This window comes from Paenibacillus sp. FSL M7-0896 (assembly GCF_037975415.1).
In the GTDB taxonomy this organism is placed as follows: domain Bacteria; phylum Bacillota; class Bacilli; order Paenibacillales; family Paenibacillaceae; genus Paenibacillus_AQ; species Paenibacillus_AQ silagei.
The window spans coordinates 5246555-5304225 of sequence record NZ_CP150250.1 but is presented as its reverse complement, the minus strand read 5'-3'; the positions used below and the strand labels follow the sequence as shown (position 1 = coordinate 5304225).

The 57671-nt window shown below is 46.0% G+C and carries 48 protein-coding genes, 1 tRNA gene and 1 pseudogene (2 of these 50 running past the window's edge); 37 read left to right on the top strand and 13 right to left on the bottom strand.

The features are described 5' to 3' along the window. Positions 1–46 carry the start of a DUF6199 family natural product biosynthesis protein gene (locus MKY12_RS22825; protein ID WP_036724228.1) on the bottom strand. 155 nt of this gene lie to the left of the window's left edge, so 46 of the gene's 201 nt are visible here — the first part of the coding sequence; it begins with the start codon at positions 44–46; the stop codon falls past the left edge of the window. Between the two features lie 647 nt (positions 47–693). Here MKY12_RS22825 and MKY12_RS22820 point away from each other — a divergent pair. Together MKY12_RS22820 and MKY12_RS22815 are read left to right on the top strand one after the other, a co-directional pair. Next, positions 694–1443, top strand: a complete 750-nt coding sequence (locus MKY12_RS22820) for a collagen-like protein (RefSeq protein ID WP_339311001.1) — start codon at positions 694–696, stop codon at positions 1441–1443. Between the two features lie 192 nt (positions 1444–1635). Then, a complete protein-coding gene (locus tag MKY12_RS22815) occupies positions 1636–2439 on the top strand; it encodes an undecaprenyl-diphosphate phosphatase (protein WP_036724204.1) in 804 nt (267 codons plus the stop codon). A gap of 10 nt (positions 2440–2449) precedes the next feature. On the opposite strand, the gene MKY12_RS22810 is transcribed toward MKY12_RS22815, so the two are convergent. The 3 genes from MKY12_RS22810 to MKY12_RS22800 form a co-directional block, all read right to left on the bottom strand. Next, complete coding sequence (locus MKY12_RS22810; RefSeq protein WP_155991360.1) at positions 2450–2614, bottom strand: hypothetical protein; 165 nt, start codon at positions 2612–2614, stop codon at positions 2450–2452. Between the two features lie 92 nt (positions 2615–2706). Continuing rightward, complete coding sequence (locus tag MKY12_RS22805; RefSeq protein WP_339257578.1) at positions 2707–3231, bottom strand: ImmA/IrrE family metallo-endopeptidase; 525 nt, start codon at positions 3229–3231, stop codon at positions 2707–2709. Between the two features lie 161 nt (positions 3232–3392). Then, positions 3393–3569, bottom strand: a complete 177-nt coding sequence (locus MKY12_RS22800; RefSeq protein WP_076076056.1) for a YjfB family protein — start codon at positions 3567–3569, stop codon at positions 3393–3395. 169 nt (positions 3570–3738) lie between these two features. Here MKY12_RS22800 and MKY12_RS22795 point away from each other — a divergent pair, with 169 nt between their 5' ends. Continuing rightward, positions 3739–3894, top strand: coding sequence for a hypothetical protein (locus tag MKY12_RS22795; protein ID WP_155991357.1), 156 nt, complete (start codon positions 3739–3741; stop codon positions 3892–3894). 47 nt (positions 3895–3941) lie between these two features. Here the strand turns inward: MKY12_RS22795 and MKY12_RS22790 are convergent, their stop codons facing one another. Both MKY12_RS22790 and MKY12_RS22785 read right to left on the bottom strand, forming a co-directional pair. After that, positions 3942–4088, bottom strand: coding sequence for a hypothetical protein (locus tag MKY12_RS22790; protein WP_339310998.1), 147 nt, complete (start codon positions 4086–4088; stop codon positions 3942–3944). Between the two features lie 128 nt (positions 4089–4216). Then, entirely contained in the window at positions 4217–4657 is a 441-nt protein-coding gene (locus MKY12_RS22785; RefSeq protein WP_209871837.1) for a NucA/NucB deoxyribonuclease domain-containing protein, read from the bottom strand. Between the two features lie 162 nt (positions 4658–4819). On the opposite strand from MKY12_RS22785, the gene MKY12_RS22780 reads away from it, so the two are divergent. After that, positions 4820–6295 (top strand): glycosyl hydrolase, encoded by a 1476-nt coding sequence (locus MKY12_RS22780; RefSeq protein WP_339310996.1) that lies wholly within the window; start codon positions 4820–4822, stop codon positions 6293–6295. Positions 6296–6312: 17 nt separating this feature from the next. Here the strand turns inward: MKY12_RS22780 and MKY12_RS22775 are convergent, their stop codons facing one another. Further along, positions 6313–6804, bottom strand: a complete 492-nt coding sequence (locus tag MKY12_RS22775) for a PH domain-containing protein (RefSeq protein WP_036724191.1) — start codon at positions 6802–6804, stop codon at positions 6313–6315. A 200-nt stretch (positions 6805–7004) separates the two neighbouring features. Here MKY12_RS22775 and MKY12_RS22770 point away from each other — a divergent pair, with 200 nt between their 5' ends. Then, positions 7005–7607, top strand: a complete 603-nt coding sequence (locus tag MKY12_RS22770) for a hypothetical protein (RefSeq protein ID WP_036724189.1) — start codon at positions 7005–7007, stop codon at positions 7605–7607. Between the two features lie 87 nt (positions 7608–7694). On the opposite strand, the gene MKY12_RS22765 is transcribed toward MKY12_RS22770, so the two are convergent. Beyond that, positions 7695–8120 (bottom strand): GNAT family N-acetyltransferase, encoded by a 426-nt coding sequence (locus MKY12_RS22765; protein WP_036724186.1) that lies wholly within the window; start codon positions 8118–8120, stop codon positions 7695–7697. Between the two features lie 229 nt (positions 8121–8349). Between MKY12_RS22765 and MKY12_RS22760 the strand changes: the two genes are divergently transcribed. Beyond that, entirely contained in the window at positions 8350–8685 is a 336-nt protein-coding gene (locus MKY12_RS22760; protein WP_036724184.1) for a YolD-like family protein, read from the top strand. Between the two features lie 42 nt (positions 8686–8727). Here the strand turns inward: MKY12_RS22760 and MKY12_RS22755 are convergent, their stop codons facing one another. Continuing rightward, positions 8728–8889 (bottom strand): hypothetical protein, encoded by a 162-nt coding sequence (locus MKY12_RS22755; RefSeq protein WP_339310993.1) that lies wholly within the window; start codon positions 8887–8889, stop codon positions 8728–8730. A gap of 178 nt (positions 8890–9067) precedes the next feature. Between MKY12_RS22755 and MKY12_RS22750 the strand changes: the two genes are divergently transcribed. From MKY12_RS22750 to MKY12_RS22740, 3 genes are all read left to right on the top strand, one after another. After that, the gene (locus MKY12_RS22750) at positions 9068–9754 is read left to right on the top strand and encodes a M15 family metallopeptidase (RefSeq protein ID WP_036724183.1); all 687 of its coding nucleotides are present in this window, start codon (positions 9068–9070) and stop codon (positions 9752–9754) included. A 75-nt stretch (positions 9755–9829) separates the two neighbouring features. Then, a complete protein-coding gene (locus MKY12_RS22745) occupies positions 9830–10306 on the top strand; it encodes a WGxxGxxG family protein (protein ID WP_051477936.1) in 477 nt (158 codons plus the stop codon). 186 nt (positions 10307–10492) lie between these two features. Beyond that, positions 10493–10578: transfer RNA gene (locus MKY12_RS22740), tRNA-Leu, on the top strand. A 168-nt stretch (positions 10579–10746) separates the two neighbouring features. On the opposite strand, the gene MKY12_RS22735 is transcribed toward MKY12_RS22740, so the two are convergent. From MKY12_RS22735 to MKY12_RS22720, 4 genes are all read right to left on the bottom strand, one after another. Next, positions 10747–11964, bottom strand: coding sequence for a tyrosine-type recombinase/integrase (locus MKY12_RS22735; protein ID WP_339310991.1), 1218 nt, complete (start codon positions 11962–11964; stop codon positions 10747–10749). A gap of 77 nt (positions 11965–12041) precedes the next feature. Beyond that, on the bottom strand, positions 12042–12311 hold the full coding sequence (locus MKY12_RS22730; protein ID WP_339310989.1) for a helix-turn-helix domain-containing protein: 270 nt from the start codon (positions 12309–12311) through the stop codon (positions 12042–12044). Positions 12312–12748: 437 nt separating this feature from the next. After that, the gene (locus MKY12_RS22725; RefSeq protein ID WP_339310988.1) at positions 12749–12952 is read right to left on the bottom strand and encodes a helix-turn-helix domain-containing protein; all 204 of its coding nucleotides are present in this window, start codon (positions 12950–12952) and stop codon (positions 12749–12751) included. 85 nt (positions 12953–13037) lie between these two features. Beyond that, the gene (locus tag MKY12_RS22720) at positions 13038–13418 is read right to left on the bottom strand and encodes a hypothetical protein (protein WP_339310986.1); all 381 of its coding nucleotides are present in this window, start codon (positions 13416–13418) and stop codon (positions 13038–13040) included. A 699-nt stretch (positions 13419–14117) separates the two neighbouring features. Between MKY12_RS22720 and MKY12_RS22715 the strand changes: the two genes are divergently transcribed. The 28 genes and pseudogenes from MKY12_RS22715 to MKY12_RS22580 form a co-directional block, all read left to right on the top strand. Further along, complete coding sequence (locus MKY12_RS22715; protein WP_339310984.1) at positions 14118–15632, top strand: response regulator; 1515 nt, start codon at positions 14118–14120, stop codon at positions 15630–15632. Next, positions 15629–17371, top strand: a complete 1743-nt coding sequence (locus MKY12_RS22710) for a sensor histidine kinase (RefSeq protein ID WP_339310983.1) — start codon at positions 15629–15631, stop codon at positions 17369–17371. The genes MKY12_RS22715 and MKY12_RS22710 overlap by 4 nt, the downstream gene beginning before the upstream one ends. Before the next feature lie 144 nt (positions 17372–17515). Beyond that, positions 17516–18493, top strand: a complete 978-nt coding sequence (locus MKY12_RS22705) for an ABC transporter permease subunit (protein ID WP_339310982.1) — start codon at positions 17516–17518, stop codon at positions 18491–18493. A 27-nt stretch (positions 18494–18520) separates the two neighbouring features. Then, positions 18521–19429, top strand: coding sequence for a carbohydrate ABC transporter permease (locus MKY12_RS22700; RefSeq protein ID WP_339310980.1), 909 nt, complete (start codon positions 18521–18523; stop codon positions 19427–19429). Between the two features lie 24 nt (positions 19430–19453). Continuing rightward, entirely contained in the window at positions 19454–21112 is a 1659-nt protein-coding gene (locus MKY12_RS22695; RefSeq protein ID WP_339310979.1) for a DUF3502 domain-containing protein, read from the top strand. A gap of 384 nt (positions 21113–21496) precedes the next feature. Continuing rightward, entirely contained in the window at positions 21497–27172 is a 5676-nt protein-coding gene (locus tag MKY12_RS22690; protein WP_339310977.1) for a LamG-like jellyroll fold domain-containing protein, read from the top strand. A gap of 382 nt (positions 27173–27554) precedes the next feature. Then, positions 27555–30662 carry a glycoside hydrolase family 2 TIM barrel-domain containing protein gene (locus tag MKY12_RS22685; RefSeq protein ID WP_339310975.1) on the top strand — a complete coding sequence of 1036 codons (3108 nt, stop codon included), beginning with the start codon at positions 27555–27557 and terminating at the stop codon, positions 30660–30662. Between the two features lie 220 nt (positions 30663–30882). Then, the gene (locus tag MKY12_RS22680; protein ID WP_339310973.1) at positions 30883–32673 is read left to right on the top strand and encodes a sensor histidine kinase; all 1791 of its coding nucleotides are present in this window, start codon (positions 30883–30885) and stop codon (positions 32671–32673) included. Between the two features lie 12 nt (positions 32674–32685). Then, positions 32686–34269, top strand: a complete 1584-nt coding sequence (locus MKY12_RS22675; protein ID WP_339310972.1) for a response regulator — start codon at positions 32686–32688, stop codon at positions 34267–34269. Between the two features lie 207 nt (positions 34270–34476). Then, the gene (locus MKY12_RS22670; RefSeq protein ID WP_339310970.1) at positions 34477–35829 is read left to right on the top strand and encodes a sugar ABC transporter substrate-binding protein; all 1353 of its coding nucleotides are present in this window, start codon (positions 34477–34479) and stop codon (positions 35827–35829) included. Between the two features lie 77 nt (positions 35830–35906). Then, entirely contained in the window at positions 35907–36854 is a 948-nt protein-coding gene (locus tag MKY12_RS22665) for a sugar ABC transporter permease (protein ID WP_339310969.1), read from the top strand. After that, positions 36839–37678 (top strand): carbohydrate ABC transporter permease, encoded by an 840-nt coding sequence (locus MKY12_RS22660; RefSeq protein WP_339310968.1) that lies wholly within the window; start codon positions 36839–36841, stop codon positions 37676–37678. The genes MKY12_RS22665 and MKY12_RS22660 overlap by 16 nt, the downstream gene beginning before the upstream one ends. Positions 37679–37764: 86 nt before the next feature. Beyond that, positions 37765–39192 (top strand): family 43 glycosylhydrolase, encoded by a 1428-nt coding sequence (locus tag MKY12_RS22655; RefSeq protein WP_339310967.1) that lies wholly within the window; start codon positions 37765–37767, stop codon positions 39190–39192. Positions 39193–39211: 19 nt separating this feature from the next. Further along, positions 39212–39529 carry a hypothetical protein gene (locus MKY12_RS22650; RefSeq protein WP_339310966.1) on the top strand — a complete coding sequence of 106 codons (318 nt, stop codon included), beginning with the start codon at positions 39212–39214 and terminating at the stop codon, positions 39527–39529. 15 nt (positions 39530–39544) lie between these two features. Beyond that, positions 39545–39697 (top strand): annotated as a pseudogene (locus MKY12_RS22645) (hypothetical protein); the annotation flags it as partial. A gap of 87 nt (positions 39698–39784) precedes the next feature. After that, a complete protein-coding gene (locus MKY12_RS22640; RefSeq protein WP_339310965.1) occupies positions 39785–40438 on the top strand; it encodes a hypothetical protein in 654 nt (217 codons plus the stop codon). Between the two features lie 29 nt (positions 40439–40467). Next, positions 40468–40770 (top strand): alpha-L-arabinofuranosidase C-terminal domain-containing protein, encoded by a 303-nt coding sequence (locus MKY12_RS22635; RefSeq protein WP_339310964.1) that lies wholly within the window; start codon positions 40468–40470, stop codon positions 40768–40770. Between the two features lie 241 nt (positions 40771–41011). Beyond that, entirely contained in the window at positions 41012–42844 is a 1833-nt protein-coding gene (locus MKY12_RS22630) for an AbfB domain-containing protein (protein WP_339310963.1), read from the top strand. Positions 42845–43152: 308 nt separating this feature from the next. After that, positions 43153–44721 carry a response regulator gene (locus MKY12_RS22625; protein WP_339310962.1) on the top strand — a complete coding sequence of 523 codons (1569 nt, stop codon included), beginning with the start codon at positions 43153–43155 and terminating at the stop codon, positions 44719–44721. A 568-nt stretch (positions 44722–45289) separates the two neighbouring features. Next, a complete protein-coding gene (locus MKY12_RS22620) occupies positions 45290–46237 on the top strand; it encodes a glycoside hydrolase family 43 protein (RefSeq protein ID WP_339310961.1) in 948 nt (315 codons plus the stop codon). Positions 46238–46258: 21 nt separating this feature from the next. Then, positions 46259–48652, top strand: a complete 2394-nt coding sequence (locus MKY12_RS22615; protein ID WP_339310959.1) for an alpha-L-arabinofuranosidase C-terminal domain-containing protein — start codon at positions 46259–46261, stop codon at positions 48650–48652. A 33-nt stretch (positions 48653–48685) separates the two neighbouring features. Beyond that, entirely contained in the window at positions 48686–50089 is a 1404-nt protein-coding gene (locus MKY12_RS22610) for a glycosyl hydrolase family 28 protein (protein WP_339310958.1), read from the top strand. Positions 50090–50099: 10 nt separating this feature from the next. Then, a complete protein-coding gene (locus MKY12_RS22605; protein ID WP_339310956.1) occupies positions 50100–51551 on the top strand; it encodes a family 43 glycosylhydrolase in 1452 nt (483 codons plus the stop codon). Positions 51552–51557: 6 nt separating this feature from the next. Continuing rightward, positions 51558–52502: a glycosyl hydrolase gene (locus tag MKY12_RS22600; RefSeq protein ID WP_339310954.1), complete on the top strand. Its 945-nt coding sequence runs from the start codon at positions 51558–51560 to the stop codon at positions 52500–52502. Positions 52503–53142: 640 nt separating this feature from the next. Beyond that, a complete protein-coding gene (locus MKY12_RS22595; RefSeq protein ID WP_339310953.1) occupies positions 53143–54867 on the top strand; it encodes a histidine kinase in 1725 nt (574 codons plus the stop codon). Then, positions 54860–55939 (top strand): helix-turn-helix domain-containing protein, encoded by a 1080-nt coding sequence (locus MKY12_RS22590; RefSeq protein WP_339310951.1) that lies wholly within the window; start codon positions 54860–54862, stop codon positions 55937–55939. Before MKY12_RS22595 ends, MKY12_RS22590 begins: the two co-directional genes overlap by 8 nt. 190 nt (positions 55940–56129) lie before the next feature. After that, positions 56130–57092, top strand: a complete 963-nt coding sequence (locus tag MKY12_RS22585; protein WP_339310949.1) for an ABC transporter permease subunit — start codon at positions 56130–56132, stop codon at positions 57090–57092. After that, a protein-coding gene (locus MKY12_RS22580) for a carbohydrate ABC transporter permease (RefSeq protein ID WP_339310947.1) crosses the window boundary here: on the top strand, positions 57093–57671 show its 5' portion. 297 nt of this gene lie beyond the right edge of the window; only the first 579 of its 876 coding nucleotides appear in the window; its start codon is at positions 57093–57095; the stop codon falls past the right edge of the window.

Sequence of the window (57671 nt, the reverse complement as noted above, 5' to 3'; positions counted from 1 at the left end):
TATTCAGGATTGCAATCAGTACAAATAGAATAGCAAAGACAACCATTTTTACCAACTCCTTTATCAGTTTTACGTGAATTGTGCATCTGAAGTTGCACATCTTTTATAACGTCAGCTTAATTGATGTAGCATGAGTTTGAAGGAGAATAACCAAAAAACAGACCCGAATTAGAAATTCGGATCTGACAGGGAAGTATCAGTTGTCCAATCCTAAAATACGAAAAATAATAAAATTTGGTGTGGGACTTTGTGATGTATTCAAGGGCGTAACTACTATGGCTAACGCCCGTTTTTTTGGAATTAGGTGGCTGACTAGTAAAAACTAGTTGTTCGTCCATTTCTAAATCGGATGGGATGCGTACACTACACTATCTTATTAGGGAGGTGTCCGTATTGAGTTGTCCAGACGATAAAAAATGTCATCCTAAAAAAATCGTCACCCTTGTTCCTTCAAAAAGAAAAAGAAAAGAACATCGGAAAGTTGTTAAAAAAGTGATTAAAAAGGTGGTTAAAGTAACCTGTCCACCGCCTGAAGTCAATGTCACTACTCCTACCGTCATTGGTCCCACAGGGCCCCAAGGAGCACAGGGCTCCCCAGGCATACCGGGAATCCCGGGGGCAAGAGGCCCCCAGGGAACAGCAGGTCCTCAGGGACCTGCCGGTGGCCCTCCAGGGCCCCAAGGCCCCCAAGGTGTGCCCGGGCCATCCGGAGCGATAGGCCCCCAGGGAGCAGCGGGGCCCGTTGGCCCGCAAGGGGCGCAGGGAGTTCCGGGAGCGCAGGGCCTCATAGGTCCCCAGGGCCCGCAGGGTGAACCTGGTCCGGCGGGAGCGATTGGGCCGCAAGGCATTGCCGGAGCTACTGGGCCGGCCGGAGCGGCAGGAGCTGCAGGGCCGGCGGGAGCCACAGGAGCCACTGGGCCAGCCGGAGCCGCAGGAGCCGCAGGAGCTGCAGGAGCGACCGGGGCAACAGGAGCAACCGGGGCAACAGGGGCAACAGGGGCAACAGGAACGGCGGGAGGGGTATTAGGATTTGCTGATTTCTTTGCTCTGATGCCTCCTGATAATGCGGCAACGGTAGCGCCGGGCACAGATGTAAGCTTTCCTCAAGATGGCCCTACCAGCGGGACAACGATTACCCGGATCGGGCCGAGTTCTTTTAATTTAGCGGCCATTGGGACGTATCAAGTGCTGTTTCAGGTTAGCGTGACCGAAGCCGGACAACTAATCTTGACTTTAAATGGTGCAGATCTCGCTTATACCGTAGTTGGGCGGGCAACAGGTACCTCACAAATCGTAGAAATGGCGATCGTGCAAACAACGGTCATTAACAGTATTCTAACCGTTCGCAATCCTGCCGGAAATGCCGCTGCACTTACGATTACTCCTCTTGCGGGAGGAACAAGACCCGTTTCAGCACATCTTGTTATTACACAATTAGCATAGCGGCTATTTTACGAATAGAGCATAATGAAATTTTGCCACCAGTAGCTTGGTGGCTTTTTTGTGATCACAATAAACCACATGACATTTATGTCACACCAACTCCCATATTGTTAGCTCATTCGATGGGGAATTCCATCTTAGCCTCTTATACTGGAAATATATTGATTCACTTCCGAAAGGGGCTATTCACCAGTGACTGAAGCTATCAAAGCAATTATATTAGGGATTATTGAGGGGTTGACTGAATTTTTGCCGGTCTCGTCTACCGGGCACCTTATCCTGGCAGGGGATCTGCTGAAGTTCGAGGGGGAGGCTGCGGTTACCTTCAAAATCGTGATCCAGCTAGGTGCGGTAATGGCCGTGTTGCTGCTGTATTGGAAGAAGTATGTGAACATCGGGATCAATATGCTGAAGCTGGATTTCTCCAAGAGCAAGGGACTGAACGCCATCCACATGCTCCTGGCTATGGTTCCGGCACTAGTGGTGTATCTGCTCTTCAAAGACACGATCAAGAGCCAGTTATTCGGCCCCAAGCCGGTCCTCATTGGTCTGATTGCCGGTGGTCTCTTGATGATCTTCGCTGCACGCAGCAGGAGATCCGTAACGTCAGAGACGGTAGACGGGATAAACTACAAGCAAGCCTTCGGCATCGGGCTGTTCCAGTGTCTGGCGCTGTGGCCCGGGTTCTCCAGATCCGGTTCGACGATCTCAGGCGGTCTGCTGCTGGGAACCAGCCAGAAAGCCGCTGCGGACTTCACCTTCCTGATCTCCGTGCCGGTGATGTTCGGAGCAAGCCTCCTGGACCTGTATGACAGCAGGGATCTACTCAGTACAGATACGCTGACCCTGATGCTGATCGGATTCGTGACGTCCTTCCTCGTAGCCATGATTGCTGTAGTCACGTTCATCAAGCTGATCAAGCGGCTCCGCCTGGAGTGGTTCGCGCTGTACCGGTTCGTGTTAGCGGGGCTGTTCTATGTAATTGTTATACTGTAAAATCCTGCTCTCAGCCGTATTCCTTAGGCTCCTGCAGCAGGATGGAGAAGGTCTGGGTAACGTGGTCCACTTCAATCGTCTCGATACCCACAAAATCCGGAATTTCAGGATGAACGGCATCCACGCTATATTCAGGATGAGTCAGCAATAATTGAATGACTTTCAAGGCTTCCACGTTGATCTTGATCCCCTTTACAGTAGAATCTAACCCTGTTATAGAGGGGAATCTCCGCCCTCCGGGTCTATAGCGTATTATCCCCGCAGCGCTTAGCGAATATGTCTGTGGATGATATTTCTGTCTTCGTTACGTTCCATAACAGCCATTAATTGCCCCTGGAAAATCCGTCTCTGGATCTGGTCGATCCGCTGCAGCGCGAGGGGAACGGGAACCTGGAACGCTACAGCCAGCTCGGCAACGGCATCCTCACGAAGCTCGGGCAGCGTATTCGCGGAAATCATACTATAGGGCATGGAGGCATACAGAATGAACCGGTCGGATTCATCTCTCTGCGCCTGCGTGAACACTCCGGGCATAAGCGTAGACTTGCCGGCATGCCGCAGCAGATGACAGAGCTCGTGGAGGAATTCCAGCCGCTGCAGCTCGGGAGGGAGGCGGTTGTCGATGAACATACTGTACATTCCGGCCGCAGCCTCAATCGCCTTGCTTCTGACATCCAGATAGTGTACCCAGATATTGAGCTGCTTCGCTATGTAATCAATGGAGATATCGGCCGGCTTGCGGACGCCAATGCGCTGGTATAGATCCTCTGTCCATTTCTCCAAAGCGGTCATCTGATAATAGCCTTGCATAATCAATCACCCCATATATAAGATCGTATGTTCGTGTTATTGGCCAAAAGAAAAGCCCTTAAGGGCTAAGCAGCAGTTCAGCACGTACTCTTCAACGGCTGAAATATGGAACGGGTGTTCCTATGTATGTAAGCATAAAGGAATTACGCCCGAATATCAAGTGTTTTTCCCAAGGTGGGGTGCGTGGCCTGACTCAGCATCTGAACCATATCCTGGGCGCTGCTCTGCGCCTGCTCCTTGGCAAGGCTCATCACCTGCAGCCCTGCGGCCTGCTGTAAGGATGACTGGCTCATCACTACGGATAATGCAGCAATATCCATCCGGCATTCCTCCCTTCATTTGTTGTTAAGCTATTGCTTCATACTCTATATCGACTACTGGACGCCTGTCCGTTAGGTAAAAGGCATTTCTTTGCCAATTGGCCCATGCAACGGGGCGGAATTCCACATATTCTGTGCTGTATTCAATATTCAAGAGGAGGAATTAATTATGGGAGCAGAGTATGGTTGCGGTTGTGGAAATAACGTAGGTGGAGTGAATCAGGGACCTCCAATCGTTCCGGTAGTAAGCCCTTGGACTTCGACAGGTGCCATTCTGGTTCTGTTCATTCTGCTGGTTATCATCACTAAAGCCTGTTTGTTCTAGAACCGCCTATAGCCAGTGTAGCCCTGTCCGGCCTGTGCCGGATAGGGCTATTTCTTTTTCTTCTTATGAGCACGGACCGTTGGCCCGATCTGGCGTTTGATTCTGCCTGTAGCTGCATCGGTTTCAATAATATAGAGCTCCTTGACTGTTCCTGCAAGCGCGAACCATTCCTGTAAGGCTTCAGCTTCGGACATAGGGCCGTACAGCCGTTTGCCCCGATAACAGATATAGAACACTTCCGGCTCTCCATCTAAGTTATATTATCCCATTTCATTCTACGCTTTATCGCAGTGAAATTGAACAACATCCCCCACAGGCCGGCCTATTTGAAAATAAACTCCACACGCGTACCGTCTGCGAACGCCTCCAGCTGATTGCCGACCCAGCTTCCCGCTCCGCGGTTATCACTGGGTGTTATGTACTCAATATGCGCCCCGGCTCCGCCTTCATCACACATGGCCATCGGCCATTCATCCCGGTCATAGCCTTTCTTCGTGGGGACTCCCTTCAGAGACGCCTTGCGGTTCTCCTCCGCCTCCTTGCGGTTGATCGTGCAGATGGCCGACTCTCCCTTACGGATGGCCTTCTGGATGTGCCTCGCGGTCTCCGGGTAGCGGTCTGCCGGGAACTTCAGCTTCACGACCTCCGAAGGATTCGCAGAAGGGGTCTGCGGCAGCCATTGCCCGTTCTCCTCCAGCAGGTAGGCGGCAAGACTGAGCAGGGCGATAATGATGAGACTGATGATGGACTTTTTGGCTTTCATATCTGCTCCTTTGTAAGTGGGTATGGGTATAATGCCTATGCCCTGAATAGTATAGCGTAAGAATACCGGATTGCGACAGTCCGAATTCTGTGCATTTGCCGTGCTGAAGTTCCACAATTCGTCATAATATGTACAAACACAAGGAAAAGGATGGTGGAAAATGTGGAACAGCGCAACCTCAGGGACCTGCTGGATTCAGCCTCGCGGCTGATAGGTGATGTGCAGTGGCAAGCGGCTTTTCGCAAAATACAGATGTCTCCCGCTGACGCGGAGCTGGGGGCGCCTGCACGGAAGCTGCTGGAGACGCTGTACTGGCTGCAGGGCCAGGGAATGATCAGCGGTCAGCATGATTACCTGGAGAGCCCGGATGATATCAACAACAAGCTTAAGAATACGGCTGGCAGCTATGCCGGACTGCACGGCTATGAGATGGGGCCGATCAGCAACCAGACGGAGAAGCTCATCAGCAGCCAGCGGCAGGGCGTAACCGACAGTGCGATCCGCTGGCACAAGGCCGGGGGGATCGTAGCGATGACCTATCATGCCAACCTGCCGGGCAGCGCTCCAGCTTGGACGAATGTCTCCATGAGCCTCAGCGAAGCTAATTTCAGCAAGTACATCACACCGGGAACGCCAGAGTATACGGCAATGATTGCTGAGCTGGATAAGGTAGCTGTTTTCCTGAAAAAGCTCAATGACGCCGGTGTTCCCGTACTCTGGAGACCCTACCACGAGATGAACGGCGGCTGGTTCTGGTGGGGGCAGAAATCCTCCTTCGTCACCCTCTGGGAGATCATGTTCCAGCGGTACACCGTCTATCATAAGCTGCACAATCTGCTGTGGGTATGGAGTCCGAATGCCAAGAACAAGAATAGTGAGGAGCCGGCGAAGTATTATCCGGGCAGCGGCAGAGTGGATGTGCTGGCAGCAGATATTTTCGAGGGGGATTACAAGGTAAGCCATCATGATACGCTGTGGGACCTGGGGCGCGGCAAGCTGATCGCCATCGGCGAGAACGGGGAGCTTCCTCCGCCAGCTGTGCTGGCAGGCACGCAGAACAAATGGAGCTACCAGATGACCTGGGGCAAGATGCTGTACGAGCGCAATAAGGATGCAGTAATTCAAGCTTTTATGAAGAATAGTGCCGTGTTCTCCAGAGATGATTATTCGGCCAAGGCTGCGGCGTATGCTTCTTCAGGAGGGGTACTCCCCAAGCCGGGCCTCTATGGGCAGTATTATAACAATATTACACTTATCGGCACGCCTGCCCTCACCCGGACAGATGCCAATATTAACTTCGTCTGGAGGCAGGCGGCGCCTGATCCGGCCGTTCACGCAGATCTGTTCTCCGTACGCTGGAGCGGTCGAATAAGCGCTGCCTACAGTGAGACCTATACGATCTACTCGTATTCAGATGACGGAATCCGGATATGGATCGACGGGAAGCTGATTATTGACAGCTGGATTAAGCAGAGCGGGCAGGAGCGGCAAGGCACAGTGAGTCTGATTGCAGGGAAGCTGCATGAGCTGAAGGTGGAGTACTATGAGAACCAGGGGGATGCGCGGGCGGTACTGATGTGGGAGAGCCCCAGCCAGGCCAAAGGCGTAATTCCGGCAGGAGCCCTCTACCTTCCATAACCAAGTGTAACGAAGCGTCAGATATGCTCGCGGTAGCTGATGTTGTTGGCGATTTTCTCGTCACGGACGGCTTGGCGCAGGATATCCTTGACAGCTTGAACCTTACGGATTCTATAGAAGGGGAGCTGTGGAGATGAAGCATCATCCGACAAAATGATCAGCGTCCCGATGCCCAGCATACGCTGCATAACCGACTGAGTGACAGAGAAATCATTGACCCGCAACAGCTCGATTTCTTCGACATCCTTGCCGATCAGTCCGCTCTTCACCATAATCCGCTGGGACGTAATCGTATACTTGGTGGTATTCAGTCCGATCAGCCCCTTGAGACGGTCGGAGATGCCGGCAGGCTTGCCCTGCCATAATTCTTTTTCGGGACCGGAGCTATGGCCAGCCGCCGGACGGCGTGCTGCTGCCGGAGAACCGGCCTCTTCTGTACCTGCCCCGCATTCCCCGCAGAATTTGGCACCTTCCTTGTATTCCGCACCACATGCTGTGCAATAAGCCATGATAATCTTCCTCTCCTTGAACAGATGAATTCATTATAGTATAACAGGAATTGCCAGTCATCAACGGGTTATGGCCCGCCGTTTCTCCCTATGAATACGCTTAACTGCTGACATATGTTTCATTGCGCCGAATTTTACATTAATTTCATTTGCACTTAACAAAAATCGATATTATTCTGTTAAGTGGAGGGATATTAACTATGAGACAAGCTTTACTTGCAGGACTGCTAGTGGCCGTCATGATACTCAGTGCCTGCGGCAATAACAGTGCTGAACCGGCGTCCCCGGAAGAGGTACAGGAGACGGTACAGAACTTTTACAATGAAATGTCGAAATTCGACGAAATGGGCAAATCCTCGCTAGAGAACTTCAACACCACGCTAACCTCTTATTCCACCGGACAAGCGACAGACAAAGAATTCGAGAAGGCTGTGGACAGCTTCCAGGATACCGCATCTCAGCTTGCAGATCATGTGAACGATATCAAGATTGCGGGTGGCCTGCCGGATACGATCGAGAAGCTGCTTAGAGATTCGGTGATCGCTTTCCAGAGTGCCTATCAGATCAAGGAGAAGGCTTCCAAGGGCGCAGTATCGCCTGATGTGACCGCTGAGGAATTCAACACGATGAATGAGCAGGCGGACATAGCGATGCTCTACGGCATCTCCAAGCTGAATGAAGCCAGAGAAGCCGCCGGACTGATTGAACCGGAGCAAGCCGTACCGGGAACCGTATCAGATGCAGGCACAGATGCCAAGCAGGAACCGGGTGCTGGAAGCGCAGGGACTTCGTCAGTGAAATAAGCAGAGACAAGACTTCTTATACGCCAAAGGATTCAGATGAAGACGCTGTACAGCATTACTGTAGGCGTCTTTTTGCTGCCGATTGAATTATTGGTCCAATCTTTTTGAGAAGTACTTTGGGGCCTCCCTGAAACCTTGTCTTTCATAAAATGTATGAGCCGCTATTCTTCTGGCATGGCAATGAACCTGGATACTGGCACATCCTCTTCGGGTGGCGGAAGCTGAAGCGGATTCCACTAATTCCTGTCCAATTCCCTTACTTCTAGCTGAGGAGTCCACAACCAGATAACTAATGGAGGCGATATCTCCTCTCAGGCCCAGTTGCGGGATATAATGCAGGGAAAGACAGGCGATAACACCTCCTTCCGCTTCATAGACCATTAACTCCTCATTGGGGTCAGCAAGAAGTCTTTCTATATTCTCTTTCATATAAAGCTCGGTATCCGGATAACCTAACTGCGTCAATAGTCTGGAAATACCCTCTCGATCCTCCACATTTGCTGCTCTAATCATAAATATCATCTCCGTCCTTTCTACCCCTTTCCCCTAATGATGGCATCAGATTAGCGAAATTACTAGAACCACAGTATGGCTGTTTCAATGCAGGTGTGGTGCTAGTTCAACCCATTAATTTCTGCTTGCCTAACAAGCTGGATCGCGGATATAATACAAACATACGTTCGGTTCATGAGCGGAAAGATGATGTAGTCCGGGTTATAAACATCAGAGTGGGGGAATAGCAATGGGCAAGAAGCTTGAAGCGGGCGGTCTGCGGGAGAGCAGCCGAATCATGTTGACGGAGCATAAGGGCGGGATCAGGAGGGACGAACGGGAGACCTGGCATAGCCTGAGGCCGGTTCTGGATGAGCAGAAGCTGGAAGAGATTGAGCATACGCTGGCCTTATCGCTGCGGAGTCATGTGCGGGTAACGCTGGTGCTGTATGATCCTCAGGAGCAGGTGAAGCTGAGCGGGTTCGTGACCTCCATTCACACCCACTCGCGGGAATTCAAGCTGCAGTGGGCGGAGGAATGGAAGTGGCTGCTTGTAGATGACATTGTGGAGGCTTATATTGTCTAAAAGGTAAGCTATCTGCCTGGGATCAGCACGGGCACGCTTCATTTACTTGCTGCGGTGTCCATCCGTCTTCTCATAGGCAATCAGCGTGACTTCCGGGTTCCCGGTCATCCGGGCAATCTCCGATTCCGCCTGGCGGATTACCTCCACCACATCCTCCTGATAGCTAAGCGGGGCTATTCTGTAGCTGTCGCTGTGTATCTCCATGTTCATCCCCCTTTTCGTTTGAATGACCTGACTTACGGTCTGTCTTCTTATTCTGGCCTGTAGGCGCACAGTTCATCCGGGGAGATAGGACGCTGCACAGCTTATTTTGTGAAAAAAACGGTCATTGGTGCAAGCAATCCGGCCTAAGCGGGCATTTACTATACCAGGGGGTGAGTAGATGCTTACTTTGGAGCAGGTCAAGCAGAAGTCCGCCGCAAGGCTGGCGAAGCTGCATCCGGCCGTACTGGCCGGGGCGAACGAGCTGATTAGACGGAGCTATAACCGGGGGGTACCGATTCTCATTACGCAGGGCATGCGCACGATAGCGCAGCAGAATGAGCTATATGCTCAAGGGCGAACCAAGAAGGGCGACATTGTAACCAATGCCCGGGGAGGCGACAGCTACCATAATTACGGACTGGCAATAGACTTTGCGCTGCTCCTGCCGGATGGCAGGAATGTGTCCTGGGATATGAAACGTGACGGGGATGGCGACAAGGTGGCAGACTGGCAAGAGGTGGTGCAGGAGGGGAAGAAGCTGGGATTCGAATGGGGCGGGGACTGGACCTCCTTCAAGGATTACGCTCATCTGCAGATGAGCTTCGGCCTTAGCATCCAGGACCTGAAGGCAGGCCGACGGCCCACTGCCCAGCAGAGTGCAGCCGCACTAAGCCGTATAACCGGAGGTGAGCCAGAGGTGAACAAGGATATCCCGGTAAATATTACGCTCAATGGAAAGAAGCTGACGACCGGCGTCATGGACGAGGCAGTAACCTATGCGCCTGTACGAGCGATTGCGGAAGCACTTGGAGCCAAGGTCACGTATAATGCGTCCAGCAAGACCGTGAACATTGTGAAGGAATAACTTCTCTGCATAGATGCTGTCCCGGATGGGGAAATTATCAGCGATTAACCACATCCATGAAGGGGGCACAACATTTTGAACAAGCTGATCACAAGTCTTGCCTGCGGTACGGTCCTGTCCATGAGTCTGCTCGGAGCAGGTGACATCTCCGCAGCAGCGCCGGGCGGTATGACAACTACGACTCCGGGCGTTATGAGCACCACCGCTCCGGGCATGCACAGCACAACGACTGACGGCCGGATGGGCAACATGGGGAATATGGGCAATCTGGATGACCGTATGATGGATAGCCGGGGCAACACCATGATGAATGAGACCAGAGATTCGATGCACAAGACCGAATCCATCATGAAGGACAAAATCCGTACCGGCGACAACAGCTCCGTCTCCCCGCTGTCCAACAATAACACAACGGGCCGCTACCGGGCACAGAGCACGACCACCACAGGCACCAACAACGACAACCGCTCCAACTGGGGCTGGCTTGGTCTCCTAGGCCTCCTGGGTCTGGCCGGCATGCGCAGCAGAACTGGTGAGCGTGACCGCCACTAGTCCGAGCAGCGCACAGCAGAACGGATCTGACCAGATCCGATTCGGTAAGACGAGCAAAAGGCCCGTGTCAGTCTCGGCTGAGCGGGCTGTTTGCTGCGTCTGCAACAATATTAAAAAAAGGAATTGCGTATCCCCCGGATACATGATATTATATTTCTTGTCGCGTTAGTTCGCGCATCATAACATGCCGGGGTGGCGGAACAGGCAGACGCACAGGACTTAAAATCCTGCGGTACGTGAGTACCGTACGGGTTCGACCCCCGTCCTCGGCATCCTTGATTTATAAGGGTTTTTTCCGAAAAACCTTGGTTTTTAAAACAGCTTGGGAGAGAATTTTTTATCGAGTTCTCTCCTGCAGTTCTCTCCTTTTTCCGTAGGAGAGAACGAGGAGAAGATCGCATGACTCTCATGTATTATTGAGGGCAATGCGGTCTTTTTTATTAAAAGATCAGAACACCACTCATCGTTGATGCCGAAGATACTTTGGAACTATACTCCAAATGAGAATAAATGTTGGCTGTTGTAGAATAATTGCTATGTCCCAGCCATTCCTGAATTTCTTTCATACTGACTCCGTTGGCGAGTAAGAGGCTTGCACAACTATGACGCAGGTCGTGATAGCGAATATGACGTAAACCATGTTTTTTAAGAGTTCTAGTGAAGTTCTGTGTGATATAGCCCGGCTTAATTCGGTGTCCCAACTTATCCAGATAGATATACTCCTCGTAATCAGTGCAGTAGGATTTACCACATATGGCTTTATTGAGAGCTTGAATCTCACGAAAACCCAGCAGTAATTCCTCAAAGGCTGGCACAAGAGGTAAGGTGCGGCGACTTGGTTTGTTTTTAGCCCGGTCCTTTTCAATGATGTGTTCTTGACCTTCAAAATAAACCGGGGTTACAGTGTGCCTAATACTAATCGTTTTGTTTTCAAAATTTATAGCTGTCCATTTCAAACCAACCACTTCACTTCGCCGCAATCCATAGAAAGCGGCAAGAATGACTGCTAGTTCTATCAGTTCGCCCTTAACTTTTTCAAACAGAATATTAGTCTCCTGTTTGTTGTAAAAACTGCCAATGAAATCATTTTTCTTTGGTCTTTCAATCTTATCTGCCGGATTAGTGTTTATTAAATCATTTTTGAGAGCATGTTTTAGCGCTTTGCGAATATTAGCGTGATAATGTAGAACCGTGTTGGTTGTAACTCCATTTTTTTCTAGCTCATACTGGTAGTAATCTTGTATGTGACATGGTAATAGCTGTTTGAGAAACAGCCCTTTTTCTTCAAAGTAAGGGACAACATGATTAGTAATGACATTGTGGTACGAAGCGTAAGTGATAAATTCAACCTGGTGTTTCATCATTGCTAGCCACTGAAGCATGAAGACAGAAAATAGTGGTCCTTGATCGACTGGCACTGGCTCTTCAGTTGGCATTTCTTCGATAATTGCTTCAACTATCCGTTCATCCTCAGTAGTATTTAAAAGAAGAGTAAATTCCCTCCTTGTCTCTAATAGTAAAGCTTCTGCTCTTTTTTTGTTTCCTTTCACCGTAAGACCAGTAGGGATCCACTTTGTTTTTCTCTTGCCTTCTTCATCCTTGCAATTCAAGACCATATAAAAAAGACCTTTTTTTTCTTGTAGGTGGCCTGCTACCATGAATATTCCTCCTTCATAGCAGCCCGCATTGATCCTACCATTGACGAATTAATTATAACACGTACGGAAGTGGTGATTCAATGCGATAAAGCGTTAAAGTGAGGGTGTTCAAAATTGAAAGTGAACAAATTTAGATACAATAAGATATTGATTTTAGGAATTTTATAAGTTCTGCCAATTCTAAAATGACTTATTTTATTCTCATGCAGTAATTTATAAGCAGACTTATTACTTATACCTCCCAGCATTTCACACATCTCCGCAATATTTACGATATCTGGATAATTATGAAAAAACAAATCATAAGCTTCTTGTTGATTGCTTACTGTAATAGTTGATTGATTCATGTTTAAGCCTCCAATTTAGTTCCAAATGGAAAGATAATTGGGATGAAAGTAATTTGAATAATTGTTAAGAGAAGTATTCCAAACTGTCGTTGGTTAAACAACATCATAGCTCTGTAATAATACAGAGACTCCCCCTCATCCGAGCAGGCTGCCCCCAGTACAGTTACGTTGGCCAGGCAGAAGTATCATTATCACTCTTGCAAATTATCGCGAATCAATCCACCATAAATTGATTTAAGCCAGAAAGTGATCGCTCAACCTTCGAATAAATTAGGTGTCATGGCGTTTCTGCTTCGTCGCTTTCCGCTTTACGGATACCAGAGTAAAGTATTTGAAATACTTATTTATAAAATTTTCAAAGTGCACTGGAGGTGAGAGTGTATTCACCTATGTTATAAAATGAGCAAATAAATTAAAAAGGCAACTCAATTGCCAAATTATTTATCAATATAGCGTTTAAGATCGAAGCGTCTAACGGCCATAATAAATTCTTCAGTTAATTGTTGCTTGCAATCTTCGCTGAATACTCCGTTATGCCAGGACAATTTATTTATCAGACCTTCATATCTATTGATAAGTTCTATTTCTGCATGTTTATCACCAGATTGGGACATTTTTAGGAGCTCCAGCACTTCTCTCATTGTTGTTCCTCCTTCAGAGAAATATTGGCTCAATTCAATAAAAGGGCTGGGGGACTTCGAATAGATGCCATTGAAATATTTGTGATTATGAATCTAAGATATCTTTTATTTTTATTAATAGTTTTTTCTTGGATTTTGTTATGGCTTGCCTACTGACTCCTAGTATTTCTGCAACTTTCCAATCTGGTTTTTCCTCATGAAACTTTAAGAAAAGAAGTTTTTTTTCGAAGGAGCTTAATGTCAGAACAACTTTGAATAATGATTCTTTCTCATCTATAAGAGTGTAATCATTATGTTCAGAATTAATCTGCTCAAGTGTTCCCTCCTGTATTTCTTCTAACGATTTTAGACGATGCAATTCTTGATCATGCATTTTAAAAAAATTACGACTCATAAAAGTCATACACGATTTTACATAGCTACTGAAAGCCTTCTCAACCGATAAATATAATTCTTCTTTAGCCATTTGTCGTCCTCCTTCTCTTTATAAATGGAGAAAAATGATGTAAAATGCTACCTTTATGAAAGAAATGTAAAGAATTGATATAGGGTTAAATGTTATTTAAGTGATGTGTCCAAGTCTTAGAAAATTTAAATTTTATTAATAACATAAATAGAAAAGCCCCTAACTGATGCCTGTAATGAGGCAACCACAAGGTACTACTATAATTCAATTATTTAACATAGATAGGTATCACGATAAACCTTAACAGACCCTAATTGTAATAATATGTATTAAATTAGTGAATGAGAAATATCGAGGATTTATAACAAAATCAGATTATAGTTATAGTTAATCTCAGTGTTTACTACTCTGATGTTCCCACACTTGCTCGATACTAGTTCGGCGAAGTTGCCTTTTGGACAAGGAGTGAATTTTAAAATATTGCTTATAATTCTGCTCTTGTACAGGATTATTTGATTAACACTATCCCGACTGCTAAAAAGTAAATCCAGGCTAAAGGCAAGCTTTTTATTCATATTTTTCTATTAATGCTCATAATGAGTGGTTGTAATCTCAAAACAATGCTTTTAGAATAGTTAGATAATGCAGGGGGGAATCGCTTGTGGCTAACCCCACAAGCAAAGGTGTTTTACAAGCGCTTTCAATTATTCTGCAGGTCCTGATACATTACAGAAATCTTGAATTAAGGAGTTCATTTCCATGCGGATAATAATAGCAGATGACGATGATTACACCAGAGAAGGCTTGATCGATTCAATTGAGTGGGAGCAGTTCGGGATCAGCAATATCCTCGAAGCCAGGGATGGGGCGGAAGCGCTGCGGCTGGCAACCCAGTATAAGCCCGAAATCGTGCTGACAGATATCCGCATGCCGAAGCTTAATGGGATTGATTTTGCGGAGAAGCTGGGTGAGCATTGCCCGGACAGTAAGCTGCTGTTCATGAGCGGATACTTGGATGTTGATTATTTGAAGAGTGCGATACGGCTGTCCGCGGTAGATTATATTGAGAAGCCGATCAAGCTCCCTGAGTTGCAGGAAGCCATTCGCAAGACAGTCCAGTCTGTACACAGGAGTAAAAGGCTCATAAACGACCTCAGCACCAAAAAGAATCTGCAGCAGCAAAAGCTCGCGCGTCTGCTGATTGAAGGTACGGTGGATCCGGAATGGATCAGGCAGCAATGTGAAGAGGCGAAGTTCCCGGTGAATTCTAGTTATCTATGCTTATTGGTATACAGCCCGAGACAAGCAGGCCATGTGCCGGAACTGCTGGAATATGTGAAAGCCTTCTGGAGCGAGCAGGGTGTTCATGCTGTCGGCGATCATCTCGGCAAGGAGGAGTTTGTATTCGTGCTGGCGCTTAACAGGCTCAAGATGGACCGGATCGAAGTCTTGGCAAAGCAACTGATCCAGAGAAGTGAGCATCAATACGTAGGGATCGGAAGCCGGGTATCAAGCCTTTTTGAGCTCAATCAGAGCTATGCCAACGTGCAAAAGGCACTGGATCAATTTTTCTATTATCCTGACCTTCATTATTATCCAAGTCAGGAATGGCATAATGCCCAGTCCGGTATTAGCCCGCAGCTATTTGTGGATTTCTATATGCTGATGAAGAGCCAGCCTTCCGGGCTTATGGAATGGATTGACTCGGTATGCAGACAATTTACCGTTACGGAACATCCTCCGCGCGAGCAGGTATATTCCCTGTTTTCGTCTCTGGGCCGGGCGATTATTCAGGAGAAAGGTGCGCTGCTAGCTAAACTGGATGGGATATACGATATTAATGATGTCGATGTACAGATATCCGAGTTCACTACACTGGAGGAAATCAGAGTGTATATTCAAGGAGTCTGCAAAATCTATTGTACGGAGATAGATAAGGATTCCAAGTACTCCCATACCATAACCAACGTAATGAACTATATCGCTTCACATGTCGGTAAGGTAGATTTGGACCTGCTAGAGATTGGTCAGCATATGTTCATGTCCCCTGCCCATCTTAACATGCTGTTTAAGCAGGACACAGGAACGACTATCACCCAATACATCAGGGATTACCGGATCGAGCTGGCTAAGAAGCTAATCATGAATGAGCATTATAAAATGAACGCGATTTCGGAGCTGTGCGGCTTTGCCAGTCCCAGTTATTTTGCAAAGGTATTCAGGATATGTACCTCCGTAACACCGGTGGAATTCAGAAAGATGAAGCTCCGATGAAGGCACTCTTACTGTTCAGGAATCTGTCCATCCGTAAGAAGCTAATTCTTATGTTTCTCGTTGTGGGTATTATTCCACTGATGATTACGTATTTTGTATCCCAGCATGAAATACTCAAATACGCACTCGACCGGCAAAGCTATGCCAATAATCAGACATATGAGCAGACGCTGTCTGTGCTGACAAGCAGAATGTCACATATCGAAGAAATCTCTTCAATGATTGTTGTAAACAAAGACATTAATTCCATCTTCTCGATGAACCCGGATCATCTGGAAATATGGAAGCAAATCTCAATGTTCGAGGATGTTACCTCCTACACCTCGATTTTGGAGTCGGACTCGCAATTCAACAATATCATGTACTTCATTAATGATGGGTTCATAATGGCAGGCAAGGCCTCTCTGTACCGGCCGCTTAGCCAAGTCCAGGGCCAGAAATGGACGGAAACCTTTCTGAAGGCAAAGGGAAGGTCAACCTGGCTTATATTCGAAGACAAATACAATTTCCTCAATCCGAAAAAGTATCTGACGCTGGGCCGGGCGCTGTGGAATGAGAATAACTATATGGAGCCTGTCGGATTCGTCATGATCAACATCGATTTGGGACAGATTACTGAGGCACTGCAGGCGTCTGTCCCCGGACAACTGGTCTATGTGGTGACTGCTGAAGGAGAGATTGTTGCAAGCAGCGGCAGCGAAGAAGAATTGGCCAAGATGAGACTGCCATATACTTTGAACAGTGGTTCCAGTTATTCGGAGTTTCACCTTGAGAGCGGACCCTATCTGGCACGCGGGAATCAGATTGACTCCACTAACCTGTTTCTGGTATCCGTGATTCCGTCCAGTGCAGCCATGTCGATCATCCAAAAGATCCGCGGGCAGATGCTGGGTATTTACGCCGTAATCGGACTATTCATCTTTGCCTTTATTTTTCCGATCACCAGATCGATTACGCGGCGCATCTTTCTACTGATGAACAAGATGAGCCAGGTGCGCCAGGGCAGGCTGAATACACTTGACCTTGAACCGCGTACCGATGAACTGGGTCATCTGATTTCAAGCTATAATTACATGATCAACAGTGTACAAATGCTGATGGAGGAGCAGTTCAGGCTGGGGCAGGAAAAGAAGGGGGCGGAGCTCAAAGCGCTACAGTCACAGATCAACCCTCATTTTCTATATAACACGCTGGATATGGTCAACTGGATGGCTCAGAAGGAAGAGGTAGAGAATATCCAGAAGGTGATTCATGCCCTGTCGGACTACTATAAATTAGTACTCAATAAAGGCAAGGATTTCGTTACTGTCGGAGACGAAGTACGGCTCTGCAAGATTTATATGGAGATTCAGAAGAACCGTTATAAAGAGAGAATTAAGCTTGAAGTTAAGGTAGATGACGAAGCTCTAAGTTGTATGCTTCCTAAGATTACATTGCAGCCGCTAGTAGAGAATGCAATCGTGCACGGGATTATGGAAACAGAGGGGCGGAGAGGGACGATAAGGATCAACGGTCGTCTTGAGCAGGACAGGCTGATCGTAAGTATTGAAGATGACGGGGCGGGAATACGGGAGCGGGAGGAACGGCACTCCAAGTATCAGGGAAGCGGATACGGAGTTGGGAACATCAACAAACGGCTGAATTTATTTTTTGGGGATGATTCCAGAGGCATTCAGTTTACCAGCCAAGAAGGCGAAGGGACCACCGTTATGATTGACGTTCCAGCAATTCAGAGTTAAGAAGGCCATCGGCCTTCTTTTTTTGCGTTGAGATATGGCTTTCCTTCATGAACATCATTGTTTTTTGCAAGGAATCTTCTGTATTTCTGATATTTTTTGCAGGAAAGCAACGATAGAATTAATGATGAAAGGAGAAGTGATTGCATGAACCAGGTTTCCTCAGCTGCTCCGAAAGCGCTTAATAAGAAAGCGCTTAAACGGAGAGCCAAGCCTTTTGCGGACTTCAGAGCACATAAAACCTATTATTTTATGCTCATTCCATTGTTCGCATATTTTATTGCCTTTAATTATTTACCGCTTGTCGGGTTGTACAACGCTTTTACCAATTACGATTTCAGTAAAGGTATACTGAGTCCGTTTGTAGGTCTGCAGAATTTCGAGTTTCTATTCAAAGGTGGAGCAAGCTCCATCATCTGGAAATTAACTCGTAATACAATTCTCTACAATGTAGCATTTATAGTACTTAGCAATTGCTGTCAGATTGGTATGGCTGTGCTGCTGAAGGAAATCGCCTTCAAGAAATTCGTGAAGACATCGCAGACACTGATGTTTATGCCCTACTTCGTCTCGATGGTTATCATCGGTTCCATCATCTATAATCTGTTCAATTTTAATTACGGGGTATTCAATAATCTGTTCACTTCCCTCGGCATGGAGAAATTCGATTTCTACCGTACCCCTTGGGTCTGGCCCATCATCATTGTTGTCGTTGAGATCTGGAAGAGCTTAGGTTATGGAACTGTAATCTATCTTGCTTCAATTATGGGGATCGACGAGAGCATTTATGAAGCGGCTTACGTAGATGGTGCTACAAAATGGCAGCGCATTCGTTATGTTACCCTTCCGCTGATCAAACCGACAGTAATCATTCTGCTGCTGTTCGCCGTCGGAGGTATCCTGAGGGGGCAATTCGACCTCTTCTGGAACATTGTCGGCAACAACGGGTTGCTGCTGAATGCTACAGACATTATTGATACCTATGTATACCGTTCCCTGACCGTTAACTTCAGTATTAATCTGGGAACTGCAGCAGGCTTGTATCAATCCTTATTCGGTCTGATTCTAATCCTCACTGTGAATACCATTGTCAGAAGAATAGATCGGGAAAATTCTTTATTCTAGAAAGGGTTGTGATTGAAAGTGAGTTCTGTGGCTGTTGACAAACCCGGCAGTAAAATCCGCAAGGACGCCGGAACCCGTATTTTTGATACTATTGCTGTAATCATTGTATCCATTGGAGCATTGCTCTGCGTAATCCCGTTTATTATTATGCTCTCCGGTTCCTTCAGTACGGAAGCTGAGGTAGTGCGGAGCGGATACTCGATTATACCCAAAGGCTTTACGCTGGAAGCGTACCGGGTCGTCTTTACTTCCTTGGGAAATACCATCGGCAAGGCTTATATGGTTACTATCTATGTAACGGCAGTAGGTACATTCCTTGGCTTGTTATGTACATCAATGGGTGGATATGTTCTATCCCGTCCGGATTTCAAACATAGAGACAAGGTATCCTTCTTCGTATATTTCACTACCCTCTTCAGCGGAGGACTGATCCCGACTTACCTCGTTGTAGCTAATGTGCTGCATCTGAATCATTCACTCTGGTCCGTAGTACTGGGCGGCCTGATGTCGGCGTTCAATGTATTCCTGTTCCGGAACTTCATCAAGGGTATTCCCGATGCACTTATGGAATCAGCGAGAATTGATGGTGCGGGAGATTTCCGGATCTACTGGCAGATTATCATACCGCTGACGAAGCCTGCTATGGCTACAATCGGCTTATTCACAGCCCTGGGTTATTGGAATAACTGGTTCACCTATAGCTTGTATCTGATTACTGACAAGGATAAATGGGGGCTCCAGTATTTGCTCTACCGAATGCTGTCAAGGGTGACGGATGCAGTTAAAGGCTCAGACGTCATTATTATTCAGCAGCTGCCGAGTGAAACCATGAAGCTGGCTACCGCGATGCTGGTTACCGGACCTGTCCTGCTATTCTACCCGTTCGTGCAGCGCTACTTTGTTAGCGGACTTGTCGTTGGCAGTGTAAAGGGATAATAAGACCGCCATGCTTATGTAGTTATGGATTTGGTGTCGGGTGGAGGAGACTCGTTTACTGTTTTCTCCACTGCACATATAATTGTTTATAACAATGGAGGGGTTAGCTTGAAAAGAAAGTATTTAAAAAAGACAATGTTAGTTGCATCGATGGCATTATTGTTAGGATTATCTACAGCCTGCTCGAACTCAGGCAACAACAATGTAGGCGGTGAGCCTACAAATTCCGGGGGTACGGCTGCAACGGATGCACCAAAAGACATCGTTGAATTGAAAGCGATTACGATGGGAAATGAGCCCAAAAGCGGACTGGATAACTTCTATAAGCAGCTGGATGCTTTAACCGAAAAGGACCTGGGTATCCGGGTCAGATTCGACTATATCCCTTGGGGAGATGAGAAGAATCAGATCAGCAGGGCAATAGCTGCGAAAGAGTATGATCTGTATGTTGGCGGGGCATGGTCAGACTTTGCGAATTTTGCCACCAAAAATGCCTTTGCCGACCTGACGCCGCTGCTGAATGATACGCCTGACCTTGTAGAGCATTACAAAGGTTCGCTGGATCGGGTGAAAATTGACGGCAAGGTATTCGGGATTCCCCAATACAACAAGCCGGGCGGCGGCGGTGAAGGCATGCTCTACCGTGAGGATCTGCGACAAAAATGGGGTCTTCCAGAAATTAACAGCCTGGAGACAGCTGAACAATATCTGTACAAAGCTAAAGAAGAGTATCCATCTACACCAATGCTGAATGACAAGCGCTTCGGCACTAACATTTATACACAATTGATTGCCAGCAAGTATTACACCGTAGCTGCGGATTATGCGGTAGCTTCTTATGATGATCCTTATAAGGTAATGAGCATTTATGATACTCCTGAATACAAAGAAGCAGTAGTAAAAGCGAAGCAATGGTATGACGATGGCATAGTGGATCACGATGTTCTGGCCGCTCAAGGCAATGCCACCGCCGAAACACTGGAATTGATGAAAGTTGACCAAAAGCCGCTTGAATTCAACAACCAGTTCGGGGCAGTCAGCGGTAACTACATCAGCCAGCTCAAAGAAGCGCTGCCAGATTCAACCTATGGCTGGTATGATTACTTGTTGGATAATGATGCTCCGCTCTATCTGCCTAAAATGTCTCCAAGTACACTTACGATGATCTCTGTAGGGGCCAATTCACAATATGCTTCACAGGCATTGAAATTAATTGAGAAGGCGCATACGGATCAGACATACTATAATCTGCTGGCATATGGTGTGGAGGGAGAGAATTACAATAAGGATGCTGATGGATTTATCAATTATGAAGGTATCCCAACAGATAATATCAAGCCTTCCTGGACGGGATTACCTGATGGCTACATGGCTCTTCAAGTCAATTATCCGGGTGAGTGGAAGACGATCTATGATAAGCTCCAAGCAGAAGGGATTAAGCGTTCAGAAGCTGGCGGCACAGATCCTTATGAGGGCTTCAGCTTTGATACCAGTTCATTGGCAACCGAGCTGTCCAATCTGGAAACGGTAAAAACCCAATACATCCAGCCATTAAGTGTAGGGATGAGTAATGATATCGATGGCGATCTGGCTAAGGTGCAGAAGCAACTGAAAGATGCTGGATTTGATACCTATCTGGCCGAATTGCAGAAGCAAGTGGATGCTTTCAAAGCAACAAAATGAGCTATTTAAACCGCCTGGAGCAGGGTTGATCCTGCTTCTGGCGGTTTTTCTGTTTCCCGTCCGAGATACCGAATAATACTCTTCTGAATTTACAACAAATCTTGCAAATGTGTGATATATGCGCTATCAGCAGCAGTGGTAGAATAAGTCCGTAAATAAGCACAAATGGCTAAAACCGCTAGTATGTTTTGAATTATATGGAAACGTTATCAAACTTTCGGATTCGCGCGAATTATGGATAAGATTATCGGCTAAATTTCGGCAGGGAGGTGATTATATCATTTATTTCGGGCTTCTTAGAATCATGCTTAAAATTGGCAGCAATAAATAGAAAGCGCTTTCTGATTTATTTGACTCATCATTAACTATTCTCAGGAGGGAAAGATGAAAATTAATAACACTCTGCGCAAAACGATATCACTGGCGGTTTCATTGATGATGATAACGCTGCTTGTTCCTGCACAAGCAGCAGGAAGCTCTTCATCAGTATTACAGCAATCTATTGAAGATACGGATGTCCTAGATACCGTTCAGCCTACGGAGGTAACGGTTGCCACATATTCGGATTCTCCAGAGAGCGGGATATCCGATGCCAGCGTAACTGTTACCGAGGCTGCGTATAATACGGATTTATTAACATTATATCCCTTCGACGGAAATGCCAATAGCGCGGACGGATCGGCCAATGGCACGGTATCCGGCACAGCAGCCTATGCGGAAGGGAGAGTTGGGCAAGCTCTCAGTCTGAACGGCAGCGATAACTATGTGGCCCTCCCGCCAAGTCTTCCGTCTGCAAGTGCGGAAGAGATTACTGTATCCACCTGGGTGAATTGGAAAGGAGGTAAGGATTGGCAGCGGATCTTCGACTTTGGTAATGGAACGAACCAATATATGTTTCTGACCCCCAAGACGGGCAGTTATATGCGATTCGCTATCAAGAATGGCGGCAGCGAGCAAATCGTGCAGACCGCGCAGCTTCCTGTAGGGCAATGGGTCCATGTGGCACTTACAATCGGGAGCGGAAAGGCAAGCCTGTATCTGAACGGCGAGGCCAAGGCCTCTGCGAGTGTTACCATCAAGCCAGGTGATTTTAAACCGATCCTGAACTATATCGGCAAAAGCCAGTTTACCGACCCCCTCTTTAACGGTTCTATCGATGAATTCCGAATTTACAATCGTGCTTTAGGTGCTGACGAGATCCTAGCTATGTATAAAGATTCCGATGCAGAATCAATTATTGCTCAAGCCCAGACGATTATTAACGCCGGACAGCAGTATTACTCGGATGATTCGTGGAGTATGCTGCTGGAGGTTTTCGGGCAGGCCCAAGCGCTAAGGGAAGATCCGTCCGCGACTCCGTCCGCAATCGAGGCTATCACAGCTGCACTGCTTGCTGCGATCCAGAGTCTTGCTGAACCTTTACCAACGTTCGTTAATAACACCGACACGCAGCTTGTCCATCCGGCTGTTAGCGTTGCACCGCAGGATCTGCTGCGGGTGCGCCAGCATATTTTGAACAAGGAGCAGCCTTGGTACGGGTATTATACAAGTTTTGCAGCTAGTGACTTTGCTTCCAAGTCATATGTGATCAGAAATGACAGCGATCCGACTGCAGACATGGAACATCTTACACCGGTATACACTTACAACAACTATAGCACCAGTCTCTTTAACAATCAGATGACTCAGGATGCTACTGCAGCGTACTATCAAGCGGTTATGTATTTTATGACAGGGGATCCTGCTTACCGTGAAAAAGCCATGCGGATTGTCCTGCTGTGGGGGAGCCTTGATCCTTCGCTTGCGAAGTATGTAACGGATGCACACATTCATCAGGGACCGCCTATGTACATGATGAATGCGGCAGCCGAATTGCTGCGCTATACCAGTACAGGCCATGAAGAATTGAAGTGGAAGGAGGAGTATTCCCGCAAATATAGTGATAACTTCCAAAAGCCCGCGTTAAGACTCTGGATGGAACGGAACAACAACTGGCTGAACCAGCACCAGACTTCCGTTATGGCAACATTATCTTCTTATGTATTTATGGACAGCAAGTCAGATTATGAACGTGTACTGGAGTGGGCTACAGTTAACGCCACTACGACACTGCCTTATCAGAACGGTGCAATCGCCAATGCCATGTTTGAATTCTCCGTGGACAGCAACGGGAACACACTGGATGAGCCAATGGTTGCTGTCAAAGAGATGGTGCGCGATCAGCCACATTCCTTTGATAACATTGAAGGCCTGGCTGTATTGGCCGCCATTATTTCAGCACAGGGCACACAGCTTGATCCGGTCACAGGAACAGCAACGACTGCTCCTGAAGGTGTGGACGTGTACTCCTTCATGAATGACCGACTGATCAAGGGAGTCAATTACTACTACAAATACAATTTGGGTTATGATGTACCCTTTAATGACGGCTTGAATGCTCCGATCAGTCCAGACAGACGCGGACGGCTCAGTGGGCGTGAGGATTATTACTACATTTACAAGTATGGCAAGGGCTATACGGATAACGATCCCGACTTCAAGTATGTTGCCGAGGCATTATATCAGACCTGGGAAATATATGGGTTAACCGTCAATGATTTATGGCTGTATATTCCTGACGGTGCATTGGGTTCAGCTGCCCCATCCGCGATAGTCCAGGAGAACGGGGGAACTGTGCCTTACCAGCTGGAAACGCGGTTTACACCGTTTGACAGTGGGATTACGCGAACCGACGGGGCAATCCGTGTTGAGGCCGCCGAATCCGGCTCCACCTTTGCCGTGTACGGCCTAGGCATTTGGCGGGGGGGCGATCTTGCGTTCCGGATCAAGAGCAATAGCATAACTGCACTAGAACTTCTGGGTAACCTCGGGAAAGAGCCGTTTGCGACGGTCCAGCTGCCTGATACCGGCGGTGAATGGAAGTATGTGGTTATCAATCTGTCCGGACTGCCTAGTACCGCTTTTCAGGCGGATTCGATGATATATTTCAAGGTGATCGGTGGGGCGGGAGATTATGCCGAATTCGATCATCTGCTTGTCAACAGCACGACAGTGAAAGCGCCGCTCTTCAAGGGAGGGGTAAATACACTCCATCTGGATGTCTATCCGTCGGCGCAGCTTCAATATGATGTGTCCAATGCCGCGGGCAATGCCGGACAGAGCATTACCTATGGTATTGTCGAAGATGACGCAGGCTTTGTGAGGGAGGCCAATATTACGATAAGCGGCGCAGGAGTCCTGTCGGGAAACCTTCCGGCAACGCTGACTGCCGGTGAACATTCCTTTTTTGTAACCGCAACCAACGACACATCGATCAATTTGCTAGAGGTTACCGTCACGGTTGCCGGCCTCTATAAAGATGCTATAGCTAATGTCATTCAGGCCTATGATCCATCGAAAAAGTATGAATCGGCGAGCTATACTGTTTTCCAGAGCAAATATGAAGCTGCGCTGGCGCTCGATGGCTCCGTTGATGCTGCCGCCCAGAATCAGGCACTGCTTGATCTGAAGGAAGCGGTCAAGGGGCTGCGGCTGTTAAATCCGCTCATTGATGACGGAGCGCTAGATTTATCGGGCATAGCCGTAGGGGCACCGGACAGCAGCAGCATTAACATGGCTTCGCTTGTAGACCTTCACGCCTCCGGCATTCCGATCCGCTGGATTGTCGACAATAAGCAGTTTACAATCGACTTCGGGGATGGCTTCAAGGTTAAGCCGAGCGAGTTCATGATGTTGCCTGACGCCGGATTCCCGGCGCGTTCAGAGGGAGCCATTATTCTGGCATCTAACGACTATATAAACTGGGTATCCATCTCGGATGATATATCACAATATACCACTGACTGGTTCAATTATACGGTCAAAGAGGAGTATAAGAATACCGGCTTCCGGTATATTCGATTGAAGGATATTACCTCAGGAGTACTGAACAAGGATGATTATACGGAGGATCAGCCGTTTACCATCGCGGATCTTCATATTTTTGGTGAACGGTATGAGACGGTTACAGCAGTGAGGGATATCCGCTTTAGTTTGCTGAACACTGTACCGGTTCAGGATAGCCTGTCGGTTCCTTCAAGAGCTGTCATTGGGGATAAGGTAATACTTTCTTTCTCAGCCGATCAGGCGATCGGCAATGTCCATGCGGCCATACAAGAAGAGACGGTTCAGGTAACGGATAATCAGGACGGTTCGTATACGGCAGAATATACTGTTCATGCCGGATCGAAGCCGGGCTACGTGGCGTTCTCGCTTGCTTATACTCTGGCCGACGGTACACCTGCAGATACTATATACAGTTATCCGGAAAAGCTGATAACAAATACAAATAGTACGCAATTGTCCCCCAAAATACTCATCTCCAATACTGTCAACGAGATCAACATTGCAGCCGAAGCCCAGATCAGCGGATCGGACAATACACTGGATGCAGCTGAAATCACTTATCTGTCCGACGGCAAAATATCCACTTTCGCTGATGTCAGATCCGGCGGAAGTGGATACGGGTACTATAATATTGATTTTGGGGCGAGCAACAGCAGCAAGCTGATGCAGCTTGACCGTATTGAGATTCTAAACCGAAACGGACTTCCTGCCAGAGCAGGAGCTGTGAGTGTAAGTGCCTCTGTTGACGGGGTGAACTGGCGGACTATTTCAGAGACCTCGAGGAGCTACAACTACGATATCTGGCAACCTGTCAAAGTCCTTGATAAATTCAAAGAATCCGGCTTCCGGTATTTCCGTATATACGGTGGCAACTGGTATGGAAACATTTCAGAACTGCGTATGTTTGGTGAAGTTGGCACCCATCTGAAGCTCTACGACCCAGAGTATACGGTCACAACAACGGCTAGTGATCCTGCAGCTGGAACGACCCTGGTATATGTCAATCCGAATGGTCTTCCGCCTGCACCAGCCCCGACCGGAAATGAAGGAACCTCGTTAACGGTACAGGGCGATCAGACGGCGGTTACGGTGGTGGCTAAGCCGGCACCAGGCTATGAGTTCGTGAAATGGGTTGAACCGGGAACCAGTTATGGAATGACGGCAGATTATTTATGGACGGAATACCCGCTCTTTAATCTAACAACCTATGCAGGCGGGTACTTAGGTGGAGTCAAGAGCTATAATGTTACGCGTGACTGGAATCTGAAGGCAGTATTCCGAAAAATCAACGGGACTGAATCATCCGACGCTGCACTTTCAAGTCTGGTGCTGGAAGGAGCCTCACTGAGTCCGGAATTTCAGGCAGATATTACAGACTATTCAGCAGCTGTGGCGGCAGGAGTCTCTAACATCAACGTCACAGCGGTAACCAGTAATGATGCGGCTGAATTGAAGATCAACGGCATGGCTGCCTCAGGCGGAGTCCCGCTGCTCCTTCAGCTTGATGATGATAAAACTGTGCTTCAAGTGTTGGTAACGGCGGAGGATGGAACGGAGAAGCTTTACGAGATCACGATTCAGAAAGAAGCGGCAGCCATACAGTCTCCAGGCAAACTGGTGCTTGCAGACAATAACGGTTATGATACCGGGCTTCAAGACGGCAGCTATACCATCACGATGAATATGTGGTGGGGAGAAAATGGGACCACATTCAGACTGTATGAGAACGATACGCTTATCTCATCGCAGAAGCTAACCCGTAATTCTCCGGCGGCACAGACAGCTAAAACAGATATATCCGGCAAAAAGAATGGAACTTATACGTACATTGGTAAACTGACGAACAACTTCGGTACTACTGCAAGTGATCCGTTGACCATTACCGTTACTGATGCGGCTCCGGGCAAGCCGGTATTGTCTCATAATAACTGGGATGGTGATGGGAACTACAGCATGACCATGAACTTATGGTGGGGAACGAATGCTGATGAATACCGTCTTTATGAGAATGGGATACTAATTGATACACAATCTCTAATCGCAGCGACGCCAAACGCTCAGAAAGCAGTTACGAATATATCCGGCAGGGCAGCGGGGGATTATGAGTACAGTGCAGTCCTGGTGAATGCTACAGGTGAAACGAGCGGCGGCACGATAATAGTGAATGTCAATTGAACAAACTACAGCAGCCGGCCAATTCAAGCAGATTCATCTGCTTGAATTGGCTTTTTTTGTAAAAAGATCAGAGCTAAATGATTGCTGAAAATGACTAAGAGACAGGTTATGAAACCCATCAAGAAGAGGAAAGGTTTGATGCGGCGGTCTTCCAGCAATTTAGTAGATATCCTATAAACCTACCCCAAGGCAAACTAGTCATGGTATGAGACAATGCCCACACTCCGCATGTTTTATAAGATCATACATGAATTGCTAAGAAATCCATCCTTTTTTGCAAGAAATCTTGGTTATTTATGATATTTCCTATACAGGCGCATCGATAGAATTAGTGATGAAAGATTCCTACTGATTAAAACTATAAAAGGATGGTGTCAGAGAATTGTTTACAAAGTTTCAGTATCAGTCACCTGCTAACGGTTATCCTGAATGGAATAACAATCCGGAGATCTTCAAGCTGAACCGGATGGAGGCACGCGCGTCCTTTACTCCCTACGACACCTTTGAAGAAGCGGTAAAGAACGATTCCGGAGCGTGCTCACGGATACTCCCCCTGAACGGCTCCTGGAAGTTTTACTGGGCTGAGAATCCACAGCAGCGGCCGGCTGATTTCTATAAGCAAGCGTATGATGTATCCGGCTGGGATGATATTGCTGTCCCTTCCCACTGGCAACTAAAAGGCTATGACTATCCCCAGTATACGAATGTCCGGTATCCGTGGAGTGAGCGTGAGGAAATCAGACCGCCGTTCGCACCAACCATCTATAATCCGGTGGGCTCTTATGTACGGGTGTTTTCCCTTCCGGAGTCATGGACAGGGAATCCGGTATATCTTCATTTCCGTGGAGTGGAATCTGCGTTCTATATATGGCTGAATGGAGAACTGGTCGGCTACAGCGAGGATAGCTTCACCCCGGCTGAATTTGATTTGACCTCTTATCTGCAACACGGCGAGAATAAGCTAGCAGTTGAAGTCTATCGGTGGTGCGATGCCAGTTGGTTGGAGGATCAGGATTTCTGGCGGCTGTCGGGAATTTTCCGTGAGGTACTGCTGATTTCGCCGCCACCGGAGCATATTTATGACTTTCGTGTCCGCACGGAGCTGGATGCGGAATATGAGGATGCTGAGCTTGAGGTCTGCGTGAAGCTTCTTCGGTATACCGGATGTGCAGATCGAGAGCTTCAGGTGGAAGGAGTGCTGCTGGATACCTCTGGCCAGCAGGTAACCGTCGCACACTTTAATGCTGCCACCCGCATGGATAGCGGATCGTTTGGCACGGTGGTGTTGAAGACGCCCGTCTCATGTCCGCGAAAGTGGAGCGCCGAGCATCCGGAGCTGTACACGCTGGTCTTAACCCTTAGTGATCAGGAAGGAAGAGTCCTTCAGGCGGTCAGCTGTAAGGTCGGCTTCCGTAGATTCGAAATCAAGGACAAGCTGATGCTTCTTAACGGCAAGCGTATTGTTTTCAAAGGTACTAACCGTCATGAGTTCTCTTGCCATACGGGACGTTCTGTCAGCCTGGATGAAATGATCAGGGATGTGCAACTGATGAAGGCCTACAACATTAATGCTGTCCGGACCTCCCACTATCCGAATCATCCGGTATGGTACGAGCTTTGTGATGAATACGGCTTGTATGTCATTGATGAGAATAATCTGGAGAGCCACGGCACGTGGCGCTTCTATCCGGAGGAAGATATTGTTCCTGCGGGTAAGCCGGAATGGCGAGAGAACGTAGTAGACCGTGCCCGCTCAATGCTGGAGCGGGATAAAAATCATCCCTGCATCCTAATGTGGTCCCTGGGTAATGAAGCAGCCTGTGGAGAGAATTTCCGACATATGTACAGGTATCTGAAGGAGAATGATCCTACCCGTCTTATACAGTACGAGGGTGTTTTCCTGAACCGGTTGTTCGAAGATGTATCGGATGTGGAGAGCCAGATGTACACTTTCCCGGCTGATGTGGAAAGATATGCACTGAAGCAGCCTAAGAAGCCGTTCATCTTGTGTGAGTACAGTCATGCGATGGGCAACTCCAACGGCAACCTGTTTAAATATACCGAGTTGTTCGACAAGTATCCGGTACTTCAGGGCGGTTTTATCTGGGATTGGATCGATCAGGCAATCCTTACTCGAACAAGCGAGGGTACATCATATCTGGGCTACGGCGGCGATTTTGGAGAGACTCCCCACGATGGCAACGGTTGCGGAAACGGTCTGCTGTTCGCAGACAGGCAAATCTCACCGAAGCTGGAAGAGGTCAAAGCTTGCTACCAGAATGTGGACTTCACAGGGTGGAATCCATTGACCGGGGAAGTAATGGTGAGGAATAAGTTCCTTTTTACCCGGCTGGATGAGTTCAAGTGGGTATGGCAGCTTATTTATAATGGACGACCTTACGGGGCTGCCCTCCAAGATAGCTTTGCTGTGGAGCCGCTGACGGAAAATGAAGTTGTCCTCCGTATGCCGGAGCTGCCGCAGGGGGATGAGGGGGAACTGCTGCTGGAGGTCAGCCTACAACTTAAGGAGGATAAGTCTTGGGCCCGAGCAGGGCATGAAGTGGCATGGACACAGTTGCCTGTACGGATACGGGCGGGAGGTACCGCACAGGCTTACGTCCCTGAGACGATCAGGCCGGAGCTGATTGAAAGCACCGGTCAGTGGCTGCTAAAAGGCAACCAGTTCGAAGCAGCCTTTGATACAGAGACCGGAATGCTGATCTCCTACCGGTTTGAAGGTACTGAGCTACTGCGGCAGGGGCCGGAGCCGGTATTCTGGAGGGCTATGACAGATAATGACCGGGGCAGCGGTCTGCCGATCCAGGCCGGAATCTGGCGCGAGGCTGCAAAGCAGCGGACACTCCGCCGGCTGAGCAAACGCCTGCTGGCCGGCGCATGGGAGATTACCGCTGAATTCAGGCTGGATACAGGAGCTGAATCTAGCTGCACTGTGAGCTATATTGTATCAGGTGATGGTTCCATTACCTTAGAAGAAACGCTGATTCCGGGAACCAGCTTGCCTGAGCTGCCTGTTGTGGGCATGACTCTTCTGATGGATTCTGAATATGATCAGCTGGAGTGGTATGGCCGCGGTCCGCATGAATGCCATTGGGATCGCGAACGCAGCGCCCGGCTGGGAGTCTACAACAGCCAGGCTGAAGAGCAGTTTATGCCATATCTGAAGCCGCAGGAATGCGGTAATAAAACTGGGGTACGCTGGCTTAAGGTCCATAATGGCGTAGGCAGAGGCTTGCTATTTACTGCAGGCAGCGAACTGGAAACCAGTGTATTGCCTTATACTGCGGAAGAGCTGGAAGAAGCCAGCCATGCCTATAAGCTTCTGCCGTCTGATAAGACAGTGGTACGTATTCTGCATAAGCAGATGGGCGTGGGCGGGGATGAAAGCTGGTCGGCCAAGACGCATCCGGAATTCACATTATTCGCGAACCGGATCTATTCCTACCGCTTTACGATGAGCGGTATCCGCTGAAAGCCGGCTCGAAATAATATACAAACAGCAGAGGAAAGGTTCATTAAATAGTTCTGCTTATCAATGAGTTTGTCCAAGAGGTTTCGTTTGACGTTTATTAAGCCAGCACTTTCTTCCCAAGATCCCTTGACCGGTCTGGGAAGAAGGTGCTATGTTTTGCTTCAGGACTGTATACAATAATGTGGTACAGCTACTGTTATAGAGAATAAGGGGTTCCAATATGAAAAAATCCCGGTTGTTTAGAAAAAGTATCCAAAGTAAATTTTTTATTGCTTTTCTACTCGTCATGATTATTCCCACTACAGCACTAAGTATGAGTGCCTATTTCTTGTCGGTCAAAATTTTAAAGGAAAAGGTTGGTGATTCGTTTCAGGAAAATCTGCTGTATATTGGAAATTCGACAAGCAAAGAGCTGGCAGGTATTGAGAAAATCACCGAGCTGATCTACATCAATGAGACTGTCCGGAGTGCAATGACTAACGATAATAATAACGCTCTTGAGTTTTACATGAATCTGAAGAGAGTCGATCAGGTTCTAAACAATATTTCTTTCTACTCTAACTATTACTCCTATATCACTTCACTCTTTATATTTGGGGAAAATGGCAGCCAGTATACTTACGGAAATGATGCTTATACCATTAATCCCGAGAAGCTTAAGACATCAGCATGGTATAAACAAATGTATGAGTTAAACGGTAAAGTGCTGTGGCTTGGAGTACATGACAATGATAATATTTACCGAAAAAACCAGGTATTTTCGATCGCCAGAGTCATCAATGATACGGATCACAACAATATTGGGGCGATATATTTAAACCTGAGTCCGAAGGTATTCACAGATATATTAAGCAAAGCATCGTTAAAAGTCCAAAGTCAGATTTACGTTGTGGACCAGCAGGGCAGAATCGTGTTTCCTGAACAGCAGACAACCACCACTATACAGGCAGCAGGAATTATTCTTCCGGATAATCTCGATAAATCCGGGATTGAGATCAAGAAGGATGGACAAACTCTTCTCACTTCTTCTTATGAGATCAGGGAATACGGCTGGAAAATTATTCAGATTGTGCCTTTAGAGGCGCTAACCAAAGATAATAAAGTCATCATCAAAGTAACAGTCCTCGTGTTTCTAATTTCGTTCTTCTTGTCAGGGATTCTGTGGTATCTTGTTTCAAGAAGTATTGTACGCCCCATCAAACAACTGATCTCCACAATGAAAGACGTAAGGGGTTCAAATCTAGAGGTGAAGGCCAATGTGATGAGTACGGATGAAATTGGTCTTTTAACTGTAACTTATAACTATATGATCCAGCGGATTAACGGATTGTTTAACCAGGTCATGGAGGAAGAAAAACAAAAAAGGAACGCCGAAATCAAAGCACTTCAGGGACAGATCAATCCTCATTTTCTCTATAACACGCTGAATACGATCCGCTGGATGGCCATCATCCAGAAAGCGGATGGCATTAAAGAGGTCGTCGATGCGCTTGGCCGATTATTGCGCAATACATTTAGACAACCTACCGCAATGATTACGTTAGAAGAAGAGATAAATATGCTCAAAGACTATGTATTCATTCAGCAAACGAGGTATAGGGACAAATTTCAGGTGTATTATGAGGTTGCGGATGAGCTGAATGCTGTGGAATGTGTCAAGTTTATCCTGCAGCCGATTGTTGAAAATTCGATATTCCATGGGATTGAACCGAAGGAAGGGCCTGGCGTGATAAGAATTAAGGCAAGTGCTGAGGATTCCATGCTCAAAGTAACGGTAGAGGATAATGGGGTGGGTATGTCTGATGAACAAATTTCCGAGATTCTAAAAGTGCACCGGCCAGACGATGACAGCGGCAAAGGAATCGGTGTGCAAAATGTAAATGAGCGGATTCAAATGATCTGCGGGGAGAAGTTTGGTTTGCAGATTGACAGCAGAATCTCAAGCTATACGAAGGTTCATATCATACTCCCTTTACATTTCAAACATGACACAGACGACTCTTCAGAATAGGTGAGATGAAAGATGATAAAGGTTCTTATAGTTGATGATGAAGCATTGGTACGGATTGGCATCAAAACGATTATCCCGTGGGAAGAGCTGGGGCTGGAACTCATTGGAGAAGCGGAAAACGGCAAGAAGGCACTAGAGATAGCCAGGGAGCATATCCCTGATATTATTCTCACAGATATCAAAATGCCTATAATGACAGGAATCGAATTACTTAAAATATTGAAGCAGGAAAATCATCCGGCCAAGTTTGTTATTCTAAGTGCCCATGATGATCTGAAATTTGTAAAAGAGGCTATGAAAAATGGAGCTGAAGAATATATTCTAAAGCTTGAGCTTGAAGCCGAACAAATCATTCGGATATTACAGGACCTAAAAGAGATGATCTTAACTGCATCAAGCGATAATGTGTATGTTGCTGCTACAATGCCTGCCAGTCACGTGCCCCTGCACAAAGAAAAGCTCTTCAAGGATATGCTCTTGGGAGTGGTAAAGACAAGAGACGAAATCTGTAGTCAGTTAAAAGTGAACAGGCTAACCTTTCCCGAGCAGCAGCTGTTTTGTCTTATCGCGCAAGTGGATGATGTATCAATATACCAGAAATACGGCGAATCCCCGCATCTGCTCGATTATTCAGTACTGAACATTTTGGAGGAGGTATTAACCAGTTACGCCTATGGTCATGTAGTCAGCCTTCAGGTAGGTCAGTTCATTGCTGTGTTATCACTTCGAGATCAGGTGGAAGAGAGAGCTTTCGATGGCCTGGAAGAACTGACAGGAAATATCCGGACAACCTTGCGCAAATATTTAAGTACTTCGGTCAGTATCGGGATGAGTGAGATTCATAACGGTTATGAGTATATTCAGCAGGCTTACAGGGAAGCTAAGGAAGCTATCCGCTTTGCATTTGTTTATCCGCGTGGGACAAATATTTATTACCGTGATATCTGTTTGATTTCTTCTCAGGAAACGAATGACTTGTCCGCTGAAATGAAGAGCATCGAAAAGGCGTTTGCTGACGGGGAAATTGGTGATATTAAGCAGGCATTGGAACTGTTAACTGCGGAGGTCGGCAGAAATAACAGACTGACGAAAGAGATTCTGATGGGGATCAGTTTCACAATCTTTTATCTATTCCAGAGTTTTGTGGAGAATTATCAGTTGACTGAAAAGGAAATACTTACCAGAGAAATGTACGATAATATAAGCAAAATAAGTATGAAGGTTGATTTTATCGACTGGATCAATCAATTAATGACTCGGATGACCTCGCAATTGATCGAGAACAATGAGAGCATGAGAGTCTATCTGACCAAGCAATTTATCAATAAGAACTACAAAGATGAACTGTCACTGGAAAAAGTAGCAGAATATTTGCAGCTGTCCTCTTCCTATTTGAGCAATTTATTCAAAAAAGAAACAGGGCAGAACTTTATCGACTATGTTACGGAGGTCAGAATCGGGCAAGCCAAATTTCTGCTCAAAACAACGGATTGGAAGATTGCCGAAATAGCAAGAGAAGTCGGTTACGGGGATGAATACTATTTCAGTAAAGTGTTCAAAAAAAATGTAGGCGAGTCCCCCCTAAAATATAGATAAACCATGAAATGTACTTACGGGATGCTGCTGATCTCAAAAAAGTACATTTTTTCTTTAAATCAGACCATTTCGGATGAACCGCTCTAAAATAATTTGAAAGATAATATAAAAAGAAAAAAGATATTGCATGGGAAAAGCAATCTTAGAATTCTATACTTGAGACATGAAACAGACAAATGATAACTAATATTGTAGGGGGTTAGAAGGATGAGGATTACAAAAAAAGCAATTTTAACATCACTGCTGCTTGGGTTAGCTGGAACTTCCCTGGCAGGCTGCGGCGGAACGAATAATTTAACTGACAATTCGGCAGCGTCAACCAATTCAGGTGAAGAACCGGTAACCATTAAATGGTATGTGACATCCGGAAACGGAAATCTGCCGTCGACCCAGCAGCTTCTGGCTGATTACAAAGCTGAATCGGGTGTGAACGTTGAGCTGCAAATCATTCCCGGTGACGGGGATGCAATCTACAAAAAAATCGATGTGGATCTCTCAGCCGGAGGTGATGTGGACCTGATCACGATGCAAAATGCGATTGTACTCTCGAAGTATGCCAACAATGATTGGCTTCTACCGCTAAATGATATCTATAAAGAAGCAAGCTACGATTACGAGACGGAGTTCGGCAAGAACCTGAGCAAATTTAACGGCGATACAATTTATACACTTCCAGACAGCCTAGTGTCCTGGGTAGTATTCTACAATAAAAAAATATTCGATGACGCGAACGTTCCGTATCCGTCAGGCGAATGGACCTGGGATCAATATATAGAGACGGCAAAGAAATTAACCGACCCAAGCAAGGGGATTTACGGATCATCCATGCCGGATTATGACATTATTCTGTATCTCTTGGCGCAACAACGGGGTGTAAACGCTTATAAGGCGGATGGAACATCTAATTATGATGATCCAGCATTCAAAGAATCTCTGCAATGGTACGGAGATTTTGGGAATAAGCTAAAAATTCAACCGAGCTGGCTGGAAATTAAATCAAAAAAAATTCCCTATGACGCTTTTATGACCGGCAAATACGGAATGCAGCTTATTGGTTCCTGGTATACTTTTGCACCGCAGGATTTGAAAACCTATCCGCGCGACTGGAAGATCGGAATTACGCAGATTCCGGTAGATCCGCAGGGCAAGAATAGTATCAGCACCTCCGGGGGAGTCGCGATAAATAAGGCATCGAAGCATCCGAAGGAAGCAGCTGATTTTATTAAATGGTTTGCAGAAAACAATTATAAGTATAGCGGTGGAATGACTGCACAGGTGAACCTGAACGAAGAGGAGTCGGACAAACTGTTTACCGATATGGCCGCTAAGTTCCCGACTTTGGACGGCATTACTGCCGAGGAGCTGAAATCTGCTCTAGTCACGCCTAACCTTGGGGTTGTACCGGAAAAAATCACAGGCTCTATTCCAACGGATTACGGAAATATCATTTTGCAAGAAGGCGAGTTGTATCTGGTGGGGCAAAAGTCGCTGGATGATACTATCATGTCTATCAAGACCCGCGCAGATGAAGCAATACAAAAACAAAGTACAGTAAAGTAAACTGACAATTTGTCTTTGCAAGTAAACAAAAGGTCACTTATGAAGATAAGTGGCCTTTGATCTAGGGAGTGAGAAGCATGTCCATACTACAGCAAATTAAAACTGGCTTAAGCTCGGCTAAATCAAATAAAAGAAGACGCCTAAGCTTGGAGAAACAGGAAGCCAGAGCAGCTTTGCTCTTTGTTCTGCCTTTCTTTATAGGGTTTATCATTTTTGGATTAGCCCCGTTTTTCTACGCGCTTTATATCAGTTTTATGGATTTTAATTCGTTTAAATCGCTGGATTCACTGGAATGGACCGGATTGTCCAATTATAAGGCGATTCTTCATGATTCAGTAGCTGTATCTTCGTATTTTAAAAGCTTTTATTACACAATTTTATATGTGCCTTTACTGACAATAGCCGGATTTCTGGCGGCGGTTTTGTTGAACAAGTCCTTTTACTGGAAAACATTTTCCCGGTCATTGTTTCTAATGCCTTATGTAGCAAATATTGTAGCTATTTCTATCGTGTTTACGATGCTATTTGATCCTTTTGGCGGTTTGGTTAATACCTTACTTACAAATCTTGGGGTAGATCAACCTCCATTATGGTTTGCTGGAACCAAAACGGCTATTTTGACTACTGCGCTCGTCGCTGTATGGGCTAACTTTCCTTTTCAAATGATAGTTTACTTGGCTGCACTTCAAGGTGTTCCGCGCGATTTATATGAAGCTGCCGATATTGATGGGGCAACCAAATGGCAACAACTAAGCAGGATTACGCTCCCATTGGTTTCGCCCACCACGTTCTTCTTGGTTATCACGGCGACAATCGGTTCTTTTCAGAACTTTACGATCTTTAACGCGCTGACTAGAGGGGGACCGGGCATTGCTTCCCGGGTTGCTTCGCTAAATATGTACGAGGAGGCATTTTCCCTTAATCATTACAGCTATTCGGCAGCGCAAGCCATCGTCTTGTTTGTGATCATCCTGCTGATTTCGGCAATTCAATGGGGAGGCCAGAAAAAATGGGTGCATTATTAATGAGAAAAAACCTGTCGAAAGTTTTGTACTCAATCCTCATTATATTCATAGCGCTGACGATGATTTCTCCATTTGTGTTCATGCTTTCGGCTTCACTAAAGACAACTGCCGATGCCTTTGATGACCCGTTGGCCCATATCATTCCAAAAACGATTTATTGGGAGAACTATAAGACCTTATTCTCATCGCCTGATTATTTTATCTGGATTGGAAATTCATTTAAGGTAGTCGTAATTACGATCCTGTTGCGTGGATTCATTGTTACGATGGCTGCTTATGCTTTTGCCAGACTGAATTTTAAAGGCAAAGGACTACTATTGTTCTTCTCAATGTCCACACTGGCGATCCCGTCAGATACGACTGTTGTTGCCCGGTATTTACTGTATAAATATCTGCATTTGTTGGATACTCACTGGGCAATTATTATTCCGGCAATCTTTGATGTATTCTTTTTATTTCTCTTAAGGCAGTTCTTTGTTGGGATTCCAAAAGAGATTACAGAAGCGGCTATCATAGATGGATGCTCACATTATCGTGTGTACTTCCGGATTATTCTTCCGTTGGCAGTTCCAGCCCTGATGACAATGGTTATTTTCTCATTCGTTTACATCTGGAATGATTTTGCCAGTCCGTTTATATTCATCTCAAGCCAGGCTAAACAATTGGTGACAGTGGGACTCCAATATTTCACATCGATCGCGGGAGCGAATTATTCACTCCAGATGGCAGGCGCTTCTATCGTAGTTCTCTTGCCTGTTATCCTGTTCACGTTTGCCCAAAAGTATTTTGTAGAGGGAATCGCTTCTAGCGGTGTCAAAGGTTAAAATCCTTCGGATTGTTATGCGAATATTCTTTATTTGTACGCTTTCACCTGTCTTACTGAACAACCATTTTATAATTGGAGGTTATCATGTCACAGATTCATGGAATTCAAGCAATCTTGGCAGGCGATTATCCAGATCCGTCTATTGTCAGAGTCGGACTGCACTACTATATGACCCATTCTTCATTTCATTACACACCAGGGTTGCTCCTCTGGCATTCATTGAACTTGATTGAATGGGAGCCAATCGGGCATGCGATTTCCGCGTATGTGGGCGGTTCAATTATGGCGCCTGATTTAATTTATTATGAAGGACTGTATTATATTTATTTCCCGGCGGGACAAACGAATTGGGTTGTAACAGCGGAGAATCCCGCTGGACCTTGGAGCAAACCAATAGACCTAAAGGTTGGATATATTGATCCTGGACATGCTGTAGATTTGGAGGGGAATCGGTTCCTGTTCTTATCTGACGGGTATCGGATTCCGTTGTCCAAAGACGGTCTGTCTACAACAGGAGAATTAACTAAGGTATACGAGGGCTGGCGCTATCCGAAAGAGTGGCTGACAGAGGGCTTTTATCTGGAGTCTCCCAAGCTGACATTTAAGGATGGCTATTATTATATGACCAGCGCTCAAGGAGGAACTGCCGGACCTGCGACCAGCCATATGATTGTTTCCGCCCGCTCCAGATCGCTGGAAGGGCCTTGGGAGAATTCACCGCACAATCCGATTGTGCATACAAAGCACCGTAAGGAACGATGGTGGTCCAAAGGACACGGGACACTGGTGGACACGCCTGAAGGTAATTGGTTCGTGGTGTATCATGCCTATGAAAAAGACTACTATACCTTGGGCCGTCAAACCCTGATTGAGCCGATTGAATGGACAGCTGACGGCTGGTTCACCACAACTGCCACTGAAGATGGAGTTTCTCGCGCTCCAGAAGTTGCTATGCACGCAGGGTCTGCGGAAAGAGTATTGGTGCATGCAGATGAGGAACAATTGGGGTTTCATTGGCATTTCTTCGGAGGAGAACGCATTGGGAATTACACGATCCAAGAGAATGGGTTTGTGCTAAAAGCAGTATCTGTTGAACGTTCAGAGCCACTGCTATGCATTCCGGTGCATCATGCGTATACAGCCGAGGTTTCGGTAACAGTGGAAGGCGATGCACAAGGGACACTCGGCTTATTCTATAAACCGGGCTTTCACTATGGAATCGGTTTTGACGGCAAGGAGGCTTTTGCCTTCCGCAATCATATTACGAGTGAAAGGACAGCAGTGTCCGGGGGGGATGTAACACTCCGGATCGTCAATGATAAGCATCAGGTAAGCTTATACTTCCGTGATTCGGAAGAACAGTGGAGCAAACTGGATCATGGCTTTGAAATGTCCGGCTACCATCATAATGTACTTGGAGATTTTCTAAGTCTTCGTATTGCGCTGAATGCAACTGGTGAAGGAAAAGTATATTTCAACAGGTTTATCTACCGTGAAGGGTTCAGGCTATGAATGGAGAGGATGAGAGCTAATGAGCCTAAAAGGAAAATTAACTATTAATACAAAAAAATTAGGAGCTGCTATGGGCGACCTGTTTGGTATATTTTTTGAGGATTTGAACCATGCGGCAGACGGCGGACTCTATGCTGAACTTGTACAGAACCGTTCATTCGATTTTGATCCCATCGATCACCCCGATTATCATGCATTGATGGCATGGGAGAAGGTAGAACGCGTAGGCGGGGAGTGCGAGGTTCGCATTGAAAGTGAGTCGCTTCTGAACAGAAAAAGAAATTACGCGGTAATCGATATTCGTATAGCAGGCGATGGCGTTGGTCTGATGAATTAAGGCTTTAATACCGGCATTCCGGTTAGTGAAGGAGAAAGCTATATATTCTCTTTATATGCTCGCAGGGACAGCATCTTCGATATACCTGTAAACATTACCCTAGAGGGACTCGATGGAAGTGTACACGCAGAAACAGCCATCGTTGTCGCATCGAATGAATGGACCAAATACGAGGCGCGGTTGACTTCCTCCACCTCTGATTACAGTGGAAGGTTGGTTCTTACTACGAAAGGATCGGGTGTACTCTGTCTGGACATGGTTTCTTTGTTCCCTTCACAAACTTACCGTAATCGGCCTAATGGTCTTCGTGAGGATATCGCGATACTTCTTGCCGATCTGAAGCCTAAGTTCATGCGGTTTCCGGGCGGTTGTCTCATTCACGACGGTTCGCTGAATCCGGATGACCGTGATTCGATGTACCGGTGGAAGAAGACCATCGGTGATGTTACAGAGCGGCCTGCCCGGAGAAACAATTGGCAGTACAATCAGACACTAGATCTCGGATATTACGAATATTTTCTGTTCTGTGAAGATATCGGCGCCAAGCCAATTCCTGTCCTGCCGGCGGGTTACGATCCGCACCATAAGTGGAGCGCACCTTTTAACGAACTGCAGCCTTGGATTGACGACGCACTAGACCTGATCGAATTTGCGAATGGCGAAGCTTCGACTCCATGGGGGGCATTGCGGGTACAACTTGGTCATCCAGAGCCATTCAACATGGAGTATATTGGCATCGGGAACGAGGAAGTGGGTGAACCGTTCTTTGAAAGGTATGCTTATTTCACCGGGCAATTAAGGGGAAATATCCGAATATCCAAATTATTAATTCCAGTGGTCCGTTCGCATCCGGAGAAGAATATGAGCGCGGTTGGAGATCCGCCCGCGAGAACGGCTCCGACTTTGTAGACGAACATTACTACCAATCGCCGGAATGGATGCTGGCCCATCATCGCCGTTACGATTCCTTTAATTCAGAAGATCCCAAAGTATTCATCGGAGAATATGCCTCCTGGGGCAATACGTATTATAACGCACTCGCAGAAGCCGCGTATATGACCGGTTTTGAACGCAATGCCCAAGTGGTTGGACTTGCCTGTTACGCACCGCTACTCTGTAATGCCGATTACGTGAACTGGAAGCCGGATTTGATCTGGTTTAATAATCATACTGTGTTCGGCACGGCCAACTATTACGTCCAGAAGCTCTTTATGCATCATCAAGGGGATTATGTGCTTTAATCACATCGGCTTTCAGCCAACTGGAGGCATTGACTGTTTCCAATCTGGAAATTTCTTTACCAAAACGTGTGATTCTACGTAAGCGGCCTATAGACAAACTTCAAGGATAGAACGAACTATTATGTTAAGTTAGAAGTACAAGAAATCTTGCTTTATTACGATGGATTTGAGGAGGAATGATTCCTACAATGAAAATGTAAACGCTTTATATCGTTTGAAAATATGACGAGGGAGGAATACCATGAAAAATATAAGATTGAATCCTAAAAAAATCATTTCAGCGAGCTTGGTTATCGTGTTGCTTGTAACGTTTATGCCAATCCCCCAGGCAGGAGCACAAAAAGCTAACTCGACTGTGCAGGACACAATCATTGCACTGCTTACAAGTTATGTGCCTAATATTATCGAAACGAAAACACTCTCAGGTTCAGTAACCTTCACTCATCCTGGAACTGGTTTATCAAAAGCTATGTTGGACAATGTGCAGAGTCATGTAAGAGCAGGTGATGAGCCATGGGCAAGCGCTTTTGTTCAGTTCAGCAGTTACGGGAAATCTCTGACCACCCCCAATCCATTAAGATGTGTCATTGGTGATACAGAGCCTTATGATATTCCAAGCGGCGGTAACCCGTCAGCGGGATTAAATATTCTTAAAAACATGGCGCAAGATGCAGATACTTCATTTGCACAGTTTATTATGTGGTATGTAACAGGGAACGAAACCTATCGGCAAAATTCAATCGGCATCATCAGACGCTGGATGCAAGCTTCATCCATCGGCTCCATCTATGATGAACAGATCCGGGTGTCCTTAGCGGTTTTTAAATTCTCTATGACAGCTGATCTATTACGTTCTTCATCCAGCACTAACGCAGAATATAACTGGACAGCAGCCGATACAACGACATTTACCAATTACTTAAATTTAATGAAAAGCAAGTACGACCGATTCTGGCATTTTATGAATCAGCATAGTATGAACACGATGGCAATGATAGGATCGGCTATATTTAGAAATGATGCATCGGATTATGCCCTCGCTGTTCAGCGTACTACAACTAATCCGGAGGATGGCAGCAGTTATGACTTTGCAGATGTAAACAACCCTCATAATCGAGATGGATCTATTATTAGTCAGATAAGATCCGTAACAACTGATGTTTCAACAGGGGCAACGGTACCGGCGAATCTTCAATTAGTAGAAATGGCACGGGATCAGGCCCATGCGTATGATGATATTGGGGGGCTTTCGGACACTGCGATTACTTCATATATTCAAGGCACTAAGGTGGATCCTGTCTTGGGTACAATCTCAACTGCAGCAAACAGTGTAAATATTTTTAATTTTCTTAATGACAGACTTCTTTACGGTGCCAATTATTTAACTAAATACAATTTAGGATATGATGTCACCTATATTCCAACCTATGGGAACCAAACGGCGACAGGGCAAATTTTCAGTGCTCCATCTACAGCAGATCGGGGAGCATTCCATAATGTTTTCGGTGTTCTTTATAGCTATTATAAGTATATCGATAAAAGAACAGATATGGAAACTAACGAAAGTACCAAATACTTGACAGAAGCATTTAACTTAATTTATCCGGAAGGCGCAAGCCAGGATTATATCGGAGATAGTGTATTATTATATACCTTGTCACCAATAACACGCCTTCAATCCTACAACAATCCAACCCGTTATTTAAGACATTCCGGTTTTCGGGCTGTAATCGACCCGAATGTTACACCAGCTGTAGATGCTCAATTTAGAATTGTTACGGGGTTAGCGGATTCAAAAGGCTTTTCCTTTGAGTCTGTCAACTATCCGGGGCGTTACCTCAATGTAAGATCGAATGGGGAAGTGTGGATAGATGTGAATGACAGCACCACTGCTTTTAAAAATAATGCCACCTTCCGCAGGGTACCAGGATTGGCGGATTCTACCAACTATTCATACCAAATGTGGACTGATTCTACACGTTATCTGCGTCATTCCGGATTTCAAATGTATGCTGCGAGTGGAACAGGAACAATATTTAATAGTGATGCCACTTTCGTTGAAGTTGCGCCTTGAAACATCTTAGTCCATTCACTAACTATATAGAACTGCTAGCGCACTCGAGGTAAAGGAGACGAAGGAGATTGTAATGATGTATTCGTGCTTTATTAGGATAAAGTCCGGCGGTCAGGAAATGATCGACGAAGCAACAGCAACATACCAGGAACGCAGGCATCCAAATAAAAGGCTAACTCACAAGCCCCACCTTCCTGTATTTCATGAAGGTGGGATTAATGCGTTGTAACCGGATATTTTCATAGTTGGAATAGATGATATCTGTTATTCTAATGATAGAATTCTGTCGTGAAAATGTTGGAATTATTATGAAAATCAATATGCAAACGTTATCATATTTTACCTGTATTAAAGGAAGTGAGGCAAGTATGCGATTGTTAATTGCTGATGATGACGATTATACAAGAGAAGGTCTCAGTGAATCCTTCGACTGGCATAGATACGGAATCAACGAGATATTGCTGGCTGAAGATGGAGAAGTGGCACTTCGTCTGGCAGCATCCAAAAAACCGGAGATCGTTCTCACCGATATTCGTATGCCCAAGCTGAACGGAATAGAATTTGCCGAGCAATTAGCGGAGAAATCTCCGGACAGTCAGCTCCTTTTTATGAGTGGCTATATGGATGTGGAGTATCTGCGAAGCGCTATAAAACTGTCTGCAGTTGATTATATTGAAAAACCAATCAAGATGGCAGATGTGGAACTAGCGGTTGAAAAAACAATCCGGTCACTGCGGCATAAACAAGAGCAGCACGTTGTAGTTAACCAGAAGAACGAGCTGTTGCGCCAGAATCTTGCAAGATCGCTGCGGGATGAATTCGCCAATCCAGCCGCCGTAATGAAAATGTGTGTGGAAATTGGTTTTCCAATCAATCGGCGATATTTGGGAATGATTGTGTGGAACCGACTGGAGGGGAGTGTGGAGAGGGCCAACCTAGAGAATGTTTTATCCTTCTGGTTAGAGAACGGGGTAAAGGTAATCGGGGAGCAACTGGATCCTGGACAGTGCTTTATTATCCTTGCCTATGATCGGCAAGACCATAAGCGAATTTCATTTTTAAATAATTTATTTATTAAACGGCATAACTCCTATAACGTTGCCATAGGGAAGTGGGCAGGTATACTTTTAGAGTTACCCGCAAGCTTCCGTACAGCTCAGCGTGCCGTAGCAAGATCATTCTATTATCCGGATGTTCGCTGTTTTTATAATCAGGAAGAGATCGAAATCTTCAATGAGTCTTTGTCACATGTTCTGCCCGAGTTTTATAAGATTTGTGCCAATACTCCGCAGAAACTCCCGGATTGGATTCGTAACTCTTGTGCAGCATTTAAAGAGAAGGAATTTCCTCCAAAGGAACGAGTGGCTGCCCTTTTTGAGACTGTGATTCAAGATACGGTCGGAAGTGATCCCAAGCTGCTCTATACTTTAGAAAGTGAATACGGTATCGAGGATGTTTATCAATACTTGCATGATTGTCGTACAATTGGCAGGCTGGAACAGCTTATGCTAGACGTCTGCGCGGTATGGCTCGATGCAACGCTAAAGGTAAACCAGTATTCAAAACTTGTGCAAGATATAATCTACTATATTGCTGCGAATTACCGGAATGTCGATCTGGACCTGCGGATGATTGCCAATCACATGCACTTATCGACTGCGCATCTGGGGCTTTTGTTCAAACAGGAAACCGGCACGACGATAAAGCAGTATATCAACGATTACCGAATGGAACTAGCCAAGCAACTGGTAACCAGCGGCCATTTAAAGATGAACACGATTGCAGAGCTTTGCGGATATGCAAGCGCCAGCTACTTTACCAAAGTATTTAAGGCTTCTACTGACTTTTCACCGATAGAGTACAGGAAGAAGAATTAAACGGTGAAAATAATTGCTGATATTAACGGCCACTCTCACCAAAAAGTTTTCACATCTGGAAGAGCTGTCCTCCATGACTATTATCAATAAAGATATGGACATCATTCTGTCCGGAAAGCCAGACAAAATGAAGATATCGGAACAAATGGCCGTGTTTAACAGCATGGTCCCTTACACGCACTCTGCTGCAAAAGGGGTGAACAACATCAGAAACCGTATATCCAGCAGGTGGTATACGTGCTGAAAGATTATAACAAGTTGATTTCAATAAAGGAGAAGATCTAGTAACAGTCAGAGGTGAGGTGCATCTATGTGAGATTTACATGGAAAATCAGGCATTGATCGTTCTCTTGATGAGATTCAGAGACAACTTGATCAGTTCCCAGTAGGTAAATCCAAATTCCAATAATCAGAGAATACTATAGACTGCCTCTTTAGTGGGCGGTCTTTTTCAATTTAAATACAAGGAATCTAGCTTAATTAGGATAGAATTGCAAACTGCAAATTCCTACAATAGAACTGTAAACGCTTTAAACTATTTTGTAGGTATGATGTGGAGGGTTAAACGTTGCAAGCTTACTTATTTGTACATTTTAAAGAGAAAAGAACACCGGATGGCGAGCAGGTATATTTTGGAATTAGCCGCAATGGATTTGATTGGGAGGATGTAAACGGCGGTAATCCAGTGCTATGGAGCTATTACGGCGACAAAGGTGTCAGGGACTTTACCATAATAAGAACGAAAGAAGGCAAGTTTGTAATTTTGGCAACAGATCTCAGCTTGTCCTACGGTATGCTAAATCAATACAACCACTCCTGGGCTAAAGCCGCAAGATATGGGAGCAAATGCCTCTCAATGTGGCAATCTGAGGATCTTGTAAATTGGTCCGAGCAGAAAATGGTTCAACTAGGTGACGAGGATTTTGGTTGTTTATGGGCGCCGGATATTATCTATGACAAGACCAAAGATGATTATGTCATTCATTGGTCATCGCCACATATCAGTAATAATTACGGGTTTAAAGGAATTTATTACTCCCGGACTACGGATTTCGAAAACTTCAGCAAGCCGCAGCTATTATATAAGAAAGAAGATAGCGGCGTCATCGACTCTGCCATGTATGAAGAGGACGGACGTTATTATCTTTTTCTAAAAAGTGAACAAAATCCGGGCAAAATTATTTTAATGGCATCGGAAACGATTACTGGGCCATTTCACAGAATTGAGGCTTTTGATCAAAGTATGGAGCATGTTGAAGCAGGTAAATATGAGGCTCCTACAGCGGTTAAATTAGAAGATAAAAGATGGTGTCTTTTCCTAGATTACTACGGTTGCTCGGCTGAGGGACAAGGTTATGTACCGTTTATAGCAGATCGTTTGGCAAGCGGTGAGTTTATCCGGGCGGATCAAGCCTTCACCTTCCCTTACGGTTTTAAACACGGAACCATTCTGACTATTACGCTGGAAGAATACGAACGATTGAGAGCATACAAGAAACTGCCATCAGAATATTAAACAGCAAGGAGTCGATGAACAATGAGCTTACAAGGGAGCATTTCAGTTTTCACCAAAGAGCAAGGGGCAGAGCTTGGCGATCTATATGGCTTATTCTTCGAGGACATTAATCATGCCGCTGATGGCGGACTTTATGCGGAGATGGTTCGGAACCGTTCCTTCGAGTTTGATCCGATTGACAGCAGCGAATACCATAGCCTAACGGCATGGGAGATTATCGAACTTGGAGAAGGACGAGGCACACTTTCGGTCGAATCGGCAAATCCAATCCATCCACGTAATCCACATTATGCTGCAATTAAGATCCTGACTTCAGGGGAAGGCGTTGGAATTAGGAATCTTGGCTTCAATACCGGATTACCTTACAGGGCGGGAGAAGCTTACACATTCTCAATGCTCGCTAGACGTAACGCAAGCTTCGACGAGCCAGTAGTTATCAAGCTTGAAGGTAAGGACGGGATGGTCTACAGCAAAGCGGAAGTTATCGTGGATTCACAGGAGTGGAAGAAATATGATATTGTACTCTCCTCTTCAGGGACTGATTATAACGGACGGCTTGCAGTTGTGACTCAAGGAACGGGCAGTCTGTATCTGGATATGATCTCCTTGTTCCCGGCAGAGACATATCTTAGGCGACCTGGCGGACTTCGTAAGGATCTGGCAGAATTGCTTGCGAATTTAAAGCCTAAATTCATGCGTTTTCCTGGGGGCTGTCTGATTCATGACGGTTCCTTAAAGACTGAAGACCGCGATTCCATGTACAGATGGAAAAATACGATCGGGCCGGTTGAACAAAGACCACCACGTAGAAATAACTGGAATTATCATCAGACCTTAGGGCTGGGTTATTTCGAGTATTTCCAGTTTTGCGAAGATATCGGAGCTAAGCCGATTCCAGTACTCCCAGGTGGAGTTGACCCTCACCATCAGCATATAGTTCCCATTGATGAACTCGGACCATGGATTAATGATGCGTTGGATCTCATCGAATTCGCAAGAGGTGATATTTCAACGCCGTGGGGAGGCTTACGTGCGCAACTTGGTCATCCGGAGCCTTTTCAGCTTGAATATATTGCAATCGGCAACGAAGAAGTCGGAGAAGCCTTCTTTGAACGATATCCTTATTTTCACGAGGCTATCAAAGCCAGATATCCGGACATCCAGATTATCAATTCGAGCGGTCCGGTTGCCGCAGGCACTGAATATGAACGCGGATGGCAATCAGCCCGTGAGAACCGTTCGGATTATGTTGACGAACACTATTATATGTCTCCCGATTGGATGTTGGCTCACTATCACCGCTATGATTCTTTTAAAGCGGAAGATCCCAAGGTATTCCTGGGTGAATATGCATCCTGGGGTAACACGTACTATAATGCGCTGGTTGAAGCGGCTTTCATGACTGGTCTGGAGAAGAATGCCCATGCAGTCAGACTGGCATGTTATGCACCGCTTTTGTGTAATGTCGATTATGTAAACTGGAAGCCAGATATGATCTTGTTCAATAATCATCAGGCGTTCGGAACGGCCAATTATTATGTGCAGCAATTATTTATGCACCACCAGGGTGACCGGTTACTGCGTATTGAATCTGAAGGCTTTACTGTTCCAAAGCAGCCGGAATTTAATTGGGAACGACTGGATGGGAAGCTGCTTGTCGGAGCAAATCTCAATGCGTGCGAGTATCGTGATATCCGTCTCTTGAATCATGAGACCGGCGAAGAGAAGCTGTTGGCAGAGCTTGTTGAAGTTAGCGAATCGGAAGAGGACCGTCTTCATTCCACTCAGCTTGGCCGTAAAATCGTTGTAGGTGAGACGAATTGGAGGCATTATTCCTTCTTTACTAAAGCAACGAAGAAAAAGGGTATCCGTGGACTAATCCTGTATTTCGGCCATCAGGATGAAGCCAACTATGCACAATGGGAAATCGGCAGCTTTTCCAATATGGAATCATTGGTTCATGCCATGTCTGGCGGTTCCCGCTCCTGTCTTACGCAAAGTATGCTCAGTATTGAGCAGGATTTAGAGTATGATTTGGAAGTACGCATTGAAGGAAGAACGATACGCACTTTCCTTAACGGTACACAGATCAATGAAACGGAACACCTTGTACCTGTAATCGAGCCGCTTTACTATTCAGCCAGTGTGGAGGAAGCATCCGGTGACGTTATCGTCAAAGTGGTAAACGTACAGGAGATAGACGTCGAGGCTCAGCTTCAGCTTGCCGATGTAAAAGCCGATCAGCATACAATTGATATTTATGAGCTTTCGGGTTATGCGCTGGATGCCGTGAATTCCTTCGAGGAGCCAGAGAAAATCAAGCCGGTGTATAAAAGCACAAGCTCAGCAGGATCGGATTTCAGGCATACTTTTCCGCGGCATTCGGTTACCGTGCTTCGGTTCAGACAAGAGTAATACCTCATTGGTTGATGTGAAAGGGAGAGTCCAGTGAATCAGTTAATTACCTACGACGCGCCGGCAGGAGCCGTGCTGCGGGACGATTATAAAGTGTCGGTCCGGACTCCCGGCGGAGAATGGCAGAACATCCCGGTCTATGAAGTGCGGGTTGATATGCACCACGTAAGAGAAGCATCCATGGCTTATTTCGACATGCAGGGTGAGGTTGAGGTAGAGATCAAGTATCATGGCGATCTTAAGGAAGCGGTTATCCGGCCTCTTTCTACACAGCTTCCATTTTCGCTTTTTCAGGATACAGTCCAGTTCACATTAAACCGGCCGCTCAAGTTATCGGTCGAGTGCAACGGTGACCGTTTCGGTAATCTACACCTTTTTGCCAATCCACTGGAAAAGGATATACCGGACCTCTCATCACCGGATGTGCGGGTTGTTCGCCCGGGTATTCACCGTGTGCCGGACCTGCTCCGGAACTTACCGGGGACGCTTTATTTCACGCCGGGTATGCATTACATCGAAGAGACGTTGCTGCAGATCCCTTCAGGTAAGACGGTATACCTTGCCGGTGGAGCAGTGCTTGTAGGCTCACTGGTTTGTGATCATGTGCAGAATGTTGAGATCCGCGGGCGGGGAGTTCTCTACCTGGCTGATTTTCACCGTTTCTCTGCCTTCCGGGGTATTCGTATCGTCTATTCCAGCAACATATCAGTTGAAGGTATAACGGTTGTCGATCCGCCGCATTACAGCATCTTCATCGGCCAATCGTACGGCATCGAAATCAGGAATTTCAAAGCATTCAGCACAAGAGGCTGGTCGGATGGAATTGATATGATGGCTAGCGGAAATATCGACATCAGGGATGTATTCATGCGGAACTCGGATGATTGCATCGCCGTATACGGTTCACGCTGGGATTACCGTGGCGGAACAAATGATGTGATGGTACGCGACTCTATTCTGTGGGCCGATGTGGCGCATCCAATGATGATTGGCATACACGGAAACCATGAGGAGGACGGCGATATCATTGAAAATCTGCGTTTCGATAACATCGATATTCTGGAGCATCATGAGCCGCAGCCGAATTATTGGGGAGCTATGGCGATAAATGCCGGCGACAGCAACACTGTGCGGGATGTCGTGTTTAATAATATCCGCATTGAAACTATCGAGTCGGGACAGCTATTCGACATTCGGGTAGTACATAATCAGGATTATAACCCGAACCCGGGGCGGAGGATTGAAAATGTTCTGTTTAAAGATATTCAGTATCCTGGAGGGACGCTGAATCCTTCCCGGATTCACGGCTTTGACGATGACCGGACAGTGAACGGAATTACGTTTGACAACCTGCGGATCGGGGAAGAACGTATACTTAATCGGGACCATCCCGCACTTGAAATCAACGGATATGCCCGCAACATTAAATTCATTTAGGTGGTGAATCATGTCACTGATACAAGGAATTCAAGCCGTTCTGGCGGGCGATTATCCTGATCCGTCCATTGTCAGAGTCGGCCAGGATTATTATATGACCCATTCGTCTTTTCACTACACTCCCGGACTTCTGATCTGGCATTCGCGGAATCTGACCGACTGGAAGTCGATCGGCCATGCTGTAAGCTCACATGTGGGCGGATCTATTATGGCTCCGGATATGATCTATTATGAAGGACTTTATTATATTTACTTCCCTGCCGGCGGTACTAATTATGTAGTTACCGCGGAGCATCCGAGAGGACCATGGAGCGAGCCGGTCGATCTGAAGGTCGGCTACATTGATCCCGGCCATGCCGTTGATCCGCAGGGGAACCGCTTCCTGTTCTTGTCCGAAGGATATTGTATACCGCTGTCCCCGGACGGTCTCTCTACTGCTGGCGAATTAACTCAAATATACGAGGGCTGGAGATATCCCAAGGAGTGGCTAACGGAAGGATTTTACCTGGAATCTCCCAAGCTCACCTATAAAGATGGATATTATTATATGACCAGCGCACAAGGGGGGACCGCCGGACCCGCAACCAGCCATATGATTATCTCCGCCCGCGCCAGCTCGCTGGACGGTCCTTGGGAGAACTCCCCATACAATCCGATCATCCGTACGAAGCACCGTAGTGAAACCTGGTGGTCCAAGGGACACGGGACGTTGGTGGACACGCCTGAAGGTAATTGGTATATGGTGTACCACGCCTATGAACAAGGGTTTTACACCCTCGGCCGGCAGACACTGATCGAGCCTGTTGAGTGGACTAACGACGGCTGGTTTACCGCAGCCGGTCTAGCCGGTTCGACTGCCACAGTGACCGGCACTTATGAAGCGCCTGAAGTGTTATCTGACAGGGCATTGGTAAGGATGGACTCTGCACAATTGGGACTTCACTGGCACTTCTTCGGCGGAAGCCGATTGAGGGATTATGCTGTTAAGGATAACCGTGTTGTGCTGAAAGCCGCTGCCAATGGACTCTCCGAACCGCTACTGTGTATTCCGGGGCATCATGCCTATACAGCTGAAGTTACGGTAACTGTGGAAGATGGTGCGGAAGGCACACTTGGATTGTTCTATAAACAGGGTTTTCATTACGGCATCGGCTTTGACGGTAAGGAGGTCTATGCCTTCCGCAATCATATCCGCAGCGAACGTATACCAGTGTCAGGAGCAACCGTGACGCTCCGGCTTGTTAATGATGAGCATCAGATCAGCATTTATTTCCGTAGCAGTGCAATTGAACAGTGGGTTAAACTGGATCATGGCTATGAAATGTCCGGCTTTCATCATAATGTGCTGGGTAATTTCCTAAGTTTGCGTATAGCGCTAGATGCAACTGGCGATGGAACAGTGCAATTCAGCGAATTTTACTACCGGCCCGAAATGATACTGAATAGCGAGACGGTCATTTAAGAGAGGATGAATCAGGTGAAAGCACCTTTGTTCCGTGATCCGGTATACGATGGCGCAGCAGATCCGGTTATTGTATGGAACCGCGAAGTTCAAGAATGGTGGATGATCTATACGAACCGCAGAGCAACTGCGGAAGGGGAAAGTGTTGCCTGGGTACACGGTACTGACCTTGGGGTTGCTTCCTCAAGAGATGGTGGCAAAAGCTGGCTTTACCGTGGAACGATCCCTGATCTGGATATCGAATGGGGCCGCAACACATTCTGGGCCCCTGAGATTTATTACCATGATGGTTTGTACCATATGTACGTTAGTTATATTCAAGGAGTTCCGACCGGTTGGGCCGGCAACCGCCGTGATATGCTGCATTATACGAGCTCGAATCTGCTGGATTGGACATTTCATTCCAAGCTTAAGCTCAGCTCGAACCGGGTAATTGATGCTTGTATCTATGAGCTTCCGGGCGGGGGGTTCCGGATGTGGTATAAAGACGAGGAGAACGGGTCGCATACCTATGCGGCAGACAGCAAGGACCTGTATCACTGGGAGGTTGTCGGTCCGGTCTACACGGATCGCCCGCATGAAGGCCCGAATGTCTTCTGGTTGAAGGGCAGTTATTGGATGATCGTCGACGAATGGAGAGGACAAGGCGTATTCCGTTCGGATGATTTAGACACCTGGGAACGGAACGGGCTAATTCTCGATCAACCCGGAAAACGCGAGGACGATGGTACGATCGGCCTGCATGCCGATGTAGTCGTGCAAGGGGATCAGGCTTACATTTTTTATTTTACTCACCCAGGAAGGACACTGGAGCAAGAAGAGCTGCCGGAAAGCTACAATACTCGCCGTTCTTCGATCCAGGCCGCCCGGCTCGATGTGGTAGACGGCGTGCTCGTATGTGCTCGTGACGAACCGTTTGAGTTGGAATTGCATCCAGAGTCTGAAAGTTAAAAAGTTTGGGCCGCTCTTGGGGAAGAGCGGCCTTTTTGACTTTCAGGTAATTAAGCAAAGGTGGCTCACAGAGGTTGAAAAATACAAGGAATCTTGCGTTATTGCGATTGTAACGCAGAAGGTGCATTTTTACAATGTACATTGTAAGCGCTCTACAATATAGAGGGAATATATAGCGATTTCGATTGATTATAATTTGGCTGATGGTACGCCGGCCTTTTACGGTGTTTAGTTATTCGGGATCCGGCAGCGGAAGCCCAAAGTACGAGCTCAGATAATACGCTAGACACGAATGAATTCTCTCTCTTGCAAGATGTCAAAATTACAACATTTCCTGAGATCAGATATACGAATGGAGCTTGGAAATATTACGACTTTGATTTCGGTGCGGACAGCGGCAGCAAGCTTATGTAGCTTGAGCGACTTGAAATGGACAATGCAGCAGGCGAGATCCAGTAAGATAATCACGGTTACGGTCAAGGAATAGGTTTACTGGAGAAGTTAAAACGGGAATTAACCTGGTTTTAACTGCCCAACTCAATACAATCATGCTAAGAGGAAAACAGGATGTTCCATTTAGAGGTAATTCCAACATGAAGGTCGTGGCTGAATGAGATATTTAAAAAAACTGCGTATAAGAGTGCAATTGACGTTGCTCGTGGCGATGATTGTGGTCATTGTTTTCTTTATTTTGATCATGAACTATACCCAGGCAGCTCTAGTGGTAGAAGCAAAAAACAGTGAGTATTTAACAGAATTGATTGCTCAATTGAATCAAACTATTGCCTCCAATAGCGACGGATTGAAACGAATTATCGAGAATACCGCCTATAATCGCACCATTGTTCAAACCTATATAAGTGAGCCAAATCCGACGACCAAATATGAGATCTATTCTAGATTGGCAGATTATTTGTCAGACATGATGAGTATGAAGGACGGAATTCTTGATATTGCTTTATTCGGAACGGACGGTACAAAATTCAATTTAAACGGCGACATTGATCATTTGCTCCCATTTGTGGATGAAATTCCAGAGAAGAGACTTTATTATTATTCCGGTGTTCATCATATGGTGATTTCAAACTTTAACCGAAACGTTTTTATTGTGGGATGCCCTATCTATTCCATTATGGATAATGAAAATATGAAACAAATCGGAACACTAATGATTGTTGTGGAAGCAAGCTCCCTGTTGGGATCTCCAAGTAACATAAATGGTATTGAAGGGGCGCTACTCTACGCGCTGGACCGTAATGGGGATGTATTTTCTTCCAACGATACAAGTGTAGAACCGGGTACTCCGTATTCTGATTTGATAGATTACAGTAAACAGGCCAGGTATTTTGTTCAGAGCGGTTCTATACAAGATCTTGACGGGCAACTTGTATTTAAACTTCCGCAAAGCAAGTTACTGAGAGGAATCGAGGATATACGAAAGCGATCCTTTCTCGTTTTAGCCATTTCTTTAGTATTACTGACCATTCCGTTCACATTGGTCGTTAACAATATATTGCGCCCGCTGAAGAGTCTTATGAGCTTTATGAACGGTTTTAAATTAGGCAAATCGCAAAATTTGTCGAACCGGATTCATCTCCAAGGTTATGCCGAGATCAGCAGCATGGCGAATCACTTCAATCGTATGCTAGATGAGATAGATGAACTGACTGGATCACTTTTAGAGATCAATACCAAACTGTATAAGGCAGAAATACTTAAAAAACAAGCAGAGCTTGCCTTTCTTCACAGTCAAATCAATCCGCACTTTTTGTATAATACACTGGAATCCATAAAGGGATTGGCGGTAGAGCAAGGATCTGACCGCATTTTTCAAATGGTTACATCGTTGGCGTATGTGTTTCGCTTCAGCGTCAAAGCAGCAGACACTATAACGCTTCAGGAAGAAATCAAGATGGTGCAAAGTTATCTCAACATCCAGCTTATTCGATTTGCAAACCGTTTTACCGTCGAATATCAAATTCAGGAGGCTATCCTGCCCTATAAAGTGCCTAAAATGATTCTGCAGCCGATCATTGAGAATGCAATTTGTCATGGCCTTGAACCAAAAACGGGAGAAGGACATCTGCTCCTGTCAGTAGATCAATCGGGTACTGATCTGTTGTTAACGGTTAGTGATAATGGAATGGGGATGGAGGATGTAAAGGTTCGGGAAATTAGTCAGTACTTATCATCTGCAGCCGAGCCGTCCGGAATCATCCATACAGAGAGTATCGGTCTTGTGAACGTTAATAATAGAATAAAAATGTATTATGGCTACCCTTATGGCATCACGATTAGAAGCAAGCCAGCGGCGGGGACAACGGTTGTTATTCGTTTGCCGATTAAGGAGGTAAGCAATGTATAGTGTATTTCTGGTTGACGATGAAGAGCTGGTTATAAAAAGTTTGATTGCTAGCGTGGATTGGGCTTCTCATGGTTTCATAGTAGCAGGATACACTCTGTGCGCTACCGATGCATTGCTTCAAATTGTTGATATTAGTCCGGATGTCGTATTTACGGATATACGAATGCCTGGAATGAGCGGTCTTGAGCTAATAAAGCAACTGAATGACCGTTCATTCCCAGGACTGAAAATTGTCATAAGCGGGTACGCCGAGTTTGCGCTGGCACAGAAAGCTATCAATTATGGGGCATTCGGATATTGCTTGAAACCATTCGACGAGACAGAAATTATCACATTTCTTAAGAAGGCAGAAACTGTACTTCAAGACCGTACCCATCAACGAGAAATGGATTTTTGGTCAATGGGTACAAACCGTGATTCCAATATTATTGTTCCAAATTTAACCAGGAAGGAGAAAGGGCTAGACCAGTTGGAGAACGCCATTGCACAAAATGATTGGGCAGGCGTCAGAGTTGCTCTTGAGCAACTTGAAGTTTTCTTTAAGAAAAATAGTCTGCATATTACCGATGCACTATGGGCGTACAATCAAGTGATGAGGTTTATTTATAAAAATGAAAAAGAGGTATTTGCGGATACATTAATCTTCTCTATTGATCAGCTTACCGGCTCGTTTACTTCTGCATTGGATATGCTGACCTACTTACAGGAGCTGCTGGCTGATAAGTATAGGCAAGCTGGGAGTCAGCATCAACCCGGAAACCGGACGTTTATGGCCATTCGTTCTTTTATAGATGAACATTATCTCGAAGAGCTTTCGATACCTTCACTTGCCAAGCAGTTTAGTGTGAATGGAAATTATATCAGTCAGCTATTTAAAAGAGTGACGGGAAGTACATTTACAGAATATTTGACCCAGCTAAGAATGAAACATGCATGTGAAATTTTGTTAAAGACAGACTTGCCGATTAGCGAAGTTGCGGAGAAATCCGGGTATACTGATTATTTTTATTTTAGCCGGATTTTTAAACGGACCCAAGGAATAACTCCCAGTGCATACCGAAACAGACGATAGCAAAGGGCAGGGTTCTTGTTCAAAAAGGGAATATGTACAATTCTTAGAAGCTATGCAGAATTGTTAGTTTGAAAAGTTAATCGCCATCCGTTAACGATAACTCTGGTGCAAAATTAGCTAAGAATCCTTGATATGAATCTTTATAGTAAACGCTTACAATTTAAACATGACAGAAAGGAGGTAAGGTTAATTGAAAAACATTGCAGCCTACAACGTAACTTCCCCAATATTAACAGGGAATGCCCGGCGGAAACGATTGTGGACTGAACTCAAAAAGCACAAGTATTTATATCTACTTGTAGCTCCTATGATCGTTTATTTTATTGTCTTCTCTTATGTTCCCATGTACGGAGTACTCCTTGCCTTTAAAGAATTTGATTACTCCAAAGGTATCCTGGGGAGTCCGTGGAACGACTTCGAGAACTTTCGGACTGTATTATCAGACCAGAATTTTCATTCTGCGTTCCGCAATACTTTTTTAATTGGAATTGGCAGATTGGTTATCGAGTTTCCCATCCCTATTCTAATGGCCATCTTGTTAAGCGAGCTTCCATTCAAGAAAATGAAGACATTCTATCAAACCGCACTTACTTTCCCGCATTTTATAAGTTGGGTAGTATTGAGCGGAATTATAATCGGATTCTTCAGCGATCAAGGAGTAATTAATCAGTTATTGTCTTTATTGGGCTTCGAGAAAAATATAGTACTGACCAACAATGGGATGTTCGCGGCACTTCTCTTTCTCTCAAATATTTGGAAGGAAGCGGGCTGGTCAGCCATTATCTATTTGGCCGCTATCGCGGGTGTTAATCCCGAGCTGTACGAGGCAGCCACTGTGGACGGGGCCAACCGTTTTCATAAAGTGAAAGCGATAACATGGCCTGCTGTAAAAGGAGCAGCGCTGGTGCTGTTGATACTGGCTGTAGGTAACCTGTTAAATGGTGGGTTTGATCAAATTTTCAACTTGTACAATCCGATTGTTTCGGATTACTCGGAGATATTGGATACTTATGTATATAAAACTGCGTTTATTGATGCAACGGGCTTCGGATATTCAACTACTGTAGGGCTTCTGAAATCAGTCATCAGCTTTATCTTTTTATTTAGCACTAATGCAACAGTCAAAAAGCTGTCAGATGGTGGTGGATTATAAATGAGACAGAACTTAAATGTTACCAATATTCTTCTCGCCTTCGTACTTGGTGTATTCGCTATACTTGCAATCGTCCCTTTTTATCAAACTTTAGTTGTTTCACTGTCTACTCTAGGGGATAAAGGGAGCGGTCAGCTCTTTCTTTGGCCACGATCCCTTGATTTTTCATCATACCGTTATTTATTCAGCGAAGGTGTAGTAGCGGGGGGAATGCTGATATCCGTTATTGTTACCGTGGCTGGTACAGCAGTTAACATGATAGTAACGACTGCCGGTGCTTATGCCATATCGAAAAAGACACTGCCTGGGCGCAATGCTATTTTAAACGGTGTTATCTTCACGATGTTTTTCTCCGGTGGTTTGATACCATATTTTCTCACCTTGCAGAATCTTCACTTTCAGAACAATTTACTTGTAATGATTTTACCGGTTGCTGTCAATGCCTTTAACCTCATTTTGATGAAAAATTTCTTTTCTACAATTCCCCAGGCGCTGGAGGAGTCGGCAAAAATCGATGGGGCGAATGACATCTCGATCCTGATTCGGGTTGTAGTTCCGGTATCACTCCCTATTCTTGCA

Bases quoted from the DNA above. Each gene is read 5' to 3' on its own strand.
- MKY12_RS22805 (WP_339257578.1), bottom strand. From the start codon at position 3,231: ATGACCGCTTTGGAGAAATGGACAGAGGATCTATACCAGCGCATTGGC.
- MKY12_RS22800 (WP_076076056.1), bottom strand. From the start codon at position 3,569: ATGGATATTGCTGCATTATCCGTAGTGATGAGCCAGTCATCCTTACAG.
- MKY12_RS22795 (WP_155991357.1), top strand. From the start codon at position 3,739: ATGGGAGCAGAGTATGGTTGCGGTTGTGGAAATAACGTAGGTGGAGTG.
- MKY12_RS22790 (WP_339310998.1), bottom strand. From the start codon at position 4,088: ATGTCCGAAGCTGAAGCCTTACAGGAATGGTTCGCGCTTGCAGGAACA.
- MKY12_RS22785 (WP_209871837.1), bottom strand. From the start codon at position 4,657: ATGAAAGCCAAAAAGTCCATCATCAGTCTCATCATTATCGCCCTGCTC.
- MKY12_RS22775 (WP_036724191.1), bottom strand. From the start codon at position 6,804: ATGGCTTATTGCACAGCATGTGGTGCGGAATACAAGGAAGGTGCCAAA.
- MKY12_RS22770 (WP_036724189.1), top strand. From the start codon at position 7,005: ATGAGACAAGCTTTACTTGCAGGACTGCTAGTGGCCGTCATGATACTC.
- MKY12_RS22765 (WP_036724186.1), bottom strand. From the start codon at position 8,120: ATGATTAGAGCAGCAAATGTGGAGGATCGAGAGGGTATTTCCAGACTA.
- MKY12_RS22760 (WP_036724184.1), top strand. From the start codon at position 8,350: ATGGGCAAGAAGCTTGAAGCGGGCGGTCTGCGGGAGAGCAGCCGAATC.
- MKY12_RS22755 (WP_339310993.1), bottom strand. From the start codon at position 8,889: ATGGAGATACACAGCGACAGCTACAGAATAGCCCCGCTTAGCTATCAG.
- MKY12_RS22750 (WP_036724183.1), top strand. From the start codon at position 9,068: ATGCTTACTTTGGAGCAGGTCAAGCAGAAGTCCGCCGCAAGGCTGGCG.
- MKY12_RS22735 (WP_339310991.1), bottom strand. From the start codon at position 11,964: ATGGTAGCAGGCCACCTACAAGAAAAAAAAGGTCTTTTTTATATGGTC.
- MKY12_RS22730 (WP_339310989.1), bottom strand. From the start codon at position 12,311: ATGAATCAATCAACTATTACAGTAAGCAATCAACAAGAAGCTTATGAT.
- MKY12_RS22725 (WP_339310988.1), bottom strand. From the start codon at position 12,952: ATGAGAGAAGTGCTGGAGCTCCTAAAAATGTCCCAATCTGGTGATAAA.
- MKY12_RS22720 (WP_339310986.1), bottom strand. From the start codon at position 13,418: ATGGCTAAAGAAGAATTATATTTATCGGTTGAGAAGGCTTTCAGTAGC.
- MKY12_RS22715 (WP_339310984.1), top strand. From the start codon at position 14,118: ATGCGGATAATAATAGCAGATGACGATGATTACACCAGAGAAGGCTTG.
- MKY12_RS22710 (WP_339310983.1), top strand. From the start codon at position 15,629: ATGAAGGCACTCTTACTGTTCAGGAATCTGTCCATCCGTAAGAAGCTA.
- MKY12_RS22705 (WP_339310982.1), top strand. From the start codon at position 17,516: ATGAACCAGGTTTCCTCAGCTGCTCCGAAAGCGCTTAATAAGAAAGCG.
- MKY12_RS22695 (WP_339310979.1), top strand. From the start codon at position 19,454: ATGGATTTGGTGTCGGGTGGAGGAGACTCGTTTACTGTTTTCTCCACT.
- MKY12_RS22690 (WP_339310977.1), top strand. From the start codon at position 21,497: ATGAAAATTAATAACACTCTGCGCAAAACGATATCACTGGCGGTTTCA.
- MKY12_RS22680 (WP_339310973.1), top strand. From the start codon at position 30,883: ATGAAAAAATCCCGGTTGTTTAGAAAAAGTATCCAAAGTAAATTTTTT.
- MKY12_RS22675 (WP_339310972.1), top strand. From the start codon at position 32,686: ATGATAAAGGTTCTTATAGTTGATGATGAAGCATTGGTACGGATTGGC.
- MKY12_RS22670 (WP_339310970.1), top strand. From the start codon at position 34,477: ATGAGGATTACAAAAAAAGCAATTTTAACATCACTGCTGCTTGGGTTA.
- MKY12_RS22665 (WP_339310969.1), top strand. From the start codon at position 35,907: ATGTCCATACTACAGCAAATTAAAACTGGCTTAAGCTCGGCTAAATCA.
- MKY12_RS22660 (WP_339310968.1), top strand. From the start codon at position 36,839: ATGGGTGCATTATTAATGAGAAAAAACCTGTCGAAAGTTTTGTACTCA.
- MKY12_RS22655 (WP_339310967.1), top strand. From the start codon at position 37,765: ATGTCACAGATTCATGGAATTCAAGCAATCTTGGCAGGCGATTATCCA.
- MKY12_RS22650 (WP_339310966.1), top strand. From the start codon at position 39,212: ATGAGCCTAAAAGGAAAATTAACTATTAATACAAAAAAATTAGGAGCT.
- MKY12_RS22640 (WP_339310965.1), top strand. From the start codon at position 39,785: ATGGTTTCTTTGTTCCCTTCACAAACTTACCGTAATCGGCCTAATGGT.
- MKY12_RS22635 (WP_339310964.1), top strand. From the start codon at position 40,468: ATGCTGGCCCATCATCGCCGTTACGATTCCTTTAATTCAGAAGATCCC.
- MKY12_RS22630 (WP_339310963.1), top strand. From the start codon at position 41,012: ATGAAAAATATAAGATTGAATCCTAAAAAAATCATTTCAGCGAGCTTG.
- MKY12_RS22625 (WP_339310962.1), top strand. From the start codon at position 43,153: ATGAAAATCAATATGCAAACGTTATCATATTTTACCTGTATTAAAGGA.
- MKY12_RS22615 (WP_339310959.1), top strand. From the start codon at position 46,259: ATGAGCTTACAAGGGAGCATTTCAGTTTTCACCAAAGAGCAAGGGGCA.
- MKY12_RS22605 (WP_339310956.1), top strand. From the start codon at position 50,100: ATGTCACTGATACAAGGAATTCAAGCCGTTCTGGCGGGCGATTATCCT.
- MKY12_RS22600 (WP_339310954.1), top strand. From the start codon at position 51,558: ATGAATCAGGTGAAAGCACCTTTGTTCCGTGATCCGGTATACGATGGC.
- MKY12_RS22590 (WP_339310951.1), top strand. From the start codon at position 54,860: ATGTATAGTGTATTTCTGGTTGACGATGAAGAGCTGGTTATAAAAAGT.